The organism is Brevibacillus sp. AY1, assembly GCF_029870785.1.
GTDB classification, from domain to species: Bacteria; Bacillota; Bacilli; order Brevibacillales; family Brevibacillaceae; genus Brevibacillus; species Brevibacillus invocatus.
The window spans coordinates 114,163-169,691 of sequence record NZ_JAFLPN010000003.1; the positions used below are offsets into that span (position 1 = coordinate 114,163).

Genomic DNA, 55,529 nt, shown 5'->3' on the forward strand with positions numbered 1-55,529 from the left:
TTAATGATGAATTAATGGGATCCCATCCACGTAAAAAGCTGATCGACTGCATTCATGCGTTGATTGGCTTTTTTACATCTCCCATCTTTTCCGAATAAAATAAGACATATTTTTTAAATGTTTTGTCGAATGAAAGGAATATTTGTCTGTTTGTGGAATAGTCCTATCTAACTATTATTTCCCATACGTTTTGGACTAGCAGCGAGGTGCAGCAGGTGAATTTCCGTTTTGGAATCAAGTTAACGATGACCATGATCGTATTTGCTATCGCGATTTCCTTTACCATAGCCACGAATGATTACCTGCGTCTCAGGGACCAAGCGATCCAAAATAAACTGGATCAAGTCCAACGGGACGAGCAACTGGCCAAATACGCTTTGGAAACCATTGAAAAAGCCTATTCTGTATTTGGCGACAATATCGCGCTCAAAATGAAGGATACTTCTGTTCAGCTTTCGGACATGTATGAAGCCAACCCTTCCTTTGATACATGGGATTTCGCCTCCCTCAAGCAGTTCCTCTCTTTGGACATCTATATCATCAATGACCAGAACACGATCACCCACAGCAGCTTCAAGCAAGATATTGGCCTCAACTTTTCAAAATGCTGCAAGAAGCTATCCAAAATCCTCGATGAAAGAAGAGCATCTGGCGAATTTTTCCATGACGGGATTGATATCGAGCAAAAGACGGGACTTATCAAAAAATACAGCTACATGCCGACACGAGACAAAAAATACATCATTCAGTTAGGCCTGTCTCTGCAAGAGGGAGATATTTTTCACAAGTTCAATTTTCTCAGCACCATCGAAGAGCTGGTACAACGATCTTCCTCGATCAATGAGATTCATATACTGAACACCGGTGGTTATGCACTCGGAAATCCAGCCAATGACCACGCCCACAAGCTCACATCGGAGCGAAGAAGCGTATTTGAAGAAACATTAAAAACAGGGAAAACCACTGAGTACATCGGCGAGTGGAACAACGAGCCTGCGATTTACCGCTATGTGTACTACTTATCGGAGTATGACAAGGGAGCGACAAACCGCAAAGTCCTGGAAATCATCTATAACGACAAGGATTTACAAGCGATTCTGACTGACCATAAGCACAAATTCATTATTCAGCTGATGATTATATTGATCTGTACCATCATTCTTTCCATTCTCATCTCTAGCTGGGTATCCAGACCGATGTACCTCGCTTTTCACGACAGCCTCACAGGATTGAATAACCGTGCAGCGCTGGACGAGCGGCTAGAGTCTGCGATCTCCAAAAACAAGGGAAGCACTGCCCTGCTGATGATCGATCTGGACAACTTCAAGCTCGTCAACGATCATCTGGGACATGATACAGGGGACCATTTGCTAAAATGCGTGGCGCAATGTCTTCGAAAGGTATCCCGCAATGAAGATACCCCGATCAGGCTGGGCGGGGACGAGTTTGTTTTGATCATGCCATCCGCGAGTAAGGAAGATGCTGAACATGCAGCTAAAGAGCTGATCACTTCGATCCTGAATACGACTGCGCAGGAAATTGATTTGGACGGAGAAAAAGTAACGGTCAGCATCGGGATTGCACTCGCTCCCGAGCATGGAGAAGACACCGACATGCTTTGCAAACGGGCGGACATCGCGTTGTACGCTTCCAAAGAAAAAGGAAAGAATCAGTACCAGTTCTATGCTTGATCGCTTCTCCTGCAGACAGCCTTTTGCGAGGCTGTCTGTTCTTTTTCTTCCCCTACAAATCCTGCGAGAGACGTATCATATCCACGACTTGAATGCCATTTTCATAGATTTCCTCCTCGTAATGCCTGAGAAAAAAATCCCTGTCGACCCCCGTGATGCGAAAACCGCATTTTTGATAGAGTGCGAGCTGACCTACGCTCGAATTGCCTGTTCCTATTTCTATTGTTTTATAACCGATTTCCCGGGCCAACTGAATGGCGTGATGCACCAGGCTTTTCCCGATCCCTTTCCCCTGACTCTCTTCGTCCACAGCCAGGTTCACCAGCTCTACCGTCTCGGGCCGGGTTGGCAATAGCACATAGGTGCCTACGATGCGCTGATCCAGCTCAGCCACGTAGCACTGCCCTCTTTTCAGATACTCTTCCACCAGCTTTTCAGATGGATCTGCCAATAGGAGCAAGCTCATCGGAGGGTGTTCGGTATGATCCAGTTTTCGTATGTTCATGCTCTAGACTCCTTCATCACACATCGTTTATCAGACTTTTTCGTCATGAAAGAGTAAAAACCTCTGCTATTCTCACAACGAAATCGGTCTGAAAAAAGTTTTATGAAACTTTATCAAAACATAAACTTACCGGAATGTTTATCAACAATAATTAAATCTTCACTATACTCATTTTCACCCTCCTTTTACCTAGGTATAGTAAATACCAGGTCAGGTTCTAAAAGGAGGGACATTCTGTGTACAAAGGCACTTTCTTAGGCTTCTGTTTCTTGCTCTGCGCTTGCGTGCTGTTTGCGGGTTGTGGAGAGCAGGCCTCCAGTCATACGCAGGTCGATACGAAAACAGAAGAAAAATCAGACCAGCGTCCAGACGAGAAAGTCCTGCGTATGAACCTGCGATTGGAGCTGCCGACCGCAGACCCTGCTTTCGCGGAGGATTCTACCTCTGTTGCAGTCATACGAGCAACCTTCGATGGCTTGACACGGATGGGCAAGGATGGAAAGCCCCAGCTGTCAGTTGCCGAAAAAGTGGACGTATCAAAAGATCAGCTCACGTATACGTTCCACTTGCGCGATAGCACATGGAGCAACGGAGATCCCGTGACGGCGCATGACTTCGAATATGCTTGGAAGCGTGTCCTAAATCCCCAGACCACATCCATTAATGCGTACCAGATGTTCTACCTGAAAAACGGTGAGAAGTTCAATAACGGCGAGGCAACTGCAGATGAAGTCGGCGTAAAGGCACTCGACGACAAGACCTTGGTCGTGAAGCTAGAAAATCCTACTCCCTATTTTTTGGAGTTGACTGCCTATTTTACCTACTATCCGGTGAACCCAAAAGTGATCGAAGCCAACGCCAAATGGTCCACAGAGGCAAATACCCACGTGGGCAACGGGCCATTCAAAATAGAAAAATGGGACCATAAAATCAAACTGGTTCTCGCAAAAAATGACACGTACTGGGACAAAAATGCCGTCAATCTGGATCGTGTGGACTTCTCCATTATCGAAGATGAGAACACAGAGCTGTTCTTGTTTGAAAAAGATGAGCTGGATTGGGCAGGTTCCCCATTAAGTACGCTGCCGATCGAAGCCATGCCTTCCCTGAACAAGTCAGGGAAGATGACAACCCAGACCATTGCAGCCACCTACCTGTACAAATTCAATACCGAACAGGTTCCTTTCAACAATGTGAAAATACGCAAGGCTTTTTCCTATGCGATCAATCGTCAGCTTATCATCGATCATATCAAGCAAGGGAATCAGGAGCCTGCCCTGGGATTCCTGCCACCGTCGATGTCTGTCAATACGGGACCTTATTTTCAAGACAACAATGTGGAAGTTGCCAGACAGCTGCTGAAAGAAGGAATCGCCGAATTAGGGCTGTCCAAGCTGCCTTCTGTCACCTTGTCCTTCAACAGCTCCACCTCACACAGAGTCGTGGCTGAAGCCATACAGGATCAGTGGAATAAAGCCTTTGGCATCGAAGTGAAGCTGGAAAACAAGGATTGGAAAGTCTTTTTGGAGGATCAGCATCTCGGCAACTATCAAATCTCCAGATCTGGCTGGATGGCGGACTTCAACGACCCGATCACATTTCTGGAAATTTTCCGAGACAAGGAAGTAGGAAACAACGATACCGGATGGGAAAATGCCCGCTATGAAGCACTGCTAAGGCAATCCGCAAAAGAGCGAGACCCGCAAAAACGAATGCAGCTGCTCGGCCAGGCAGAACACATACTCATGGACGAAATGCCGATCGCTCCGATCTTCTTCTATACCAACTCTTGGGTCAAAAACGAGAGAGTGAAGGATGTTTTCATAGATGGACTGGGTAACCTCGAGCTGAAGTGGGCGGATATCGTGCCACAGATTCAGGAGTACAATTAAATACACATGATTGGGAGTGGTGAAGGATGAGAGAGCATCTAGAGAAATTCCTTGCATCGAGCCCTAGAAAGATCGTGAATACCTTTGACTTGGAGCAGTACGTGATACAGGAGTTAAAGGATGGCTACTGTGAAGAAGCATTTTCCGAGGAAATCCATCGGCTCGTGCACGAAGACTATTTATTGCCCGTTACGAGCCGGCAAAAATACGGCCCACATGGTCTGTACAATGGATATCGGAAAGCGAAGCCTGTCCCCAATCAAAATGATCGTTGGGGCCCGTTGCTGAACGATTTGCATCCGCTGATTTCGACAGCTTATTATTTGGAGAATCCGAACCAAATGACCGCGGACATGAAATATATTTTGAGCATCGACAGATTTTTAAAGAACGGAGGCGACATCGAGCAGCTGACGATTCAGCAGCGGTCGTTCTCCCTGTTTAAAGATGAAGGCTTTTTAGGCAGACGGAAGGGACAGGCGCTACTGCAAAGACTGCGGCTGAGCTATGCCGACTTGCATTGCCATCAACCCGTTCTGCCCTTTGTGTATTCGGTAAACATATCAGAAAATGAGAGTCCGACCCGTCATATTCTCATAGCTGGCGGGCAGGACAGCTTTCATACGATACGTAAGCTTCTGATAGAAGGCAAAGACCACTTTTTGCAAAAGCGCGTAGATTTGCTTATATTTGGTGATGGAGACAAGATCGCTAGCTCACTGAACTTTTTTGAAGAGATTACTCCCCTTCGATCCAAACAGAATCAGTTCTACTACTTCGGAGATGTAAGCTACGAGACGTTTCATTTTATCAGGAAATTGCAAAAAATGTATCCCAGCTACGACATCCTTCCGTTTCAACCCCTTTTCCATGAGATGGTGAAGCTGGATCCCTCCACGGCTGTCATCGATCGGAAATGGGTGCGTGACAAAGAAAGAGAAAAAGATGTGCGCGAAATCCTAACAACGTTTCCCCCAGCAATCGCGTCTGCTCTCGAAAGAATTGTCCTCACTGGCAAATACATACCACAAGCAGCCCTGACGAGACGCAGTTACGAAAAAGTTTTTCAACGTCTTGAAGAAGAAGCAGGCGAGAAGCGGAACTAGCCTAAGAGAACTTTCGCAGAGGAGAGATCAGCTTGTTCATTGTGAATGTAGAAGCAGCCATCTTCCATCAAGGCAAGTGGCTGATGATTGAACGCAGTTTGAAAGAAGAGCATGCCGGAGGAACGCTCTCTCTCGTCGGTCGTCCCGGTCATCAATATCGTGTTTCTTTGTACGTACAGCTCTGGGATCGCTTATGCCAAAAGCCCCGATGAAGTCGAAGCTACGTATTGGCTGCGGGAAGAGGAAATCATGGAACACCCGAAAGCACCCTCTTGGACAAAAGAAAGCGTGAGTAGAGCCGCTGCACTCTTGCGTGGGCAAGAGCTGGAGTAAAATAGCGAAATCAGAATAGAGGTGCGAGGATGGATATTTTTCTAGTCAGACATTGTCAGGCACATGGACAAGAGACAGATGCTCCTTTGACCGAAACAGGACGTGAACAGGCCTATCACTTGGCCGAATTTTTGCAAAAAAAAGAAATCGGATTGATCATTTCCAGCCCGTTCCTTCGAGCTCGTCAATCCGTCCAGCCCTTGGCTGAGCAGTTGGGCCTTTCCGTCGCTGTAGACGAACGGCTGGGAGAGCGTATCCTGTGCGCTGAGAATCACCCGGATTGGCGCGATATGCTGGAAAAGACATTTGACGATCTAGACTTGTGTTATCCGGGTGGAGAGTCCAGCAGAGAAGCGATGCATCGAGCCCACTCCGTCATACAGGAGGTCATTGCTTCCAGTTCGGCAAACACCGTACTCGCGACTCATGGAAATCTGCTCTCCTTGCTGCTCAAGCACTACGATGACAGCATGGGCTTTGCGCAATGGCAGGGGCTTACCAATCCTGATGTTTACCTGCTGTCTGTCGATGGGAAACGAACGAAGCTACAACGGATTTGGATGGGGTGAGCGTGACTCACCCCTCTTTATTTCTTTTTAGCCGAGTAAAATAAAAACAGGGGAATTCTCAGTCGGCGTTCGTAGGTTTCGTCTGTGAGAAAATGGGCGCGTACAGGTGTCTGATAGATGTTTTGCAACAGGCTGTTCAGATCCTGTACGTAGTGAATGGCCAGTCGGGAAAGCACCAGATCATATTCCGCTTGCGGGTAGTCCCAGTCTTCCATCCGAGCGTGAACGATTTGTCCATCCCAGCCTTCCAGCGTCTTTCTGGCTGCATGAACCATATTGATGGAGCCTTCCAATCCTACGTAGGCAGCACAGCCATTTGCCAGACATTCTCTTCCAAAGTTTGCGTCGCCGCATCCGATATCCAGAATACGCAAGCCTTTGACGCAGCCGAGAAGCTCTTGGAAGACAGGCTTTTCCAGGGTGTCATTGGCATTCTCCTCTGCCTTTCTGCGCTCCATGTATCGCTCAAAATGATCGGGGTTGTCGTAAAAATCTGATCCGCGATATTCCATTTTAATCCATCTCCAAAGGCAAGCGCATCGTCATTGTCCTGACCTTGAATCCCATCTGCTCATAGAGCTGCACCGCGTGATTATCTGCAAAAACACTGAGTCGCACCTCGGGATACCCACCTTGTCTCAGCTGGTCAATTCCGCTCTTCATCAAGGCTTTGGCGATTCCCTTCCCCCGGTAAGCATCCGCAACGTACAGCTCGTAAATAAAGCCAATTTCCTGATCTGTAAACGAGTCTTTGCTCGGCCCAATCAAAATCCAGCCTGCAATCTGCCCCTCCTCGGTTGCTAAGAGATAATACGCGCCTTTTTGCAAAAGCGGCTCTACCATTTGTTTGATTCTTTCTTCCGTCGGGCTGACTCTGCCCATTGTCCCATCGAACATGGCTTGTGGGGATCGCTGTAGGATCTCTCCCAGCTCGTCGTGATTTGGTCTTCTTATTTCCATATCCATTTCCTTTCTCATTTCGTGTGATTTCTTTTTCATGTCATCCTCTTCTTGTCCATGATCGCCAAGAAGAGTCAGGCACGCACTGTCCGCCCAAAACATACGATGAATCAACAAAACGTTGATTACAAGGGTGAAAAATAAAATGAATTGGTACTTTGAGCCTTACTATGTATCTTCGCAGCATGATTATGTACCAAGCCAAAGCTTTGCGGAAATCCAGGGTCGTCTCCAGTGACGGGTACGCACGAATGAGTTTCTTTACGAACAGATTCCGCGCAGCAGATGTGATCGGCAAGGCCGTGATCATTCATCAAAATCCGGATGACTATCGCTCGCAGCCTTCGGGAAATGCAGGAAAACGATTGGCATGTGGCGTCATTCAAGCTGGATAAGTGAAAGCCATGACACAGAGTAACAGACTCTGTGTTTTTTTCTAATCATTTTCAAAAAAATAGGCACATTTCCCTAAAATGCATAGGTATAAATTCCGATATTATATCTAGTTCATCTGGTAAAGGAGATCTACAACATGATTTGGAACAAAAAACTTTTCAGCATTGCCCTTCTGTTTATGTTCTTATTTTCTACGTTGGGGACCAGCATCGCCGACGCAGCCTGTTTTGCAATCCGCAATCCCGTGGCCCCTCTTTTGAAGGAAGTCATTGTTCAAGAGGATGGCAGTCTCTCCGCATATGTGCGCGTTGAGCCGGAATACCTCGAACAAATGGAGCTGATTTTTACCAGCAAAAAGGGGAAGGAACTGTTTCGTGTTCCTGTGACAACCGTAGCCAAACAGCGAAACGACACAGTTCGAGCAAAGGACTTGCAAGGGAATGATATCGAGGTCAAGGTGAAAACCGGTGAAATTCGCGTTCCCAAAAAAGAGCTGGACGAGCTTAAGGACGACATGCTGGTGAAACTCGAAGTGAAGAATTATAAGCCAGCCAAGCCAGCGAATGAAGAAGGCTTGCAGATCGGTCTGGTCGTGTCAGAAGAAGGCTGCGGCAAATCGACGCTGCAATCCGAAGCCGAATCCATCTACTTCAACACAATCAAAGAAATCGATTTCCCAGGATATGTGAACATCCATGAAGGTTCCATCCAAATCGTTATCAACCTGACACCGGAATACGAAAAGGCGAAATTTAACCTGCTGATCTTGGGCGAAAACGGAAAGCTGATCAAGCGTATTCCCGTACAAACCAAGAATCCAACGATTTCTTCCAAAAACCTGTCACTCTCAGCTGGCACCTATACTGTCCAGCTCGAAATGTCGCACAATGGGGTCAAAACCGTCTCCAAGAGCGTCGTCTGGGTGATTTCCCCGCCTGAAATCGAGTTTTCCATTCCTAGCGGCGCCAGCTTTCCAGGAAGTGTAACCGTCAATAGCAATGGTACCATCAAAGTAAACCTTCAGGTATCCAGCACCTACCATGTTTACGAATACTATCTCGTCGTAGTCGATGCATGGGGCAATGAAGTGCGACGGATTTTGGTCAATCCGGCAAACGTGAATACGATCATTCAAAATCTGAACCTGACCACAGGCGGGTACTCGGTGTTCATCGAAGTGATCGATCCTGAAAGCCAGGAATACGCCCAATCCCTCTCGACGTTTTATACCGTGAACCAGACTGGACAGATCATCGTCTTCATCGATGGTCAATTGCAAAGCTACAGCAAACCACCTGTCAAGATGAATGCACGTGTGCTGGTCCCCATGCGCGCTGTTTTTGAAGCATTTGGCGCAAAAGTAGACTGGGACGAAGCGACGCAGAGCGTCACGGCAACGAGAGGAAATGATGTTATTCATCTGACGATCGGTTCCAAAATCGCTTACAAAAACGGCCAACGTATCGTGATGGACGTTCCCGCTATCCTGTATAACAACGAAACCACCATGGTCCCGATCCGCTTTGTCAGTGAAGCATTGGGAGCTACAGTCAGCTGGGATGGGTACTCCAATTCCGTCATCATCAGCAATGAATAACTGAACACAGCAAAGGGGCGATCTGTATCACCCCTTTTTTCTTTCACTACCAGCGTAAGGCAGAAAGGTCTATTTTCGGTACGAGCCCTTCTTCCGCTGCACGCCCAAGCAAAGCTGTAATGGCTGCGAAACCATCCTCACCCAAGTCTCGCGTGAACTCATTCACGTATAAGTCAATGTGCGCTTTTGCCACTTCGACAGACAGCTCCTGTGCATGGCGCATCACGTAATCCAGCGAGGCTTCCGGATGTGCCCAGGCGTACTCGACGGAAGCGCGCGTCCATTTGGTCAGCGCCTCCAGATCCATATGTCTGCGGGCAATGATCGCCCCGAGCGGGATCGGCAGATTGGTATCTGTCTCCCACCAGCTCCCCAAGTCCTGCAGCAAAGATAGACCGTAGTTCTGATAGGTGAAGCGTGCTTCATGGATGACCAGACCAGCATCAATCCGACCGTCTCTCACGGCAGGCATAATTTCATGGAATGGCATGACGACGATTTCTCCTACACCACCCGGTACATTTTGCGCTGCCCACAAGCGGAACAGGAGATAGGCAGTCGATCGCTCACTAGGTACAGCTACGCGTTTTCCAGAAATTACAGACGGATCTGTGCCATCCGCATGGGTCAGAACCAGAGGACCGCAGCCCCGTCCAAGCGCACCACCGCAAGGAATCAAGGCATAGTCTTTCAAGACCCAAGGCAATGCCGCGTAGGAAATTTTCATTACCTCTGGCCCTTCTACACGGGTAGCCAAAGTATTCGTAATGTCGATGTCCGCATATTGGATCTCCAGTTCAGGTGCACCAGGAACCAAGCCATGCGCCCATGCGTGAAAAACGAAAGTATCATTGGGACAAGGTGAAAAAGCAATTTTCATCGTAGTACCTCCCGTAATGCTGAACTTGCTTGCTCCAGCGCACTTAATGCTTCCTTGATCCGCCAGGCTGATTTATCTCGCGGTCCGATTGCATTGGATACCGCACGCAATTCCACAATTGGCAAGCCAAAATCCAGAGCCGCTGTAGCCACCCCAAATCCTTCCATCGCCTCTGCCGCTGCTGTTGGCACACGAGCCAACAATTCTGCTGTGGTCTGTGCTGTCCCCGTAACCGTCGATAAGGTGAGAACAGGAGCACAAACGGCTGGAATTCCGGCTTTTTTCACGGCTGCCGTCAAGCTACCGGACAGATCAGAGTCAACACTGATGCGAGCCGAGCCAAACCCCAGCTCGTCCACGCTCATATAGCCGTCTGGTGTTTCCGCGCCGAGATCGGCACAGATGATTTCACTTGCTACGACGATCGATCCGACATCTGCCCGACCGACAAAACCACCGCAGATCCCTGCACACACAACCAGATCATACGGTTGGCTGGCCAACTCTCTGGCTGTCCGTGCTGCTGCCGACATCGGGCCCACTCCCCCGATAATCACCTCGAATCGGCTATCCGCCTGAAGTCCTCGCCACACGGCTTCACGTTCTGCTTCGACAGAAGTGACGACCAGCACGCGTCTTTCTTTCCACTGAGCCTCCATTTGCCCAAACTCCCTGTCTTCTTGATTTCTGCAACCTGCCTGTCCTGCTTTCCACTCTCCACGTTATCGCTACTTTCTTGCCATGTAAAGCGGTTTGCAAAGTTTATCTGCCTTACACGGTATTTAGCGAATAATTCCTTTTACAATCATGCATCATGATAAGGAAAGTCCGCCTGAAACAGGCAGGTAAAAAAAGGTACAGGAGGCATCAAGCATGGGAAGCGATTTTATGTCAGCCGTAAAAAACAGACGAAGCTATTACGCTATCAGCAAAGACAGTCCTGTTTCAGATGAAACCTTACACGAGCTGATCAATGAAGCTGTCAAGTACACGCCGTCGGCTTTCAACTCGCAAAGTGCCCGCGTGGTCGTATTGCTCGGCCAGAAGCATGATCAGCTGTGGGATCTGACAAAGGAAACATTGCGCAAGATCGTTCCAGCAGATAAATTTGCACCCACCGAAGAAAAGATGAATGCGTTCAAAAGCGGTTACGGAACCGTGCTGTTCTTTGAAGATCAAAGCGTTGTAGAAAATATGCAAAATCAATTTGCCCTCTACAAGGATAACTTCCCGATCTGGTCCAATCAATCATCCGGGATGCTGCAGTTCGTGGTTTGGACAGCTCTGGAGGACGCTGGCTTCGGTGCCTCTCTGCAACATTACAATCCATTGATTGACGAAGAAGTGGCAAGCACCTGGAACCTTCCTTCCACATGGAAGCTGATTGCGCAGATGCCCTTTGGCAAACCGACAGCAGAGCCAGGAGAAAAAACCTTCCAGCCTTTGGAAGAACGAGTCAAATTTTATTCCTGATTGACTTGAAGGGACTGTTCTCTTCTCTCCTTTTAGGGAGCCTGTAGCTCGATACGCAAACGCTCCGCGGAGTGCCGTTTTCATTCCATATGAACAACAACATCTCGCGGAGTTGGCGTGGGCTTTTTTCCAATTTATCCATTTGCATTTGTATTTTGCCTGTGATATGATGATGATAATTAAAGAAATTTTCAAGCGTTCACATATTGTAAAGGGTTTACATGTATGTTCGAACCTTTTCCAATGTGTGAATTTTTATTTTCAACAAATAAAAGTTGCATATTCATTTTATCTTTTTGGAGGTAACACCCATGCAAACAGGTACAGTAAAATGGTTCAACGCTGAAAAAGGTTATGGCTTCATCGCAGTTGAAGGCGGAAACGATGTATTCGTTCACTTCAGCGCTATCCAAGGCGACGGTTTCAAAACCCTCGAAGAAGGCCAACGCGTTGAATTCAACGTGGTAGAAGGCAACCGCGGACCACAAGCTGAGAACGTTGTAAAACTGTAATTGGCATACAAACACAAACCCTGCTTCGGCAGGGTTTTTTCATACCTTCGCTTGTAAGAAGATTCAGAAATGGTTGACATCTATGGATGCCAGCCCATATAATCACTTTATAATTAATCTTAAGCAATGGCGCTTAAGGCTACATACCAGCACTCTTTTGTTCATCGTCTGTCTGTGATTCCACCAAGAATCTCAATCACAAGTTCATACAAGTAAGCAATGGCGCTTAGGTACCTCTCGCTCGCGAGATATCCTAAGCGCCTTCCTTGTTTACCTGGCATAAAGGGGGACGAGACACAAACAAGCAACCTTTCCTGACAGCACCTGTACCGGACAAGGAGTACAGGAGAAATCTTGCAAAAAAGGTGGGATTCAATCGTGGAGCATATTGGAAGCGTTATCATTTACATTATTATGATTTGTGCCGTCATCGGCGCCATCGCTGCCATTCGCAACAGTGATACAGGGCTTGGAAAGGAATTCATGGAAGGCTTGCACTCGACAGGCTACATATTTGTACCTGCCGCGGGTATTATGGCTTCCCTCCCGTATATTTCCTGGTTTGTTGAAAAAGCAGTCTCCCCGCTTTTCCATCAGATCGGAGCTGATCCAGCGATCGCTGCTACAGCCATTCTCGCTTCCGACATGGGAGGCTATCAGCTAGCCAATATGCTGAAAAGCTCCCTCGAAGGCTGGGTCATGGCTTTGATCGTCGGTTTCATGGCTGGAGCTACCATTGTTTTCTCAATTCCAATGGGATTGGCGATGCTCGACAAACGTGATCATAAGTATATGGCGCTCGGTATCATGTCCGGGATCCTGACTGTTCCGATTGGTGCTTTCATTTCCAGTGCCATTCTCGTTTTGACCAACATGCAAGTACGTCCCGAGATTGCGGCTAGCGGCGAGTCGACCTATGCTTTTGCCATCGGAATGGGGCAGGTAATGCTGAACTTGTCTCCCATCCTCGTCTTTGTAGTCGCGATTGCCTTGGGGCTGCGCTTCCTGCCGGACATGATGATCAAAGGCTTTATGATCTTTGGTAGAACGATGGATGCTGGAATCAAGCTCGTTCTCGTCTTCTCCATTGTGGAATACTTTACCGGCTTTTTCTCTATGATAGGCGGCTCCTGGGGATTTGACCCGATCATTGCAGATGAGAAGGACCAGTTCCGAGCATTGGAAACAGCCGGTTATATCGGAATTATGCTGGCAGGTGCTTTCCCCATGGTCTATCTGCTGCGCAAATATGCGTCGAAACCATTGGAAGCATTGGGCATGCGTCTCGGATTGAGCCCCACAGGCAGCGCAGGCTTGCTGGCTACCATCGCCAATATCCTGGCTATGTTCCGCCTGGTACGCTTTATGCCCCCCAAGGACAAAGTCATTAATATCTCCTTTGGTGTGTGTGCGGCCTTCCTGCTTGGTGATCACCTTTCCTTCTCGGCCAATTTTCAGCCCAATATCATTTTGCCTGTTATTGTCGGGAAGCTGAGTGCCGGTGTCATCGCGATCGGTCTCGCTTACTGGCTCTCTGTTCCAAAGGCACTGGAGCTGGAAAAGCAGGATCGGGCAGCGGGCATTATCGGTCCCCACGAATACCTGGATGAGAAGCAAGCAACCAGTGACACCGAAGTCGCTGCAACCAAAGAGTAAGTCATACACACGAAAGAGCTGTCCACACAAATGTGGATGGCTCTTTTCATCCAGTCTGGAAAGCCGCTCTTCCTAAATACATGCCGAAAAATAGATGAAGCAGCAGGCGAGGACCCTTACACGCGTCCATGCCTGCTGCCTTTTTTATACTATCGGAAAGTTTAAGTGCACTAAAGCGCTAAAAAGATTAGCGGAAGATAGTATAAGTGCAACTAAGGCTCCGCCAAAAGCTTGGCCGTAGCCAAGTTTTCTAATCTTCCATATCATCGGATAGAGCGTTGCTAATAGTTGGCTAGGGCGTGCAGCACAATTCCCCTACTCCTGCTTCCAATGCTTTTTTCAGACTGCCCAATACTTGCGACCAAGCCATCTGATGCCAGGCACGTGCCTTCTCCCACTCTTCTGTATCGCCCCAGCCAAAGTGTTCCACCAATACCTTGGTTGCTCCCTCCTGCTCGGACAAAGAGACGAGTACGTAGGTCAACGCACCTTCATGATTCATTACAGCTGCGAAATCATCCGGTCCCTTCCAGGTAAAGCCCAAACGTTCCTGTGGCTCCCACAGAGTGACGATGCACCCCTTGGTCCCCATCGTATCGTGATTGCCGGGAGTAAAATACAGCTCATAAGCTCCGCCCAATCTAGGCTCCAAGTACGCCTCCGGGGCGAACCATTTGGTAATTCGTTCACTTTGTGTCCAAGCCAACCAGACGAGCTCCTTTGATGATGCGATATCGATCTCTGTTTGAAAAGAACTCATGCCATTCTTCCTCCTCCATTTTGTCCATCAGTACGAAGATATCAATCCTGTAATTTCCAGTCAACCAGCTTTATTCTGAATTTTATACCAAATGTCTTTATTTCATTAAAGTTGAAAAATACTTTTTTATCCAATAAGCAGCTGCCTGCACAAATTTTTTCAATTGAGGTGATATAATAGAAGTAATTCAAGCAATTCAGATATTGGGAGGATACCGATGGATCAATCAGCCAGTAAAGCCAATCATCAAAAATTATCGATATCAAAGCTGTTAAGACGTGCATTTTTCATCTTTATCGGAGCTGTGTTGGTTTCGGTCGCATTGGAAATTTTTTTGGTTCCAAATCAGATTATTGATGGTGGAATTGTCGGCATCTCGATTATTGCTTCGCATTTAACCGGAGTAAAATTAGGAATCTTCTTATTCATTTTAAACCTCCCTTTCCTCTTCATCGGTTATAAGCATATGGGCAAAACCTTTGCTATTTCCACTTTGTTTGGTGTAACCGTCATGTCGATTGGCACCTCGCTTCTCCACCCTGTCTCTAGCTTAACGGACGATCCACTTCTTGCTGCGGTCTTTGGCGGAATTATTCTGGGTATCGGTGTCGGTCTTGTTCTGCGTTACGGAGGTTCGCTCGACGGCACAGAAATCGTCGCTGTGCTTATGAACAAAAAATCACCATTCTCTGTCGGCGAAATCGTCATGTTCATGAATGTCTTCATCCTGAGCAGCGCCGGATTTGTGTTCGGCTGGAACCATGCTATGTACTCGCTCATCGCCTACTATATCGCCTTCAAAATGATTGATTTGACCATCGAGGGCTTTCAGGAATCCAAGTCTGTCTGGATCATTAGCGACAATTACAAAGAGGTTGGCGACGCGATCGTAGCTCGTCTGGGCCGAGGCATCACCTATCTGAAGGGGGAAGGCGGGTACTCGGGCGAGGATAAAAAAGTTGTCTTTTGCATCATTACTCGCTTGGAGGAAGCCAAGCTGAAATTGATCGTGGAGGAACTCGACCCATCTGCCTTTTTGGCTGTCGGCAACATTCACGATGTCAGAGGTGGACAGTTTAAAAAGAGTGCCATCCACTAATAGGGGATCCAAGAAGCTGACCCGTTTAGCGAAGGTTATTACTGCTGTATCGGAAAGTCATTTTTCAATCGTTTTCCGATACAGTCGTAAATAGCATCGCTTGCGCGGGAGGCTTTTTTCTTTTTTAGCCCCCTCTACTCCGCTACTACATCCAGCAACTCCTCCACACGCTTGATAACCGCCAACGGTCGATGATGAGTCTCAGCCGTCAAACCATTCGGATTGATCCATACCGCAGACATGCCGGCTTCGATCGGCCCGGCAACATCGGCTTCCCAGTTGTCTCCGACGAAAAGCACCTCTTCTGGCTTTAGGTCCAAATGCTTCAAAACCGTTTGAAAGATGCGTAAATCAGGCTTGTGATAACCGATTCGCTCGGAGAGGAAAACCCGCTCATCGGGGAAGTACGCAGACAAGCCCAAACGACTCAGCTTGATGAACGCCATATCGGCCGGTCCGTTGGTGACAATCCCCAGTCTGAATCGACTGGCCAGCTGATCCACCGCCTGCTGCACCACTGCATGAGGCTCTACTGCATCCATACATGCCTGTGCATACATGTGTTGAAAATCATCGGCCTCCTCGAGCTCGATGGATCGCTGGAAATCCGCCAACGCTCGCTGCAGTCGAAGCTGGCGATATTGGGTGAAGTCGTACTTTCTGGCAATGACATCGATCCAAAGCTGGTCCCCGTGACGTCGCAAAGCTTCCAGCACCGCATTCTCATCCAGATCAGCTGTTAGCGAATGGGTTCGGATCGTGTACTGCATGCCTTTCTCCCAGCAAGCTCCAAAGTGAAACAACGTGTCATCCAAGTCAAATAGAATCGTGCTGAATGTCTGCAATGTCCTCTCTCCTTTTATCGTGCAGAATGGATAAAGGGCCCAATCCCGGACCCTTTTCTTTCCTTATCCTATTTTATCAAATTCTCCTGAAGCGAGACCGTTAGCTCGTCAGGCAAGGCAATCGAACGACGCGTCTTTGCATCGATCATCACCATCGTGACATCTCCATCCGCTACCAGCTCTTCTTGTTGATTATACAGCTCATGCCGGATCACAAAGCTTTTGGTGCCTATTTTGACAACGGTGGTTCTGACCTGCACTTCTTCCAGCATCCGCAGCTCTTTTCTGTAGTTGATCGAGATGTTGACTACCACCGGCATGATTCCCAGCCGTCTCAGTTCATCCAGTGTAAACCCCTGCTTCCAGATCCAGTCAAACCTGGCCCATTCCATATACTCCAGGTACTTGGCGTTGTTTACATGTCCGATCACGTCAATGTCGGTTGAACGCACAGTAAGATTAAACCGATGCTCCATCTCCATCACTCCTTGTCTTTCTCCCTAGTATACTGCTTAACCCTGACTGAGTGAATGTTCATTCGCAATTTTAGCATTTCTACGACTGCTTATCTGGTTGCTTTCCCTTATAATAAGAATAAACCTGTACCTGCAAAGAACACCAGCTTTCCTGGAAATTGGCACCTGGCGTGTTTAAGGACCAATCCTATGAGCATCTGCTGCAAACGCTATCTTCCCTGCCTGAGGCGGATTGGGATATTCCCTGTGAAGCGCCAATCGGCAAGCTGACCCCTCGTCAGGCATTGGGCAGGCTGACCTTTCACATGGGCTACCACAGTGGCCAGATTGGGTTGATTCGCAAATACGGAGGAAATCTGTGAGCTTGTGTCTATCAGGAAAACGGCTTGTGATCCAGGAGTTGACTCGCGCCGATCTGCCTCATGCCTTGGACGTTTTCACCAGCAACACCGCCTACAATACGTTGAGAAACGGAACTGCTGCCTATTCACTGGCAGACCTGGAGCGTGAATTCGATTCGACCGTATCGATTCCCAGCGGCGTCTGGCTCCAAATCATAGGGGAGAACAAACGGATTGGCGTCATGCACTTGGTGCTTTCGACTCCGACAGACCCCAAGAGCTGGATCAGTCTGCTTCTGCTTCATTCTGACTATCAGCGCCAAGGCTTGGGCAGAGAAACCGTCAATATTGTGGAAGCCTACTGTCGGGATAACGGCTGCACCCAGATTCATCATGGCGCCATCGCCGAAAATGAACCAGCGCTCCTTTTTTGGGGCAGGTTGGGCTACGAACAGTATCGGCAAGTGAGCGGCCCGGTAGGTCTTCTCGTGAAGCCGGTAATCTTGGTGGCCAAATGGCTCCAGAAGTCTATTCCAGGGGGTGAATAACATGCGTGCTCCACGATTCGAATGTGATGTACCCAACCTCTCCTAGCCGGCGAGGGAAGGTTACGACGACTGTCCCCCCGGCTAACGGAATAAGCTTGTATCACTATTCCGGGAGGGGCCTTATCAGATGAATAACCAATGGAAGAACCAATTGTTTGGAGCCATTTGCCTTACTTTGGCTGCCGCTATTTGGGGTGGCGTGTACGTGGTAAGCAAAGTGGTGCTTGAAGTCATTCCGCCTTTCACCTTGTTAATTCTACGCTTCGGGATTGCCCTCGTTGTGTTAGGTGCATTCGTGGTCGCACGCAAGGAATACATCCCCAAAAAAGAATATCCGCTGCTTATGGCCATTGCTTTTGTGGGGGTGACCATCTCGATTGCTGCACAGTTTCTGGGGACCAAGCTTTCTACTGCCCATATGGGTGCGTTGATCACCTCGGCTTCCCCTGCCTTTATCGCCATTTTTGCTGTCTGGCTCTTAAAGGAACGGATACATTGGCAGCAGACAGCGGGTATTCTGCTCGCAACGCTCGGGGTGCTGATCGTCATTGGTGTACCGAGTGAAGCTGATACGGAAACCTCGATGATCGGGAACGTCATCCTGCTCGTTGCGGCTCTCAGCTGGGGGCTGTATACAGTGCTCAGCAAAAAGGCGACACAGCGCTACTCATCTCTGGCCGTCACCACCTACGCTGCATTGTTCGGATTGATCTTTTCCAGCCCGCTCATGCTCTGGGAGCTCTCCGTCACTCCCGTTTCCTGGACGTGGAGCTGGCAAACCTGGATGGGTGTTCTCTACATCGGGATCATTTCCACAGCAGGTGCTTTTTATCTGTGGAACAAAGGCTTTGAAATGATGAATGCTGGAAGTGGAGCTGGTTTTTTCTTTGTCCAGCCAATCGTCGGAGCATTCCTTGGCTGGCTATTACTCGGTGAGCATCTTGGCGTTGGATTTTTTATCGGTGCCTGTTTTATCTTTTTAGGAGTAATGCTCTCTAATCTGCAGCAGGCAAAAACAAAGCAAGAAAAGCATTCTTAATTCAGCAGCTGCCTCGGCTTGTTCGGGGCAGCTTTTCCCATTTTAGAAAAAAAGAGCTGTCCCACGCTTACAATGGGACAGCTCAGTTATATGTGAACCCGGGAGGGAAGTAGAGGAGTACAAACGAACAATCTTGACTACGCCGTAATGGACTAGTTACGGATTAGTTGTTTCAGCTGCTGGTGCTGGTGTTTCAGTGGAAGCGTCAGCAGGTGCTTCAGTAGAGGCATCGGCAGGTGCCTCAGTAGAAGCATCAGCAGGAGCTTCAGTAGAAGCATCAGCAGGAGCTTCAGTAGAAGCGTCAGCAGGAGCCTCAGTGGAAGCATCAGCAGGAGCTTCAGTAGAAGCAGGAGCTTCGGAATTTACACCATCTTGAGTAGCTGGTTCTGGAGTTTCTCCGCTAGAGCAAGCTACCAAGCTACCAGACAACAACAACGCAACAGCTGCGAGTGAAAACCATTTTTTATTCATCTTTATTTACCCCTTTCATTCTTTAGCATAGTGACCGTCTCACCGTCACATCTATAGAGTAAAGGGTAAAGTTAACCATTCTGTGAGCGAAATTGGAAAAAAGCATGATTAAAATATGAAAAAAGTATGACCATCCCGACTGACAATGTCTAGGTCGCTTGCCGATAGACGGCTACGTTAGGCAGCCATACGGTAAATGTGCTTCCTTCCCCTGGTACACTGTGAACACTGCACTTTCCGTCATGCAGCTCCACCAGTTCCTTGACGATTGCCAGTCCCAATCCCGTTCCCTTGTTTTTCTTGGAGCGTCCACGATCTACTTTAAAAAATCGCTCCCAGATCCGGTGCAAATCATCGGAGGAGATTCCCACCCCTGTGTCCGTCACCTGAATCCGGACCCACTGCTCCTCTGCTACCGCAGACAAGCGAATCTCGCCTTCTTCAGTGAACTTCAGGGCGTTCTTCACCAGGTTCTTCAGTATTTGTGCCACTCGATCGCGGTCAGCGTAGATTTTCGGCAATTCCCCCTGTACATCGACCTCCAGAGAAATGCCCTTTTCTTCGGCCTCCGGATGAAAGGAGAACGCAATTTTATTCAACAAATCGCTGACATCTACCGGGAACTTGGCGAGTGTCACCTCATTGTTTTCCAGCTTCATCAGATCCATCAGATCATCGACCAGACGATTGACTTGCATCGTCTCTGAATACATCACCGCATAGTACTTCTGCCGCGCTTCCTCCTCCTCGACCAACCCGTCCTGCAAGGCTTCCAAAAAGCCTTGAATCGCTGTCAAAGGCGTGCGCAATTCATGGGATACATTGGCGAGAAAATCATTTCTCACCTGCTCCAAATGATGTCGCTCCTGCTCGACCTTCTCCAGCTTCTCTGCCATCGTATTGATCGTCTGCGCCAAATCATTGATCTCATCTGAGGTATTGACCTGTACCCGCTCCGCATAATTGCCTCTTCCGATCTCGGTTGCAGTTCGCTCAATGGTCCGAAGCGGCCTTGAGATCGACCAGGACAAATAGGAAACCATCGCAGTCGACAACAATACGCCAAAGAGGGTTGCCCACAGGATCGTCTCACGCATTTGCGCAATCGTGCGTTCAATTCCTTCGATCGGAGCGTGCAGGATAATGCCCCCGTACACCTTTTCTCCCTCACCCCAAGGAATCGATACAGAGAGCATCGGATCGTCCAATCCTTCGATTTGCAGCTCCGTGACGGCATTTTTCCCTTGCAGCACATTATCGGCAATCGAGACAGCTACGGATTTCCCTGTGAACACCTCATCCTTCATCGAGGTGGCTACAATTTTTCCTTCCTGATTGAACAGCCAGATGCGCGTATCATACGTCAGGTCCTTTTCCGCCAAAATGTCCAGCAGCTTCTTGTCCACACGAGGCCGCTCCAGAATCGCCGCATTCACATTTTTGGCCATGCGCAGCAATTCTTCTTTTTTTGCATCGTAAAAATATTCTCTTGCCGACATGGAAATCAGAATGCCCGAGATGCCCAATCCAAGTAATACGGTTGCCAGAAAGCTGTACAACAGGCGACGGAAGATGCTTTTTGACATCCCTAGCATCAGTCTTCCACCCCGAATTTATAACCGATTCCCCAAACGGTGTGAATGCATTCATAAGGGAGCTTTTCCAACCGCTGTCGGATTTTTTTAATATGCACATCAATCGTGCGAACATCGCCAAAATAGTCAAAACCCCATACCTGTTCGAGCAATTGCTCCCGTGAGAGGACATTGCCGGGTGATTTGGCCATCTGAACGAGCAGATCAAACTCTTTGGGGCGGAAGCTGATCTTCTCTCCGGCTGCCACCACTTCTCGCTTGTCTAGATCGATGGTTAATTGATCAAAGGTCAGAACGGAAGTCGTGTCTTCCTCTACTTTTGCTTTCGGCTGCAAACGCCGCAATATAGCACGTATGCGCGCTACCAGCTCGCGGGGGCTGAACGGCTTTGTAACATAGTCGTCAGCACCCAGCTCCAGACCTAGCACGCGATCGAACTCTTCGTCCTTTGCCGTCAGCATTATGATGGGCGTATCCCACTTTTTGCGGATTTCCCGACAGGTCTCAAAACCGTCCATCTCCGGCATCATCACATCAAGGACGATCACATCCGGATTTTCCAATTCCACCATCTCGATTCCTTGCATGCCGTTGTGGGCAACGACCAGGTCGATTTGTTGCTTGATAAAGTACAAACGTATGATTTCACATACATTGGGATCGTCATCTATGACTAATACTTTGGTTTGACTCACAGTCCACAACCTCCTTTTTCGAAAAACAAGGCTCTTCGCCGCTTCGTTAGCGAAAGCAATGCGTTTTTCGCAGCTTTTCGTTCGTGAAGATTTTAGACAGCGATTGTTCATTGTACATGGTCACTTGCCAGAAAACCATGTTTCTAACTTTTCTATGTTATCATAGATGGTCATCCTTGTGGACGGTTTGAAGTCCTAGAGGTATGGTACTAGCTGGAAAATAAAAAAGCAAAGGCTGATCACTCAAGCCTTTGCTTTTTATAGAATCGTATTATCTTATGCCACTTGACTGCGCGGCCCGCGTACAAGACCCCATACAAAACCGAGCAAGCTTCCTACGAGTGCTGGTACAATCCAGCCCACACCTTGACTGTACAAAGGAAGATACTTTCCGAAAAACAACGTGATGCTTGCGACGGGTGCACCCATCATCGAAGCGCCATCGACCAAGCTGACTGCCGCCGTAAACAGAATGGCTCCCACGTATACCGAGCGATAGCCACGGAAGAAGTTATGCAGGAAGGAAATCAGCATCAGCACGATCGCAATCGGGTAGATCCCCATTAATACTGGGACAGAGATGGCAATCAACTGGGTCAGTCCGACATTGGCTACCGCAGTACTAAACACACTGAGGATCAAAATCATGGTGCTGTAAGAAATCCCCGGTATTTGTTCGGAGAAAAATCGTCCACAGGCCGTAACCAGGCCGACTGAGGTCGTGAGACAAGCCAATGTAACGGCTAAGCCAAGTACTATATTTCCTAACGAGCCAAATAGCTGCTGTACGACGGCAGTCAGAATCTGCCCGCCATTGTCGGATTGGCCAAGTGAAAAGCTTGTCGCTCCCATGTAGCCGAGAGCCAGGTAGACGAGTCCCAAACCGATCGCTGCGATCACCGCTGCCTTGATCGTAGAGACTGTAAGACTTTTCTTGTCCGTGATGCCACGAGCTTCTACGGAAGCTGTAACGACAATCCCGAATACCAAAGCGGCCAATGCATCAAGCGTCAGGTAGCCTTCCAAAAATCCTTTGACAAACGGAGAAGATTCAAGGTATGCCCCGGTTGGCGTTCCCATTTCTCCCATAGGATTGACCATTGCTCCGATAAACATGATTGCGATAATGATCAGCAAAGCAGGTGTCAATATTTTACCGATCCGATCCACGAGCTTGGACGGATTCAGTGATAGCCAATAGGTGATGGCAAAGAAGACAATGGTGGTGACAAACAAGGGTACCCAGCTCGCCTTCCATCCATCAGACAAGAAAGGCAGAACCCCCATCTCATACGTTACGGTTCCCGTCCGCGGAATAGCCATTAATGGACCGATCGCCAGATACACGACAAAAGTAAAAATAATAGCAAACACCGGATGTACCCTGCCAGCAAGCGTCTGCAAATTACCGCCACCCAAACCGACAGCGATAACCCCTAACAGCGGCAAGCCCACCCCGGTTATAATAAATCCCAAAATGGCGAACCAATAACTCGTTCCAGCTGCTTGACCCAGTGCAGGCGGAAAGATCATATTCCCCGCTCCAAAGAACAGGGCGAACAGCATTAACCCCACAGTAAGCGTCTCTCTCTTTGATAGTTCTCTCATGATGTCTCCTCTATGTTTGTAATTATTAAAATTTTTAATAGTATAACTAAAATTAATAACAATAATCAACCTTTGATTCTTGGAAGGACTTTTGTTAGTATCTCTCGTTTTCCCCCAAAAAACTCAAAGCACCCTCAGAAACACGTCCGAGGGTGCTGCTTATTTTCCTCATTTTTTATTTCGTGAACATGCCCTTCAGAACAAACTTTACGTTCGCAGGACTTTCCGCCAGACGACGCATGAAGTATCCATACCAGTCGTTGCCGTACGGGACATAGACCCGCATTTTGTAGCCTTCCTTCGCCAAATCAATTTGTGATTGGGTACGGATTCCGTACAGCATCTGAAATTCGAACTGTGTTCGCGGGATATTATGTTCCTGAACCAGCTTTTTCACGTAATCGATAATCGCATCATCATGTGTCGCCACCGCAGCATATCCGCCATTGAGCAGATGCTGCTTGATGATTTTCTTATAGTTCTCGTCTACATCCGGCTTGTTTGGATAGGCCACCTCCGGAGATTCCTTGTACGCCCCTTTTACCAAGCGGAAGTTCACTTTCTTGTCCTTCAGCTTTTCGATATCGTCCGCTGCCTTATACAAATAGGCTTGAATAACCGTTCCTACATTATCATAGTCCTGCAGGAGCTCATCCAAAATATCCATGGTCACCTGGTTATGCGCATAATCCTCCATGTCGATCCGCACAAAAATGTTTCCGTTCTTCTTGGCTACATCTAAAATGCGGCGCATGTTGTTCATGCACAGGTCCCGACTGATATCCAGTCCTAAAGAAGTCATCTTGAGCGACAGGTTGCAATCGACCCCGGACTGATGGATCGCTTCGAGCGTCTTGATGCAGTAGTCCGCGGACTCATTCGCCTCTTCCACGCTAAAAACAAATTCACCCAAATGATCCAGCGTGCAAACCAAGCCTTGTTCGTTCAACTGACGGACAGCTTGAATGGCTTCGCTGATGGTTTCCCCGGATACGAAGCGACTTGCTCCAAAACGAAGTCCCCATTTCTTTGCGGCAGCATTTAAGGTTTTATTATTGGATAAATACAGAAAAAAGTTCTTCATTGCTTGCTCCATCGCGGATGTCTCCCCTTCAACGGTACTCTATGCCATTAGGATTAGCATGAAGCGTGCCAAAACTTGACACGGAAAGTATAGGCCGTTTCCTGTCTTTTTTGACAATCGCTATATACACATGTGTACATTACGCGTCCATTCCTGTACACTTTTGATTAATAAATAAGATTTTCAGCAAGACGGATTTCTTCTTTATAGTGTGGATAGGAAGTGATGATTTGAAACCGTTATTCTCGCTGGATAGTGTTGTCAAAACGCTTGCATCGCCAATCGCCCCCACTGATGTCAGCATACGCCCTCAAGAAAAAACAGGTGTATGGAGTCAAGGGTCGGAGCAGGTTGAAGTATCGGTCATACAGGAGTCCTCCACTCTGGGACAAATCATGCAAGAGCTTTGTCAGTCTGCGCATACGCAGACCTGGATGCCATTTGTCACTGTCGATGATCAGTACCAGCCAACAGGCATCATCCATCCGCATGATCTGATCACCTGCTTTTTTAACGTAACGCAGCACCAATCTGCGCTCCTTGGCACCTTGCTGGACACCATGAGTGAGGCCATTACCGTCGTGGATACGGAAAACATCGTACAGTACTGGAACCGCTCTGCTGAAGCGATTTATGAGATTGATCGGGAAAAGGTAGTCGGCATTTCGTTAGCTGAGCATTTCTCCAGCGAGTCGATTCGCCTTCTCGACGCCCTGCGCCACGGAACCTCTGTCCACCGGGTCTACCACATCCCGCGTCCGGACAGCCATGTCCTGATCAACGCCGCACCGATTGTACGGAACGGAGCCATCATCGGTGCGATTTCCATTGAGCAGGACATTACCGAGCTCGTGCGATTGAACGAAGAGCTGGCTCACACGACCGCACACCTGCACAACCTGCAGCAGGAGATGAATCGCGTTCACGGGTCAGACGATCCTTTTTATTCGATCAAGGGGCATTCGGCTTCTATCCAGTCTGCCATTCACTCTGCTCAAAAAGTCGCTCAGACTGACGCTACCGTACTGATTTACGGTGAAAGCGGTGTAGGCAAGGAGCTGTTCGCCAAGGCCATTCATCAAGCGAGCCGACGTCGGGAAAAGCCTTTTATTGCTATCAACTGCGGGGCGATCCCTGGTGCTTTGTTTGAGAGCGAGCTGTTCGGTTATCACAGCGGAGCATTTACAGGAGCAGAGAAGAAAGGAAAGCCAGGCAAATTGGAGCTGGCACATGGAGGAACACTGTTTCTCGATGAGATTGGGGAGCTTCCGTTAGAGCTGCAAGTGAAGCTGTTGCGCGCGCTTCAGGAAAAGCAGTTTTATCGCGTGGGTGGTACCGAGCCGATTACCGTCAATACCCGGATCATTGCCGCCACCAACAGACAGCTGGAGCAAATGATGGCTGAGGGCCAATTCCGTGAAGATCTGTACTATCGCCTGAATGTCTTTTCGCTGGAAATCCCGCCACTACGCGAGCGTCGGGAAGATCTGCCCGAGCTGGTGCAGCTCTTTTTGCAGGAGTACTCCATCGCCCAGGAACAGCCTGTCCCTCGCATCACCTCGGATGTGATGCAAGCCTTGATCGATTACCAGTGGCCTGGCAACATTCGTCAGCTGCGCAATGTGATCGAGCGCCTTTCTATTTTACAGGAAAATGGAGTCATTCTGCCGGATCACCTTCCGACCGTCGTCCGTTTTCAATCGGATCATGCTCTTGGCCAACGCAAGCTGCCTGCTTTTGCTGGGAATGCTGGTGGATCTACAGGTGGAGCAGTACAGCCATACACGTCCCGATCCGCCTATGGCTACACATCTCCTGACAGTGAAAGAGAGCGGATCCAGGCTGCGCTGGAAAGAACCTATGGAAACAAAAAAGCGGCTGCTGACCTGTTGGGAATTTCGCGAGGCACCTTATACAACAAATTGAGGAAATACCAGCTGGATGGGGAGGCGTAGCCAATGGAGTTGATCGAGTGGTTCGACGATACCTTTCAAGTCCGCTACGCTGACCAGACCATATCACTGCTTCCCAAGGAATACGCACTGCTGCACTACTTGTACAATTGGAAGAACCGCACGTTTTCCCGGGATGAACTGCTTGATCGCGTGTGGGCAATGGAGGAGCCGACAGATCGGACCGTAGATGATCACATCTATAGGCTGCGCCGAAAGCTGACCAAATGGTCGCACTTGTTCACCATTGAGACGGTTCGAGGTGTCGGTTATCGCTTGCATTGGAAGATCAATCACTTGCCAAAGCCGGCTACCTTCAACCAGGATTTCTCGAAAAATGTGCGCAGTATGCTTGAAACGTATCACGGGATGGGGATGGGAGCCGCCATGCATACCCTTGCCTCCCATCAGGATGTCCTTGGTTTTCAGCTGGATCCGTACTATGAGGTCTATCTTCCATTTGTACGCGGTGATTTTTCCTGGTTTGTTCGACATCCCTTTCCTTTGCCTGAAAAACTGTTTTATCTCTTCCACGTATACTACATGGTCCAGGCTGATCCACAACCAAGTATGGAAATCCTGGAAAAAATCCAGCCCTACCTGCCGAAAATGCCAGATTCTTTTCGGCTCGAGCTGCAGATTGCATCGATTGGTCTCCTTGCCCAGAATGGGGAATACGAGCGTGCGAAAAATCAGCTGGAAGCATCCTATCCGCTCCTGGAGACCATCAATTCGAAAAGCTTTATCCTCTTTTTCCAATCCCAGCAATGTTCGCTTGATCTTCTGACAGGTCGGCTGGATTCCGTGGAAGCAATCGTAGAGCAAGCAATGGAGCGCCTTCAGGAAGTGCCCATGCAACGGGAATTGGGGACCTTTACACTATTGCGAGGGTTTTGCCTGTATCTGCGGAACAGACAAAGCGAAGCCCGTCAAGTCGTGGACGAAGCCATAGAGGTGATTTTAGCCACACGTTTTGTCCCTCATCTCATCTATGCCGTGCGAAATATTCTCTTCTTTTATCAGAATCTCATCCATGACCTCGAATGGCAGCGCAAATACGAAGTCAAATGGCGTGAGCTGGCACAGGAGTATCAATTCGAGGCTCTGCGCAAAGAAATAACCGAGCTGTTCTCCAACTCGGTCTGAGGGACCCTTTCACAAGTCTAAGGGAACCGGGGGATGAGTCGGATGATTTGATCGTCCGAAGCACGCGGCCTCCCCCGACCATCCCGATTGTTCGTCATGAAGTAAATCGATCCATCTTCCGCTTCCAGCACATCGCGAATTCGTCCGTATTCATCATGGAATAAAGTTGATGTCTGCAGCACCCGATCTGGCTGCTGCGGGTCAAGCTGGATGCGCAGCATTTGATCCCCGCGCAGATTGGCAATCAATAGCTGCCCCGCCCAGGGACCTTGCTGTTTGTACCGGACCAACACTCCTCTCTTCACACGCCATGACAAACAGACTGACTACCAGTACGAGCGCCAATGTAAACCACTTTGCTTTCATAGACGACTCCCTTTCCTTGTATAGTTACAAAAACACCCCCATGCCAAGAGAATGGGAGTGACCGCGAGTTTATTCCATCTGAATCCTCCGACGTTCTTCTAATTGCCGGTACAGGATGTATTTGCGCAAGTTGTGAAAATGACGGGCATTGATCCCTTTTATCGTACAGCCGTATAGCCGGTAAGGTGCGACGAAACGCTCATGGATGATGCTCAGCTCCGCCTTGATTAGGCCATCCGGGCGGTTGCGGCCGTAGAGTTCTGCCGAAAAGTAAATCGGTTGATCATCCGGTATTTCTCGGTCTGTGCGCAAAGCCAGTCCCCCCAGGCTCAGGTTCACCAGATCCACCATCTGGTTATTCAGCGATAACAAGGAGATCGGCTCCTGTGTCCGATACTGGAGCCAACCTTTTAGCTTCATGTCAAATCTCGGATAGCGGCGACGCTGCTCCCGAAACTCCGTAGCCGTAGGGGAGTGAAACAAAAAGAGCTTGCGCTTGTCCTTGGCTACTACCACGGCATCAAAGGTTGAGATCGTCTCATAGTCAGCAGTAAGCAAGCATCTTAGCTGATCACCTACCGTTACTTCCACCTCACAGGAAAAAAGGACCTCTACCAAGTCACCTTCTTCATAAGTAACGATACCTTCTATCGTGTGATTTCCTCTTTTAATTTGTATCATGCTTTCCATCTAAGGTCTCCACCAATTCACTCTATAATGTACCGGGGTTTTCCGGAATCTTACTGGGATGTTTTTCACGGAAAATAAGGTATAATGATAGCATTGACAGATAGGAGGTTACTGACCGATGAATCGTTATCAACTGGTTACACTCGCGTTAGCCCTAAGCGTAACCGCCTGTCTCATCGGAGTTGGCATATCCATTGGAGAAAAAAGCATCCTTGGTATTATCGGCTGCTTTGTCGTTGCCTTCGCGTTGATGGGATTCGGCTTTTCGTACAAGCGCAAGCACATGCGCTAGCCATTGCTGCCTAACGACGGACCAAAAGGCTGTTCACATAAAAAAGCACAGCGGGCAGCCCCTTCGCCTGCTTCAAAAGTTGTCTAGCAATCGTGTAAATGCGCGGCTGTGTACGATTCACTTTGCGATCAGCGAGATAAAAGGCAACTAATCCGTCTACGATCATACGGTGAAATGCAGGATTCGGCAAGCGTCTGACGCTTGTCTTTGCTTGTTTGATGAAATACTGCAAGCGCTCAGTCGCCTCTTCCTCCGATTCGTAGTAAGAGACGAAATTGAGATCCCCACCTAGTCGATCTTCTTCCAAATCGATCAAGTAGTCAAGGAGGATGTGCAAGCCGCAGAGCCAAGGGAAGTATGCCTTGCTGACCTCGTCGACCTGCTCCTGTCCGAGGTCCGAATCTGTAGCCAGACAAAACAAAGCAAAGATGCCGATCGTCGAACCTGTTACAGCCGCAAACTCCTGCCAATGCAGATTCGCACGCTGTTCCTTATGTGTGTCCCACCAGGCCAGCAGTTCGTTCTCCCGCAATGCTGGATGAATATGCTTGTACACCTGAAGGTCGCTGTAAAGGACAGAAAACTCCAGTACGCGAGGCTGAATCTTGTCATAGGCAGGAATTTGCGCCGCGTAATGTTGACAGGTCTGGACCAGACTTGCCAAATATCCACCGTCATCCTGCTCTTCCCGGTATTGATAGTAATTGCGCAATGGCGCTCCTGGTGTCAGTGCATCCTGCATGGACACATGCAGCTGTCGGAAGTCTACCGGGTCCAGCGAGGTGCTGCGATCACACAGGTTGTCAAGATAATCACTGATGGTTTGATAAGCCACGATCAGCGGTACGATCGTCTCGACGTGAGAAATCACTTGTGCCGCATATACACAGCCACCTTGGCAGTGGAATTTTTTCGTGTTCATGCTGTCCAATGCCTGTTTTCTCAATTCAGGGTTGGGAATCGACTCGGCCCGCTTATACCAGGCGGCAAACTCCCGTTCCAATACAGGCTGTACATAACGATAAACCCGGTATAGCAGCTGCCACGGATTACGCAGTTCGCTCACGAACATCCCTCCCTTCACAACAATAGTGTTATCTTACCACATTTGTTGCCCAGCTCCAAAATACATCCCCTATAATCCGATGCGACTTTTGGATTCGAAATACAGCACGAAGAGGAACTTTTTTGTATTGATACGGGCTGTAGAAATGGTTGAATCGGTTTTGCTCTCCAGCTCCATCATGCGCTTTCGCACTTCAACAAAATCAAAGAAGGTAGCCGCGTAGGTTTCGAATTTGGGGTTGTTGTAATCGGTAAGTCCCAGTGAAGCCAGATGCGTCAGTGCCTGATAGATGGCTCTGCGCACACGCTGCTCCGCTGCCTTGACCTCTTTGTTGATCTGGGATTCATCCGTCGTATTCAGCTTTAATGTAGCAACACGGATAAAAATCTCCTTCATGGATGGAAATCGGTTGTCTCCCGCGTTCTCTTTTTCCCACTGATGCAAGGAATCCATGATCGCCAACAAATCCTTGCTTCCGTTCTCACTGATCATGCCCAGCTCCGTCAGCAAAAACTTGGTCGAAGACAAGAGATTGGATTCTGATTCCGCGTCTTTTTTACTCGCTTGTGCAGGAGTATGTCCGGACAATACCTGAAGCGAGCGCTGGATTCCCTCAATAGACTGTTCCAGAAGCAGGCGTTCCTTCACTTTTTGCAAAACACTGATGACCTCCAGCCGATTGATCGGCTTGGTCACATAGTATTCGATGCCGTACGAATACGCTTCAGCGATCATTTCCTTGGTTTCAATCTGCGAGATCATGACCATCTTGCCGTTAAAGCCACGCAGCTCGCGGACCGTCTCGATGCCGTCCCGCTTGGGCATCAGCAAATCGATGAGCAGGATATCGACTCGTTTCCATTCCAAAAAATCAAGATCAATGTTCATGCCATCTTCCGCTTCCCCGCAAATGACTCCGAGGTCTGCATCCTCAATGATCTGTGCCAACATGGATCGGATGGCCGGATCGTCGTCAACAATGAAAAAACGCATGTATTCTTCACCCTTTTTTCTGTGAAAAGCGTCCCCGCTATGCGGGAGATCCATATACATCTCGGACAACTCCATTGCCCATTACGAGAGGAACCTGTAGCTTGTAGCTCATTACCTTTTTTGCACGATGCTTGCATTGGGCAGACGGATCGTAAACACGGTGGCGAATTTTTCTGCCTGCTCGGAAATCTCAATGTGTCCGTGCAGATTGTCCATGACTTCCTTTACATAGCAAAGCCCGATTCCTGTGGAGGGTTTGCCTGAAACATCGTACTTCGTCGTATAGCCCGGCATGAACAAGAGCTCCTTGTCTTTGACCGAAATACCTGGCCCGTCATCGGCAACCGAAAATTGAACCCATTCTTTCGATTCGTCGATCGTCGCTACAATGGACACCATTCCCCTATCCTCAATCGCTTCAACCGCGTTCGCTACGAGATTGTTCACCAGGGACAAGGTGGTATAGATGTGACAAGCCAGGTAGGGAGCATCGACGTTGACTTCAAAACGAATGTCCTTGTCCAGCATTTTTGCGTACTTCTCTTGTGCGCGCACGATAATGGAAATCAACTCGCCAAGCGGCATGTAATCGCGCACGTTTTCATCCGAGATCAGCTTGGACAGACCCGCATAGATTCGCTGGTTATCCTTTTTCACCTCATGCACCTGACCGGCAATCATCAGCATCTGGCGGGCATAGCGTTCACTATCGCCCTGCTGCGGCTGATCCTTCATTTCCCTGTACAGCTCGTAGCAATCACGTGTGATATCCTCCACCTGCGACAACGTTTTCTGAAGATGTATGGATTCTTCGTACAGATTGGAGATGAGCATGAGCACGCGTTCATTGCGATGACGCTCCTCCTCTTTTTTCCAGATCGCTTGCCGCAATTTGATCATATTAAAGAAGCTTAATACAAAAAAACTGCGAATCAGAGCAATGACGGCAATCGGGCCGATGAAGGAGAGCTGGATGACATGAGCCCAATTGGGGGCACGAAAGGAGAGCTCGACCATGTTCGCCCCGATTTCGGCAATGGTCCCAAGCAATCCAACCCACAACGGACGATGATGCAAATCATTTACGCGAAAGAGAGAGAACAGGGAGGCAAATGTAGCGTAAAAAAAGAAGGCAGGCATATGCATTTGGAGAGAGTAATTCCACACAAACTCGTCCATGTTGATCCAGTCCAGCATACACCGAAACAGAACGACCACTGCTCCGGTCAGCATCCCAGCCAGCAAGGATGGGCGTAGCCAAAGCAGAAAAAAGAAAAAGGCTGTCGTGCCAAAGCTGACGCGGAAATCATCCTGAAACGGGTGAAATTTGAGCTCACCTGCAACCGGAACCGCTATCAGCATGATGAACAGGATGGAGATGCTTTCTCGAAAACGCATACGTGCTTCAACCGCTCTTTCTACTAGTATCTAATCTATTTTACTATATTTTTTTATAGATTTTTGTAGTTTTTTATAGGCCGGACCATACAATGGCTAATGAACGATTGTTCAGCGAAAAAAAGACAGGGGGAATTCACTTGAAAAAACGTAGTTTGCTTCTCTCATTAACGTTACTCCTTACTGTTTCTCTCGTCACTGCCTGTGGCGGCGGCGGCAATGCTGGTGGTGGAAACACAGGTGGCGGAAGTGCTGGCGGCAGCAATGATCCTAGCCAACTCGTCATCGCTACCGGCGGTACTGGCGGAACCTACTACCCATTGGGTGGCGGTATGGCTGACCACATCACGAAAAATGCAGGCGTGACTGCAACGGCTCAATCAACCGGTGCTTCTGCCGAAAACGTACGCCTTCTGCGCGACAAGCAAGCAGATATTGCCTTTATTCAAAACGATATCGCGGAATACGCCGTAAATGGTACCGCAATGTTTGAGCAAGATGGAAAAATCGACGCATTCCAGGCATTGGGTGCTCTCTATGATGAAACCATTCAAATCGTTGTCTCTGCGGACAGCAACATCAACAGCGTAGCTGACCTGAAAGGCAAGCGCGTCTCTGTAGGTGCTCCTGGAAGCGGTACCGAAATGAATGCTCAACAAATCCTGGAAGCATACGGCCTGAAATTTGAAGATACGCAACTGCAGCGCCTCTCTTTTGCTGACTCTGCAAATGCCATTCAAGATGGTCAGCTGGACGCTGCTTTCCAAACCGCTGGAACACCAACTGCTGCGATCACAGAACTGGCTGCGACCAAAGGCGTAAAAATCATCCCAATCGATGCTGACAAAATTGATGCCATCATCGCAAAATATCCATTCTATGTAAAAACCGTGATCCCAGGCAATACGTACCAAACCGTTCCGGATGAGATTGCTACTGTATCCGTCAAATCCATGCTGGTTATCCGTACTGACCTGAGTGAAGATCTCGTCTATAAAGTAACCAAAGCCATTTTTGAAAATACAGATAAGCTCGGTCATGCAAAAGCAAAAGAAATCAAGCTGGAAAATGCACTTGCTGGTGTAAGCGTTCCTGTTCACCCTGGTGCGAAGAAATACTTTGATGAAAAAGGCGTGAAATAAAACCTTCATGATTGCCAACAAGCAAGAAGGAAGGCAGAAAAGGCGGACACGGCTCCGCCTTTTCACCTTCATGCTGCTCGCGACGTGTATCGTCCTGTTGAATCTTCCTTTATTCCCCTCTCTGGTCATTCGTGATTCGAGGTCTGAACAACTGGTATGGAGCAGCAGGATCAAGAATGACGCAACGTTTGGCATGCGTTGGACTCATTCCATCCATCGTTCTTCTATTGAAGAGCTGTATCGCATCGAACAAGGACAAATTATTTTATCTGAAATGACTTTCCATGACTATGGCATCGGCATGGAAAATGACTTGGCTCCTGGAGAAGAACTGATCTTTCAAGACGGTCAGTTTCGCGTCCTCCATATGAATCGTGTCTTTCCCGCCTTGCACCTGATTACTGGACAGGTTCGGGCTGACCATACCTTGCTTTTTGCAGGGACGCAGATTCCGCTTCGCTCCCTGATCGAACCTGGAAGCGCCATCACGATCCAGGCTGAAAAGCGATCTATTTTAAGTGAGATTGGAGGATACTAGATGAGCACAACCAACAACATGAGCCAGCAAGAAATGGATAATCTCATTGCCAAATACGACAAAGAATCTGCGATACGCCAATACGTGGGGCCGATGAAGTGGATTACGTTTTGCCTACTGGTTCTCTTCTCTGTTTACCAGCTGTCCTATTCACTATTTTTAACCTTGCCTCCACAAATTCACCGCCCGATTCACTTGGCTTTTGGCTTGGGACTGATCTACTTGCTATATGCGGGACGAAGCAAAAACAACTCGCAAAAGGTCGGCATCGTCAATATCATCCTTGCTCTTCTGAGCGTCTTTGTCACTCTCTACTGGGTATTTGATTACGAAGGTCTCGTCGTGAGAACAGGAAATTACACCACGATGGACATGACCGTAGGCTTTATCGCAATCCTGCTTGTCCTGGAAGCAGCACGTCGGGTTGTCGGTCTTCCGATCACGATCATCGCTTCGATTTTTCTCTTGTACACTTATTTTGGACCCTATATGCCGGGATTTTTGGAACATCGCGGAAGCGGCGTCCAACGGATCGTCGGCCACAGCTATTTCACTCTGGAAGGAATTCTCGGCACTCCTCTAGCTGTTTCTTCCACATTTATCTTTCTATTCGTACTGTTCGGAGCCTTTTTGGAGAAAACTGGTGTAGGGCAATACTTTAATGATCTCTCGCTTGTCATTGCCGGCCGTCGCATTGGTGGTCCAGCCAAGGTAGCCGTGTTCTCCAGCGCATTGCAAGGAACCATCAGCGGTAGCTCGGTTGCCAACGTCGTAACCTCAGGTTCTTTTACCATCCCGATGATGAAAAGATTGGGATACCGTCCGGAATTCGCAGGTGCTGTAGAAGCTGCATCCTCTACAGGTGGACAAATTATGCCTCCTATTATGGGTGCAGCCGCTTTCCTGATGGCAGAGTTCGTTGGGGTTCCGTACTTGGAAATCGTCAAGGCAGCAGCTCTGCCGGCGCTTCTCTACTTCGTGGGAATCTGGATCATGACGCACTTTGAAGCCAAGCGCCTTGGCTTGCGCGGTCTGAAGAAAGAAGAGCTGCCGAATAAAATGGAAGTCTTGAAGAAGAGCTATTTGCTCCTCCCCATTCTTGTCATTATCGGCGCTCTCATGATGGGATTCTCCCCAGAACGCTCGGCTATCATTGGGATTGTTTCATGCGTCATCGTGGGTGCTTTCCGAAAAGAGACGCGGATGTCCATTGCGGATATTTTGGAAGCGTTCGCTTCTGGTGCTAAAATCGCGCTTGGTGTCGTGGCAGCAACAGCTTGTGCCGGTATCATCGTGGGTACCGTAACATTAACAGGTATCGGTCTGAAGCTTGCGAACGGTCTGATCGATCTGGCAGGTGGACAACTGCTCCTCACCCTGTTCTTTACCATGATTGCCTCCTTAATCCTGGGTATGGGCACACCGACCACCGCAAACTACATCATTACTTCTACTATTGCAGCACCCGCATTGGTACAACTGGGCGTACCAGTCGTTGCAGCGCATATGTTTACCTTCTACTTCGGTATTGTAGCCGACATTACACCTCCAGTGGCGCTTGCCGCCTTTGCCGCTTCAGGTATAGCCAAATCAAAACCGATGCGAACAGGCGTAGAATCGACCCGACTAGCCATTGCCGCCTTCATGGCTCCGTATATTTTCGTCGTATCCCCGGCATTATTGCTGATTGATACCACCTTCTTCGGCGCGATGTGGGTCATGTTCACCTCGATCATGGGCATGATCGGCGTGGGTGCAGGACTGATTGGCTTCTGGATGACCAAACTCAATCCACTGGAGCGAATCGTGGCCGTCGCAGGCGGATTGCTCGCAGTCATTCCTGGAACCCTGACAGACGCTGCAGGCCTTACACTGCTTGCGCTCATCTTCGGTCTGTCGTACTACAAAAACCGGAAAGAAAATCAATCAGGACAGCTTTCTGTATAAGCCGGCTAAAAAACAAAACCTCCCTTATGAACCCGTCACTTTACACTGACGTTCAAGGGAGGTTTTCTACATTATTCGGCTTGATCCCTGATCAATTTGGTCCAGCCGTCTACCTGCTCCACTCTTCTTTCCTTCATCAGCTTGCCCAATGCTCTCTTGAAGCTGGACTTGCTCATCTCAAACTTCTCTCTGACCACATCTGCCGGAGTATCGTCCGTATACGGCATTGCCCCGTCCCGATTGAGCAAATAGCGAAGCAGCTTGTCGGCGTCTTCCCCGTACTGAACTTCCTTTCGTTCACGCATCGCGCCATTCAAGCGGCCGTCTTCACGAACGTAGCTGACGCGGCAGCGAACCGACTGGCCCAAGCGGAGTCTTTCCGTCATCTCGTCGCGGTGTATAAACAGAATGTAATCCTCGTCTGTCAGCAAAAAGGCCCCTGCCTGAATCACTTTGTAGACGGTTCCCTCTACCTGCTTGTTCTTCATGCTCTCATCGGCAGCCACTGCGAATTTACTGACTTCCGTCTCCGTGACGGGCTTTGCCAGCATCCGCCCCAGCCGATCTCTTTTTATTGTCACCAGCAATCGGTCACCTGGCCTTGGCCATTCATCGCGCAGCTTGGGCAGGTCATCTATGAACACAAGCAGGTGCTTATTTACCCCGTTGTCCAGGAAAATCCCCATGCTCGAGGAGAGGTCTACCACTTCCAGCCATCCGTACTCATCCAGTCCGACATAAGGCATATCCATCGTAGCCGCCAGACGATTCTCATGGTCGTGATACAAAAACACCTCGACCTCTTCCCCGATCTCCAAAGGACCCCTCGCTTCGTTCCGGTGAAGAAATACCTCTTCCCTGCCATCGGTCAGAAAATAACCGATCTCCTTCTTGCGCGCTACACGCAGCTCCAAGATCATGCCTGCCTGCAGATTGCTCATGGCAACGCTCGTCCGCACCTGCTTTTTCCCTCTATCCATCGCTTTGCTTCCTCACTCTCTTCCTATATGCACACTAAATATACCCATCCATGCAGGGAAAATACCACAACTTTTTTTAAGCTTTGGCAAAGGATGTCCTGCAAAGTAGGCAAGTCTGGCCCAAATGGACATACATATGTCAATATCGAACCCTTTCAGACGATAGGAGTGACGACGCTACATGCTGCTACTGCTCGAATACATTTTTCTTGGCATCGTACAGGGCTTGACCGAGTTTTTGCCCATTTCCAGCACAGGTCATCTCGTGCTGTTTCGCCAGTTGTTCGGATTAAGTGAAATCGGGCTGTTGTTTGATACGATGCTTCATTTTGGGACGTTGATTGCCGTTATCGTAGTATTCTGGCCCCAGATCAAGCAGTTGATAGCCAATCCATTTAGCAAGCTGGCGCGTTTGCTGGTCGTGGGGACGATTCCTACTGCCGTGATCGGGCTTGCCTTCGAAGATTACTTCGAAGAGATCTCCCGCACCGGAGTCACGATCGGCTGGGAATTTCTCGCGACAGGCATCATTATTTGGACCGTCGAATCCATGCGCAAGGGGCATCGCAAATTTGACCAGATCAACTACACCGACGCCTTGATTATCGGCACCTTGCAAGGAGCTGCCATCCTTCCCGCGATATCCCGCTCCGGCTTGACCATCGCAGGCTCTCTTTTGCGGGGCATCGATCGCTCGGATGCAGCACGCTTTTCATTCCTGCTGTCCCTTCCCGCTATTTTAGGAGCATGTACCCTGCAAACCGTCAAACTGACGCAAAATCCGCTCGACACCGCCACCCTGATCCCAATGGTTGTCGGTACGATGTTCGCGGCTATAGCCGGTTATTTCGCCATCCGCTGGATGCTGAAGATCATCAGCACGGGCTCCATGAAAGGCTTTGCCATCTATGTCTGGATACTGGGTGCCATCATCCTCTCCCTGCAATATTGGGGAGGTTAACCTATAAAAAAAGAAAGCCCGCCTTTGGTAATCGACCGTGCTTTGTTGGAGGAGTGAAAAAAACGAAACACGCTTATCAGCATCCAACCTGAGAGATTCCTTGAAGGCGGCTGATTTGGGCGCGGTTTCGTTTTTTTCACGGAGTCGGGCGGTGAATCTCCTGTGTTCGTACAATCATTTACTTTCTTCCTTGTCCGGGTATCTGCTGGCAATCAATTTGCCCACCAGCAGAATGACACCGTAAAACGCCGTAGCAAGCAAAGCTGTGGCTAGCCAGGTAGCTGTTCCAAGCGCCAGGTAAAGGACGGAATGGGCAATGAATATTCCTACCAGCCACCACCAAATGTTCATACGATTGAAAAAGGACGCAAAACCACGCATTCGACCTGCACCTCCGCTATCCATATACTCTTGTTATAGCCGAGTTGAGGTGGTTTTATCCTTCAACGCTCGAATCCTATTCGGGGTGTTGGACAGCAAATCCCGCCTGCTCCAGGATCGACGCCAGCACGTCCAACGGTGTACGGGCCACTTCGCCGTACATTTTTTGCGTATATAAATGAAGCGCGTCTGGAAAATCCTCTTTCAGCTGTTTGCGCAATTTCTGGCCGCTTTCATCTTCATCCATAAACAGGTAGACTTCGTCCGCTTCTTCAGCCAGCAGGACCAGCTGCTCGGCTTTTTCTGTACTATAGGTACCGTACGTACAATATATCGCGACAGGCTCATCCAGGATTTTCTGCAATCTTTCCTTATCCGTCTTCCCTTCCACGATGATGATGCATGAGTCCGCCATGTTCACGTCCTCCTTTTCTCAAATGCACTCTTTTCATGATTAGTATACCTGCCCGCTCCATCTCAGGGAAACATGTGGATGAGTACACTGCTTCCCAGTAAGGCATGGTAAAGGATGAGACCACCCATCCTCTATTTGAAGGAGTGCTAGCTCATGTCAAAATTTAAGAGTGCCAAAAACCTGAATCAAAAAGGATTAGCTGTAGCCGGTTTGACCAGCAGTACTGTAGCGGACGATACGCATACCGAGGATAACCAGGGCTCATCCAAGCAGCATCAAAACGCCAATCAGCAAAAACAGCCGTAACCGCAGCAATCTCCACGAGTAAAAGGAAGCCTGGAGCTCAGCGCTTCCTTTTCTGTTGTTAGCGCTTTACTTCCCCAACCATTCTTGGTACCCTGAAATCAAAAATATTTTTCTGAACCTTCCCAAGAGATGGAGAGAACCAACGTGGAAGCATCCTTATGGAAAAACCGTTCTTTTTTGTTGCTCTGGTCCGCTCAAATGACCGCCAATATCGGCGATCAATTTTACGGTTTTGCCTTGCTTTGGTATTTGCTGCAAGCGACCAAATCAGGGACCGCGTTAAGCCTTCTGGTCATACCGGAAATGGTGGCCGGCTTGCTCTTCCTTCTCGTCGGCGGCGTCCTGGCTGACCGCTACAGCCCTCGCCTGCTCATGGTAGGATCAGACATGGCCCGCATAGTGGTTGCCATATCGGTTGGTATCATGGCAGCGATGGGTATTGAGCAATTTTCCTTCTTTTTATTGGCTCAATTTTTGCTCGGCATTTTTTCCAGTTTGTTTCAGCCCGCCCGTACCGTCGCACTAAAAGCCGTAGTGCCGTTGGAACAATTAAGCCGGGCCAATGCGATACTGGACACCATGTTTCGGACGATTCGCATTCTGGCTCCCATGACGATCGGCTTGCTTGCGGCTACTGTTCCGCTTTCCACGCTTTTTTTCGTCAATGCGGGAAGCTACCTGGTATCTGTATTTTTTCTATACGCAATCAAAGGTTCTCTCCAACCTAGTCGAAGCAGCTTTTCCGGGATCAAAATGACTCCTGCTCAGTACGTCAGAGATATCGGGACAGGGATTGGCGAACTGAAACGAAACCACTTATTATTACTCATCCTGCTCTTCAGCAATATCGGCTTCATCGTCTGGATGATCTGCTGGAACGTTGGCTTTCCATTCCTCGCTGAAGGCATGGCTCAGGGAGATGGCAGCATTCTCGCTCTCCTGATTGGCTGCTATGGGATCGGGAATCTGCTAGGCAGCCTCTATATGGCACAAGCGGTATACACGCGCCACATGTTCGTCGTCATTCTAGGCTGGTCCTTTCAGGCAGTTGGATTCCTTTTGCTCACGCTGGGAACGGAAATTCATTGGCTGGCATACTTCGCGGCAGCTATCGCAGGCATAGGCGGACCTTTGAACGGCATTCCATCCCTTACCGCCATTCAAACGAAAGCTTCCGACAACAATATGGGTAAAATCTTCTCCATCAATATGCTGATGTTCACCTTCTTCAGTATGGTCTCCAGTATCCTGGGAGCTGTATGGCTAGGAAAATGGCCTGTCGAGCAGTTATTCCTGGGCAGCGGACTTTTCTTGGCAGTAACGTGTATTGTCGGATTTATCCTGGAGCGAAAAATGAATCGAAAACAAGAACAGTACAGCCCGCAACCCCATTCCTTCTGAATAGAATGAGGGTTGTTTTTTTTTGCGAAAAAAGAATTGCAATCCCTCTACTAGTGTCATATAATCTGACATAAATATAATTATGTTAGATTTTCTAACATAAAACAGGAGTGGATTGGAATGGAACCGACATTAGAACAACTTTCATCTGCCATTGATTCCACGTGGGTCATGGTATCCGCGATTTTGGTCATCATGATGCAGATCGGCTTTGCCTTGCTGGAGGCAGGGTCAACCCGGATGAAAAACGCCGGTCACATCGCCGGTAAGACTGTCCTTACTTTCGGCATCTGCTCCATCGCCTTTTGGGCACTGGGCTTCGGTCTCACCTTTGGAGACGGCAACTCCTTTATTGGTCTCACTGGTTTCTTCTTCGATGGTTCTGCAGAGCAGGCTGCGGCATCCTTCTCCGGCTTCTCCGGCGCTTCTGTCCCCATCACGATCCTCTTTTTATTCCAACTCGCATTCGCAGCTGTTTCGCTCGCCATCGCCTGGGGTGGATTTGCAGAGCGAGCGAAATTATCCGTCTACTTTATTTTCAGCATCTTGTTTACTGTTCTTATTTATCCTGTTGTCGGACACTGGGTTTGGGGTGGCGGTTGGCTGGCTGAACTGGGGATGCAAGACTTTGCCGGTTCGACGGTTGTCCACTTGCAGGGCGCTATCGTCGCATTGGTCGCCACGATCTTGCTGAAGCCTCGTATTGGCAAATACAATCGCGACGGCAGCTCCAATCTCATCCCTGGGCACAATCAGGTTTATTCCGTGCTTGGCGTGCTTTTCCTCTGGATTGGCTGGTTTGGCTTTAACGGCGGTTCTACCTTGGGCAGTACAGATGGCTTTTTTGGCTATGTGGCCATGACGACCAATCTCGCTACAGCTGCCGGAGCGATCGCAGCACTCGCCATTTCCTGGATCGTAATGGGCAAAGCGGATATTCCCAGCATGTTGAACGGCGTTCTTGCCGCTCTCGTCGCCATCACCGCTTCTTGCGCTTTCGTCGACCCTTGGGCTGCAGTCGTGATCGGTGCAGTGTCAGGTATTTTGACATTCTTTACTTCCATCTGGTTTGATCGCATGGGAATTGACGATCCGATCTTCGCCTTCTCCGTCCACGGTGTAGCTGGAATCTGGGGAACCTTGTCCACTGGTCTATTCGCGACCCCGGAATTGGCAGAAAAAGTGGGGGTTGGTGGAGCCGGTTTGTTCTACGGAGGCGGATTCACCCAATTGGGCGTACAAGCGCTTGGATTGGTTGGTTCGATGGCTTATGTCTTCGTCGTCTCTTACATGATATTGGCTGCTCTAAAAGCAATCATTGGTCTTCGCGTAACCGAAGAAGAAGAGGTGGTTGGTCTTGACATCAGCGAACACGGAGTTTATGGATACCCCGAACTACTCCAATCAGAGCGCGTGCAGCCCGCTTCCAACGCCAAAAGCAGCACTACTCACTCTCTCACCTGATCAACTGGAAAGAATCCATCAAGCCACGACCTTCCGCGAGCTGTCGCAGATTCGGCAGGAGCTGTTGGATCTGACTCCCCTGCACTCGTTGAAGCGCGCAGGGGAGCTCGCTCCGTTCGCAGTCATCGTCAATCTGATCCAAGACCATATTATCCGGCAAGGCGTTACGCTTGCTGTCATGGAACTGGCAAAAAGGGGAGTAGGAGAGCCTCCCTTCCCCTTTGCCTTTATCCAGTTCGGCAGTGGAGGGCGCTGTGAGCAGGCACTCATCAGCGATCAGGACAACGGTCTGATCTATCAGGTTCCCTCAGACGCTGATCCATCGACACGGGAAAAAGCTCTCGGCTATTTTCATCTGCTCGGAGCCACCATTGTTCAGGGGCTGGAGGAAGTCGGTTACCCACCCTGTCAGGGAAATGTGACATGCGTTTCCCTACGTTGGCGGGGCAGTATCGAGCAATGGCTAGAGAGGCTGGACGGCTGGGCCGCTCATCCGATCTGGGAAAACGCCCGCTACCTGCTCTTAGCCAGTGATGCACGCGTGCTTTGGGGCGATTCCAAGCTGTTTACCCCTGTACGCGAACGCTTTCGGTTATTGTTGGCCAACAACCCGCTTCTGATTGGACGCCTAGTGAGCAATACCTTGCACTATCGGGTCCCTCTCGGCTTATTTGGCCGCATCATCCCGGAGGTACAGGGACGTTATCGCGGAGCCATCAACCTCAAGTACGGAGTCTACTTGCCGATCGTCAATTGCGTACGCCATTTCGCTCTTGCCAATGGCATCTTTGTCAGCTCTACCCTGGAGCGGATCGCACTCATCCGGGAACACGGAATCTGGCCCCAAGCTTTTTGTGACGAGGTTGAAAGTCATTTTCGCCAATTGCTGGGGATGCGGCTGATCGCTCCTCTGCACTGGCAGGATGGACAATACACCAGCAACAGCTACATCAAATTGACAGAACTCTCACCTGACAGCACTGTCATGACACGGACAGCCATGAGACTGGCCATCCGTCTGCAACGAATGACAGAAAAGCTGCCGTCTGTTTTTTGAGAGCTAGGAGTAGGAGGTATCGTGGATGGCAAAGGAGCTTTTCGGCCGATTATGGAACATCAGGAAGGAAATCGCATCGCGTCCTGGCAAATGGACGGAAGGGTTTAACAACGGAGAAAAGCATCACCAAGCCTATTTACGTTCCTTGCACAAAGAGCGAAAAGAGGTGGACTCCGCTATCGACCTGCCACTGGAGAATCTGGAGGTCGTGGTTGTCGATCTGGAGACGACAGGCTTTTCAGCCAACCACGGCGATGCGATTATTTCCATCGGTGCTGTGTCCATGAAAGGGGATCGGTTGCTTTTGGGAGATTCGTTTTATACCATGGTCAATCCTAATCGTACCATCCCTCCTCATATTCGTTCCTTGACCGGAATTACGGATGAGATGGTCATCAGTGCTCCCGATCTCGTCACGGCGATGTCCCGTTTCTTTCAGTTCGTCGGTGATCGTCCATTGGTTGCTCACCATTCTCGACACGAACGGGAATTCTTCCGTGCAGGGCTATGGAAAACGAGTCGCCGCCCTTTTACCCATCGGATGCTGGATACGATGCTCCTGATTCGCCTGCTGAGCAATCCGCTTGGCAATGGCTCCTTGGATGCCCTGTGCGCCATGCATGACATCCCGATCTCACGCCGTCATCACGCTTACTGTGATGCCGTAGCTGCGGGAACCCTTTGGGGAAAGTATCTGATCAAGGCTCAGGAGGCTGGATACCGCAATCTGCGAGAGGTGTATCAGGAGCTGCGCTGACAAGTGACGGAAACCAAATAAAAAACGAGCCTTAGAAGCGATTCTGAAGGCTCGTTTTGCTTTGTGCATCTTATTCTTTTATTCACTCAGCGGAGGCTGCATCGATCACCTGTGCATCCGTCATTCTGACCAGTTGTTCGAATGAAACAGGCAATAGTGACTCCGCAATTCCTGCAGCCGTATAGATTAGATCAAAGCGCTGCAGGGAGCTGTCCACCAGAACAGGGGTGTCCATTTCCAGAGCAAACGGACAAACTGCCCCTACCTGAAAGCCCGTTACTCGCTCGACTTCTTCCGGTGTTGCCATCTTCGGCTTGCCCGAGCCAAATGCCGCCTTCACACGTTTCGTATGGATGCGGACATCACCTGCCGCCACGATGAGTACATACGCTATATCTGGAAACACTGCGGAAGAGGAATCGCTCGGGCACTCAAGCTGCTCTCTTGAAAAGGACATTACCGCATCATCAAAAAGCTGCAGCGTGAAAGCGCTGAAAGACACCACTAAAGAAAAAAGCTGCCCGATCCATCACGGCGGGTCAGCCTTTTCCTTACTCGCCTACTCAGATACGAATACCTCATCACCCACGGTCACACTTCCTGTACGGATGACAGACGCATACACGCCAAAGTGGTTATCATGGCGCTTTGCACAGGTTTTCAGGATGGCCTTGTTCATTTGCAGGGTATCCGGATCGATATTGACATACATGCAGCGTTCACAGTGCTTGTTGACCTGCAGCAGCACATCATTGACCTGAATCTGCTTGCCCAGCCACTTGTCTTCTGCAAATGGCTCGTCGTCGTCCAAGACGATGACGAGATTGCCGCGAAATCGTCTAGGGTCCAGTTCTTCTACTTCAGCCAATCGGGCAATCTCCCGCAAGGAAGCGTCTGTTACGAGCAGGATGTGATCCTCCCAGTTCTTTCCGCCTTCCTGCGGTGTGCTTTTCATCGGCAACACTGGCCGTTTTGCTGTCTGTGCCACATGAGAGAACAAGTCCTCTCCCCATGTAAATGCGCTGCCATCACGCGCCAGCACATGAACCTCCGGGTAATCCGACGCATTACCTTCTTCAGACATCGTGACTTCATAGCCCAGCAAGGCAGGAACGACATCTGCACTCAAATACTTGCCATTCCGTGACTCGTCAAGAAAATAGTAACTGCGATCACCGTACAATCCAAAGCTGTCGACCTGACTCGCAATCAGCTGTTCACCTCGCATTGCTTTTACCGGATGACGAAAAATGCTTTGCAGACTCCCTACTCTCTTCACGATTCCTTCTCCCCTTTTTCCTCTAACCCGTAATGAAAGAATTGCGAACCCGGCTCCAAAACGTCAATCGCTTGTAACGGGCAAACTTCACCTTGCCAGTACCCACACTGCACGTGATGGAACGCACATTTTTCCAAACGCCATGCTCTCGATCCAGGCCGATCATAATTTCCGGATTCATCACGATCAGCTCGACTTCATGATGCTTGGGCAAAACCAGCGAACTGTTGATCGTCCGATACGCCTGATTGTTGATCGATGCGATCTCCGATAGTTGAATCGCTTCTATCGAGGGATGGACGATCGCCCCATTGACTGCCTTGTTGTAAGCCGTACTTCCAGAAGGGGAAGAAACGATCAACCCGTCCCCGCGAAAGGTCTCCAGCTCATCGCCATTGATGTAGACGCAGGTCACCAGTGTAGAGAGCGAAGCATTTCGCAGGACCATCTCATTCAATGCCCATTTGTGATACATTTGTCCATCACGGGTCAAAATTCTGCATTGTACGGTAGGATACATGGCGATATAAGGCTCTTTTTGTTGCAAAAGCAAGTCCACAAAATCATCCAGCTCATCGGGGCGCCAATCAGCATAAAATCCGAGGTGGCCTGTGTGGATCCCTACATAGGTCGGCTCCATTCCGTACTGGTGAACTGCCTCCAGGAGCGTTCCATCGCCACCGATCGAAAGCACCATATCCGGCTTATCCTCCGATCCGTCGATGAAGGTATACGGACCGCCTGCTACTCTAAGTTTATCTTTTAATTGGAGTTCAACTTCCCGCGTATAGTCATCATTTCGCAGTACAGTTGCAATTTTCATGCTGATCTGCCCCCACTTTTGTCCATCAGGCTGGAAATCGTTCTGTCGTTTTAACCACTATACCACAGGAAAATCACGGATGCATGGTAGACTCCCGTGTCCAATCCTTCCTTTTCTCCAAAAACGAAAAAACGAGCCGTTCCCAGGCTCGTCATGCTATTCAAATATGGCCTCCAATTGCCTTACCCTCTGCTCGGCCTGTCTGATCCATCTGTCCTCGACCTCGCCGTCCTTATCTACCGGCTCTTGAAACTGGTTCATCACCGCTGAGACGACAGGCTCGTAATAGCCGATATCTTCTTCCACCCCTGTTTGATATACGTGCTTGAGGACGAACGGTGTGCCCATCTCTAGCCATGCATCAGGGCTGTCCAGCTCACCTTGCAAAACCTTGACCGGCAAGCGCAGATACACCATTCCCTGCTCATCCAGCATGCAGTCGAAATAACCGTGCTCATAATCCCAGTTTGCCAAGGTAAAATCGGGTTCTAGCGTTTCCCGAATGTAGCCAAACGTTCCCCGAGTCCCTGGCAAGCTGCTGTTTTGGATCTCTTTCATCAGCCACCCCTGCCTTTCTCCATTCTTCGTGGTAGTGTGTGCCAAAAGCAAAGGGAGTACTCCTTCGTTTCGAAGAATTCTCCTCCTACGCAAAAAAACAGCCTCCAGACCAATGCGAAATTGGGCTTAGGCTGTTTTGGAGCCGTGCTCGTTAAATGAGCACGATCGAAAGCAAAGTAAATAAAGCGAGAGGTATAATCTTGCGGCCACAGCGGCGGCGTCTGCGCCGTTTCCTTGGAGGGGTGACAACCGGCCCTATGGGTGGCGGCGGTGGTGGTGGCGGAAACGGTGGTGGTGGCGGCGGGCAGAAGAAGCAGCCAGGCGGTGGTGGTGGGAATGGCCCTGGGAATGGGGGTGGAAAGGAATAAGGACTGAGCCCCTGATAAGGAGATTCCGAGCTTGGACTGACTGCACCTTTTCCAGCGAAAGGACTTACCTGCCCAGAAGGAGCATTCTTGCCCGCGAACGGACTCACCTGACTGGAAGGAGCATTCTTTCCGCCGAAGGGACTCAGTTTGCTCGGCCTGTTGGCGCTTCCCTGAGGATAGCCTCCCATATACGGATTGGGCGTGTAGCCATAGGGATTCTCGTCACCGTAAGGCCCAAAGCCTGAATACGGAGAATATCCGCCATAAGGTCCAAAGCCTTGATAAGGGTTAAATCCTCCTCCATAGGGCTGGAAAGGACTGCCCCAATCCCCGCCATAGGAGACATGAGTCGCTACCGGCTGGTAAGGCAATTGCTCCTCATAATCGTCCTCATACTCATACACGACTTCCTCGTCTTCTACTTCAATGTATACGTTGTTCTCGTCGTAATCGACGATCACGCCTTCGAATACTTGACCATCAAGCGCTTCGATGCGCACTTTTTTCTCAGCATGTTCCTGACAAATATCGTGCACCGATTGCCGCATATCCTTTATCAGGCTGACCATTTGCACATCTGCCTGGTACAGGCTTTTATCAGACTGCATGGAAACTCCTCCCCTTCTGGTGTTTCTTTATTACCATATACAGGAGCCCAAGGGGAGGTGTACTTTTTGTGGCCGTGATACTAGCCCATTTTATCGATTGATCAAGCGGCTAGGTTCGTCTGCGTTCAAGAATCGCTCTGGCAAAAAAGGCGAGAGCAGCTCTTTTTGTCCTTTTTCAATCCAATCTGCCATCCGTTTGGCCGTAATAGGCGAAAGCAGAATACCGTTGCGGAAATGTCCCCCTGCGAGCGAGAGGCCATCCCAGCCCGGAACCTCTCCCAGGAGCGGTTTGCCGTCAGCCGTTGCAGGACGAAGTCCACCCCATGCTTCCAGGAAGGTTGCTGCGTGCAAGGCGGGTACGTATGGCATCACACCTTGCAAGATGCTGGCCAATCCCGCGAGCGTCACTTCACGCTGAAAGCCGCTCTCATCCTCTGTCGCCCCGATCACGATTCTTCCATCCTTCTTCGGAGTCAGGTAGCCGGATGTACCGAAAATAACGGTTCGCAGTGGAATTCCGACTGAGGAAACCGCGGCGATCTGTCCGCGCACGGGCCGAACCGGAATGGACACGCCCACCATCTCCAGCATGATGCCTGCCCATGCTCCGGAGCAAACAATCGTATGATCTGCACGAATCGGACCTGAAGTCGTATCGACTCCTACAACACGTCCAGCTGTATGCGCAAGCCTGCTGACGACACACCCCGCGTGCAGCACTACCCCCATCTGTTGACACGCTGTGACCAGTGCTCGCAGCAGCATGCGATTGTTGATATGTCCCTCTTTCGATGAATAGATGGCTGCAGTCGCCAGGTTTGTCAGGAGCGGTTCGACTTCCTGCAATTCTTTTCCCATTAACCACTGGACGTCATACCCGGCTTCGCGCTGCCACTTGTATTTGGCCTTCAGTGTTTCTTCTTCCCGTTCATTCAGTGCAACCGTGAGCAGACCATCCAGGCTCAACTGAACGTCTCCAGCCGTGTATGACTCCAGCTCCTTGGCCCATTGTGGATACAGCGCCAAGGAGTCCATCCCCAGATCAAGCAGCGGTCCTGTAGAGTTGAATTCCTTTAAGGGAGCCAGCATCCCTGCCGCGGCAGATGACGCCTGCCCTCCCCATTCTCCCTGCTCCACGACCGTGACGGACAATCCCCGCCGCGCCAATTCATAGGCCAGACTTAGACCGATGATTCCACCACCAACTACCAGACAATTGCTCATCCTCTTTCTCTCCTTTACCCACCCGGTTCCTATCCATCTTGTTTCCCGGCGGTTCTGACCTAAGAAAACCTCGACCTTACGCGCTAAAGAGTGGGCTACAGCTCTTTCGTAACAAATAAAAACCCACCCTTTCCGGACAGGAAAAGGTGGGCTCAACCGCATACATATGAAATCTTACACGTTGTTCGCTCGCAACCATATCCCTTCGCCGGCATGATCCGGATCAGGTGCTATGGGTCGACGGTCTAGCTACCGTCCTCTCAGCCCAGCGTGTAGGACTCCCCAAGTTGCCTGTTTCTTATGTCGTTTTCAACAGTATAGTCCTCTAGAAGGCTGCCTGACAAGTACATGCAGCGAGTTAATCTTCATCCTTCACATCGTAGCTTTCCGGGATAGGCTCGTGACGCTGGATTTCTTCCCACTCCCGCAGCTTCTTCATCTCATCCAGATGATGCTGAAATTGATCCTTGTTGATCAGATACTCCTGTCCATTGTGAACGGCGCGAATTCGCCCTTCCCTGATCTTTTCCATGATGAAAGACTCGGGCAGTTCTAAATAAACAGCTGTCTCCGCAATCGACAGGTACGTCTTATTTTGCACGTAATCTCACTTCCAGTTCTGCTTTTTGAAGCTCGTATCCCGGTTTGCCGAGCAAGGCCAGCATGTTTGCTTTATACGCCTCCACTCCCGGCTGGTCAAACGGATTCACACCGAGCAAATATCCGCTGATGCCGCATGCCTTTTCGAAAAAGTAGAAAAGACCTCCCAGATGATAAGCCGTAGCCTCCGGGATCTCGACAATCAGGTTGGGGACGCCTCCATCTACGTGTGCGAGCATGGTGCCCTCGTACGCTTTTTTATTGACGTAATCCATGCTTTTTCCCGCCAGGAAGTTAAGGCCGTCGGAATCAGCCACATCAGGCTGAATATTCACATCTAGGGCGGGGCTTTTCACTGTGATGACCGTCTCAAACAGCAAACGCTGCCCGTCTTGTATGTATTGCCCCATCGAGTGCAGGTCTGCGGAAAATTCAGCCAGTGCAGGAAAAATCCCCTTGCCTTCCTTGCCCTCTGACTCGCCAAACAACTGCTTCCACCACTCAGCAAAAGAACGGAAGCGCGGTTCATAACTGACCATGAGCTCGACTTGCTTTCCATTGTTGTACAAAAGATTTCGGATTGCTGCGTACTGGTAGCATACATTCTCCTGGATATCTGGTACCAAATATTCCATTCCGGCATCGAGCGCACCCTGCATCAACGCATCAATATCTACACCGCTTACCGCTATGGGCAAAAGTCCAACAGGTGTCAAAACAGAATACCGTCCGCCAATATCGTCAGGAATGACAAAGGTCTCGTAGCCTTCCTCGTCGGCCAGCTTTCGCAATGCCCCGCGAGATTTGTCTGTGGTCACATAGATCCTCTCTCTTGCTGCTTCTCTGCCTATCTTTTGTTCTAGCCAATCTCGGAAGAGTCGAAAAGCAATAGCAGGCTCAACCGTTGTTCCCGATTTTGATATGACGTTAATGGAGACACGTTTTCCTTCCAACACATCGGTTAAATGCGCAAGGTAGACCGGACTTATATTATTGCCTACAAAATGAATCTCAGGCGTGTTGCGCTTAGACGCGGGAAGCAGATTGTAAAAGCTGTGATTGAGAAAATCAAGTGCTGCTTTTGTCCCTAGATAAGAACCTCCAATCCCAATAACCAAAAGCACATCGGAGTGAGCCTGAATCCGTGCTGCCGCCTGTTTGATCCGATCAAACTCAGCCACATCATACGTCATCGGCCAATCTACCCAGCCCAAAAAATCATTGCCAGGTCCTGTTTTTTTGTGCAGCATTTCATGAGCACGGAAGACAGGCTGGGCGAGCTGCTCCATTTCATCCGCTGGAATGAATGAACGTGCATGGGAATAATCAAAGTGAATCATCTAACTCAAGACTCCCCTCCAAGGAACGTCATTACTCCCTATTTTATCATGCAAATTGCCCGTAAAGTACTTTCCGTCAAAACATGACAAAAAGCGAGAGAGTCGCGAATGATCTAAAGAAAAGTGTAACTTATTTACAATTCTGTCGTAGAATCATTTGAGCTTTGGGAATGTTGTATTTTCACTATGAAACAAGAAACAAGGAGATTGATCATGAAAAAACGTTGGTGGATTATCGGATCCGTCGTCGTCCTACTGGGCGTGGGGACTGTCGGGATGAATATGATGGGATCACAGCAGGCCATGGGAATGCCCGTCCAGATCGCAACGCCAAGCAAATCCGCTCTGGAAAGCAAAATTCTCACCTCTGGCACCGTCATAGTGGAGGACAAGCAGAAACAGTATGCCAATGTCACCGGAATCTTGCGTGAGTTTGCAGTCAAGGAAGGTGACAAGGTACAAAAAGGACAGGTTATTGCGAAAATCGATACCTCTGATGTAGACAGCAAAATTCTTGACTTAGAAGCGCAAATCGGTCTTGCTCAAGCCAATATGGCCAAAGCGCAAACTGGTAATGAACCAGAAGAACTAGCTCAGGAGCAAGAACGCGTCTTACAAGCCCAACGCGATTACGATACAGCCAAAAAAGAATACGACCGCATGAATCAATTGTTTGCATCAGGCGCCTCCACGCAGCAGGAGCTGGACAAAGCCAAATCCCAGCTAGACTCCAACCTGTCCTCTCTCAATGTAGCCAAGCAGCAGCTTGCTCTCAAACAAAAGGGACCTCGCAAGGAAGAGATTGCCTCTCATCAAGCGCAAATCAACAAGCTTCAGGTCGAAAGAGGACAGCTGGAGAAGGAACGTGTCCAAAGCGTCGTCATCGCTCCAGCGGATGGAACGGTCATCGCAGTTGCGGCTGACAACGGACAATACGTCAACAAAGGGACGGAACTCCTGACGCTCGCCAATCTCGACAACCTGCTGATCCAGGCTGACATTAATGAATCAGATGTCAACAAGCTAAAGCTGGGGCAAAACGCAACGATCGAAGGCATCACGTTGGGTAAACAAAAGCTGGATGCCGAAGTGGCACGTATCTCCCCCATCGCAACGACGACCCAAAGCAGTTCTGGTCAGGGTGAAAAGACACGCGTCAAAGTGATGCTCAAGCCAACCGGCGAGCTATCCGCACTTAAGCCAGGCTTTCATGTAGACATCAATATTTCGGTAGAAAAAATCGATGATGCCCTGCAGGTACCGATCGAAGCCATTCAACAGGATGAAAATGGAAGCAAATTTGTCTGGGTTGCTTCCAATGGAATCGCAAAAAAGCAGGAAGTTGAGACAGGGATGGAAAATGAACTGTTCTCCCATATCAAGAATGGGTTGTCTGGTGACGAGCAAATCATCCTGAGTCAAACGGATGCTCTGTCAGAAGGTGCATCCATCCTGCCGATGAATGGTGGCGCAGCGCCGACTGGCATGTAGCCATTCCGCAAGAAAGGAGGTCAACCGACGATGCTTCACGTAGAAGGCTTGACGAAATCATACAGGACGGGCGATTCTGAGCTGCCTATTTTAAAAGGGGTCTCCCTGTTGGTAGAACAAGGCGAGTTCGTAGCCATCATGGGGCCATCCGGATCAGGAAAATCCACATTCATGAACATGTTGGGCTGTCTGGATCGTCCTGACACAGGAACCTACATGCTGGACGGAATCGAAGTAAGCAGTCTGAAAGACAAGCAACTGGCTCATGTCCGCAATCAAAAAATCGGCTTTGTCTTTCAATCCTTTAATCTCTTGGCGCGTTCCACTTCCTTGCACAATGTGGAGCTGCCGATGATGTATGCCAATATCAGCAGGACTGAACGTCGAAGTCGTGCCACCGAAGCACTCAAACGCGTGGGATTGGCGGAGCGCATGCTGCATAAGCCAACACAGCTCTCTGGTGGACAAAAGCAGCGTGTAGCCATTGCCAGAGCGCTGGTCAACCGCCCCGCCATTCTACTGGCTGACGAACCTACCGGCAACCTGGACAGTCGCTCCGGCATCGAAATCATGGCGATGTTTCAGGAGCTGCACGCGCAAGGTGTTACGATCATCCTGGTTACGCATGAATTGGACATTGCCCAGCACGCGGAACGGATCGTGACATTCAAGGACGGCGTGATTATCCGGGATGAACGGGTTTCAGAGCGGCTTTTCGCTACGCCGTCAGACGAGGTGATTGTCACATGAATCTTTTGGAGAGCTTTTATACAGCAGTAGAAGGCATTTGGGCCAACAAAATGCGCTCCAGTCTGACCATGCTAGGCATCATCATCGGTATTACTTCCGTGATTGCCGTCACGACACTCGGTGAAGGCGGTCAGAAAGCGATCAACGAGGAAATGGATAAATTCGGGCGAAACAACTTCAACGTCTACATCAATTGGGATACCAAGGAAGAGCACTCCACAGACGATTTGACGGTCGAAGATGCAGAAATACTGGCAAAGATTAGCCCCGCGATTGAATATATTGTTCCTTACAATTCGAGTACGGTCGAGATGAAAGGACCGAAAAAAGTAGAACGAGTCAACCTGGTTGCTACCACACCTGAATATCTTCCGATGTTGCAGACAACAGTCCAGTTATCAAAGGGACGTTTTTTCAATCATGCGGATGACAAAGAGCAGCGCGCGGTGGTCGTACTAGAGGAAGCACTGGGCACCAAGCTGTTCGGTCAGATGAATCCCATTGGCCAACGTGTTCGTATGGGAAATAACTCTCTCGTTGTGATCGGAACGTACAAAGAGGAAAAATTCAAATTTGACATGGGTGCTGAAACCTTTGGAGCTTTCGTGCCGATCCGCTATTCCCAAAGCCTGCAGGAAGAGCCTTATGTCCAGATGTTTATGGGGACAGCCGTCGATAAAGCTTCCGTCGATCCCGCGATGCAGCAGGCAAAGCAATATCTCAGCCGCAAGCATCAAAAGAAAGACCACTACACGGCCCGCTCCATGCAGGAATCTGCCGATCAGTTCAATCAACTGACAGGCACTTTGACGATGATCTTCAGTGTCATCGCGGGAATTTCGCTTGTGGTCGGCGGGGTAGGCGTCATGAACATCATGCTCGTCTCCGTCACGGAGCGGACGAGAGAGATCGGGATTCGAAAGGCATTAGGCGCGCGAAGGGGAGATATCCTGATTCAGTTCCTGATCGAATCCGTGATCGTCTGCCTGATCGGGGGATTGATCGGCGTGTTGTTCGGTCTCGGTATCGCTGCCCTGATCGCCCATTTTGCCAATCTACCTCCGCTGCTCTCCTGGAACAGCGTCATCATTGCCTTCGCCTTTTCCAGCGCGATCGGGATCTTCTTCGGCCTCTATCCGGCGAACAAGGCAGCCAAGCTGGATCCGATCGAAGCCTTGCGTTACGAATAAACAAAAAAACATGCACCTGCGGCTTCGGCTACAGGTGCATGTTTTTACATGAGCTACGTATCTGTCATCAGCTTCAATAGAAAAAAAAGCGCAATTCCAAGGCTCGCTACGGTCCACCAAAGCAGCTTGCTGTCGGTCTTCTCCGCCTTGTAGATGCCAATCAACCTCCATGTACCGACCGACACGCAAAGGAGGCTGATCAGGAGCAGGAGTACCCCCATGATCTCCCCCCTTCCCTATCTTTACCTATATGGGGAAGGAGGAAAAAAAATCACTGCTTCTCTTCCTTTTTGCCTAAACGGTTCAAGACCTCTCGTCCCCGCTCCTTGACACGCTCTTCTTTGACCTGAAGCTGCCGTTTTTTCATCATGCCGTTTTTAGAGGTATCGGGACGTTGTTCATCGTGTCTTCTCTCGTCATCGCGCATCAGCTGAACTTGCCTCCGCCCTTTTTCCCGTACTCTTCCAACAGCTCGCCAAAGCTCTTGTTGCGCTCGCGTTCCTCCTGCTCACGCCGCTTCTGTTCAGCAGCTTCCTGCGCTTTGCGCTCGCTCTCTGCCTTCATATCTTTTTCCAGTTGCTTTAGTTTACTCAACGCATCTTCGCCCAGAATATCTTTGACATTCAAACCACTTTTCGTGTCTGTTGCTTCAGCCTTCCCTGCGTGTGTATACTGTTTTTGACGTTTTTGTTTCTTCGCCATAAGAGATCGATCCTTTCCTGTATAGATTGCAACGCGCTCATTCTACTCCGCCTTTTGGGTCATACTACAGACATGCGACAAGGTAAGGGTCGCCTGCTTCAACGAAGAGGAGGAGAAGATATGGTACGCAACAAGGAGAAAGACTTTGGAAAAACGGCTGAAATCCGCGGGCCAAAAGCCCGGTCGGAGGCTGTCCGCTCTGACGGCTCCATCAATAGTGAACCACAAGAACGCCTAAAAGAAAACCGCTAATAGGAAGTAAACCGCCGATACACCCCGTTACGGGGTTCGGCGGTTTTTCTTCGACGCTTTGCGAAAGGGGATATTCCCCAAGACGCGTTCTTGCTTAAGTAAGGTCAATTTGTTGGCAAACTGGAAGTGAAACCCGCTTCTTAACAGCCTGCGGGCCATCTCCCTTTCCATCTCGACACGCGGCAATGCCTTGAATGGCCCCTGGCGCAGCAAGCCCTCCCGACGCAAGGACACATGCTGGGTTTGAAACAGCATCCAGGGAGCGTGATGTCCATCCAGCTTGGAACCGTAAGCCCGACATACGGCGAGACGGGCTTCTGCATCCGGACAAGGCAGACCGAGATGAAATGGCAGTCCGCTGGCGATTTGATTTTCTTCCAGCAAAGGAAGCCTGCGTGCTGGAGAATGAGGTCTTTTGATTTGCGGATACTGCTCCAGCCACATGCTGCATTCCGCGTGCTGCTGTTCGTTAAAAAGCGGATCGTAGACCGAATAGATTCGCTTGCTGTCCAGCCCGAGCAATACCAGCTGGCTGTCGTGATGATGCGCCTGATGATGTGTCCCGATAAACTCCCGTGGAACCATGCAATTGCTGGCAAGAAAAATAATCACCTGACCACGACTTTGTGTAATCCCTTCATTCACCAGACGGTAAAAGGGCAGCCTCCTTTTAAAACGAACATAGCGAAGTGGATAGTTGGCGGTAAACTGTGCCACTTTTTGCGGCGTTTCATCTGCAGAAGCATTGTCTATAATGATCACTTCAAATTGTTCGAATGAAGTTAATTGCAGGTTGAGACTAAACAAAGTGTACAGGAGCTGATCAGCTACATCTCTAGTTGGTATGACGACGCTGGCAAGCATCTGATCTCCCCTTTTCTTGACTCACAATCTCGTATATCCGTAGCGTATGCACCAACCCATTCTTTGGGCTGGGCGCTGCTGGACATCGTGTACGGCT

The 55,529-nt window shown here is 49.4% G+C and carries 62 protein-coding genes, 2 pseudogenes and 1 riboswitch (1 of these 65 running past the window's edge); of the genes and pseudogenes, 31 read left to right on the plus strand and 33 right to left on the minus strand.

The features are described from left to right. Both JZI27_RS05280 and JZI27_RS05285 read left to right on the plus strand, forming a co-directional pair. Window positions 1–15 carry the 3' portion of a TRAP transporter large permease gene (locus JZI27_RS05280; RefSeq protein ID WP_280206982.1) on the plus strand. Its footprint begins 1,302 nt before the window's first position, so the window shows 15 of its 1,317 coding nt (coding positions 1,303–1,317); its start codon lies off the left edge, out of view; it ends in the stop codon at window positions 13–15. 200 nt (window positions 16–215) lie between these two features. Further along, window positions 216–1,691: a GGDEF domain-containing protein gene (locus JZI27_RS05285; RefSeq protein WP_280206983.1), complete on the plus strand. Its 1,476-nt coding sequence runs from the start codon at window positions 216–218 to the stop codon at window positions 1,689–1,691. Window positions 1,692–1,743: 52 nt separating this feature from the next. On the opposite strand, the gene JZI27_RS05290 is transcribed toward JZI27_RS05285, so the two are convergent. Further along, window positions 1,744–2,196 carry a GNAT family N-acetyltransferase gene (locus JZI27_RS05290; RefSeq protein ID WP_122909193.1) on the minus strand — a complete coding sequence of 151 codons (453 nt, stop codon included), beginning with the start codon at window positions 2,194–2,196 and terminating at the stop codon, window positions 1,744–1,746. Between the two features lie 236 nt (window positions 2,197–2,432). On the opposite strand from JZI27_RS05290, the gene JZI27_RS05295 reads away from it, so the two are divergent. The 4 genes and pseudogenes from JZI27_RS05295 (at window position 2,433) to JZI27_RS05310 (ending at window position 6,096) form a co-directional block, all read left to right on the plus strand. Beyond that, window positions 2,433–4,088, plus strand: coding sequence for a peptide ABC transporter substrate-binding protein (locus JZI27_RS05295; RefSeq protein ID WP_280206984.1), 1,656 nt, complete (start codon window positions 2,433–2,435; stop codon window positions 4,086–4,088). A gap of 26 nt (window positions 4,089–4,114) precedes the next feature. Beyond that, window positions 4,115–5,194 carry a hypothetical protein gene (locus JZI27_RS05300; protein ID WP_122909192.1) on the plus strand — a complete coding sequence of 360 codons (1,080 nt, stop codon included), beginning with the start codon at window positions 4,115–4,117 and terminating at the stop codon, window positions 5,192–5,194. A gap of 32 nt (window positions 5,195–5,226) precedes the next feature. After that, window positions 5,227–5,527, plus strand: a pseudogene (locus JZI27_RS05305) (hypothetical protein). A gap of 29 nt (window positions 5,528–5,556) precedes the next feature. After that, window positions 5,557–6,096, plus strand: coding sequence for a histidine phosphatase family protein (locus JZI27_RS05310; protein WP_122909190.1), 540 nt, complete (start codon window positions 5,557–5,559; stop codon window positions 6,094–6,096). Between the two features lie 17 nt (window positions 6,097–6,113). On the opposite strand, the gene JZI27_RS05315 is transcribed toward JZI27_RS05310, so the two are convergent. Both JZI27_RS05315 and JZI27_RS05320 read right to left on the minus strand, forming a co-directional pair. After that, window positions 6,114–6,608, minus strand: a complete 495-nt coding sequence (locus JZI27_RS05315) for a class I SAM-dependent methyltransferase (protein WP_280206985.1) — start codon at window positions 6,606–6,608, stop codon at window positions 6,114–6,116. A gap of 1 nt (window position 6,609) precedes the next feature. Further along, a complete protein-coding gene (locus JZI27_RS05320; RefSeq protein WP_280207025.1) occupies window positions 6,610–7,056 on the minus strand; it encodes a GNAT family N-acetyltransferase in 447 nt (148 codons plus the stop codon). A 230-nt stretch (window positions 7,057–7,286) separates the two neighbouring features. On the opposite strand from JZI27_RS05320, the pseudogene JZI27_RS05325 reads away from it, so the two are divergent. Together JZI27_RS05325 and JZI27_RS05330 are read left to right on the plus strand one after the other, a co-directional pair. After that, window positions 7,287–7,451: pseudogene (locus JZI27_RS05325) on the plus strand (superoxide dismutase family protein); the annotation flags it as partial. Between the two features lie 137 nt (window positions 7,452–7,588). Continuing rightward, a complete protein-coding gene (locus JZI27_RS05330; RefSeq protein ID WP_251244105.1) occupies window positions 7,589–9,049 on the plus strand; it encodes a copper amine oxidase N-terminal domain-containing protein in 1,461 nt (486 codons plus the stop codon). Window positions 9,050–9,095: 46 nt separating this feature from the next. On the opposite strand, the gene JZI27_RS05335 is transcribed toward JZI27_RS05330, so the two are convergent. Both JZI27_RS05335 and JZI27_RS05340 read right to left on the minus strand, forming a co-directional pair. Continuing rightward, entirely contained in the window at window positions 9,096–9,929 is an 834-nt protein-coding gene (locus tag JZI27_RS05335; protein WP_122909187.1) for a 1,4-dihydroxy-6-naphtoate synthase, read from the minus strand. After that, entirely contained in the window at window positions 9,926–10,588 is a 663-nt protein-coding gene (locus tag JZI27_RS05340) for a futalosine hydrolase (RefSeq protein ID WP_251244106.1), read from the minus strand. The genes JZI27_RS05335 and JZI27_RS05340 overlap by 4 nt, the downstream gene beginning before the upstream one ends. 214 nt (window positions 10,589–10,802) lie before the next feature. Between JZI27_RS05340 and JZI27_RS05345 the strand changes: the two genes are divergently transcribed. The 3 genes from JZI27_RS05345 to eutH all read left to right on the plus strand — a co-directional run bounded on the left by JZI27_RS05345 (window position 10,803) and on the right by eutH (window position 13,570). Further along, complete coding sequence (locus tag JZI27_RS05345; protein ID WP_122909185.1) at window positions 10,803–11,402, plus strand: nitroreductase family protein; 600 nt, start codon at window positions 10,803–10,805, stop codon at window positions 11,400–11,402. Between the two features lie 311 nt (window positions 11,403–11,713). Then, window positions 11,714–11,914 (plus strand): cold-shock protein, encoded by a 201-nt coding sequence (locus JZI27_RS05350; RefSeq protein WP_048031362.1) that lies wholly within the window; start codon window positions 11,714–11,716, stop codon window positions 11,912–11,914. A gap of 378 nt (window positions 11,915–12,292) precedes the next feature. Then, window positions 12,293–13,570, plus strand: a complete 1,278-nt coding sequence (eutH, locus tag JZI27_RS05355) for an ethanolamine utilization protein EutH (RefSeq protein ID WP_280206986.1) — start codon at window positions 12,293–12,295, stop codon at window positions 13,568–13,570. Between the two features lie 292 nt (window positions 13,571–13,862). Here the strand turns inward: eutH and JZI27_RS05360 are convergent, their stop codons facing one another. Then, complete coding sequence (locus tag JZI27_RS05360) at window positions 13,863–14,330, minus strand: SRPBCC family protein (protein WP_280206987.1); 468 nt, start codon at window positions 14,328–14,330, stop codon at window positions 13,863–13,865. 217 nt (window positions 14,331–14,547) lie between these two features. Here JZI27_RS05360 and JZI27_RS05365 point away from each other — a divergent pair, with 217 nt between their 5' ends. Then, complete coding sequence (locus JZI27_RS05365; protein WP_122909182.1) at window positions 14,548–15,429, plus strand: YitT family protein; 882 nt, start codon at window positions 14,548–14,550, stop codon at window positions 15,427–15,429. Window positions 15,430–15,563: 134 nt separating this feature from the next. Here JZI27_RS05365 and JZI27_RS05370 read toward each other — a convergent pair whose 3' ends face one another. Further along, window positions 15,564–16,274: an HAD family hydrolase gene (locus JZI27_RS05370; protein ID WP_122909181.1), complete on the minus strand. Its 711-nt coding sequence runs from the start codon at window positions 16,272–16,274 to the stop codon at window positions 15,564–15,566. A gap of 68 nt (window positions 16,275–16,342) precedes the next feature. Next, complete coding sequence (locus JZI27_RS05375) at window positions 16,343–16,750, minus strand: acyl-CoA thioesterase (RefSeq protein ID WP_122909180.1); 408 nt, start codon at window positions 16,748–16,750, stop codon at window positions 16,343–16,345. 170 nt (window positions 16,751–16,920) lie between these two features. Between JZI27_RS05375 and JZI27_RS05380 the strand changes: the two genes are divergently transcribed. The 3 genes from JZI27_RS05380 (at window position 16,921) to JZI27_RS05390 (ending at window position 18,678) form a co-directional block, all read left to right on the plus strand. Next, window positions 16,921–17,112 (plus strand): DinB family protein, encoded by a 192-nt coding sequence (locus tag JZI27_RS05380; protein WP_245996815.1) that lies wholly within the window; start codon window positions 16,921–16,923, stop codon window positions 17,110–17,112. Next, on the plus strand, window positions 17,109–17,639 hold the full coding sequence (locus JZI27_RS05385; RefSeq protein ID WP_280206988.1) for a GNAT family N-acetyltransferase: 531 nt from the start codon (window positions 17,109–17,111) through the stop codon (window positions 17,637–17,639). Before JZI27_RS05380 ends, JZI27_RS05385 begins: the two co-directional genes overlap by 4 nt. A 127-nt stretch (window positions 17,640–17,766) precedes the next feature. Then, window positions 17,767–18,678 (plus strand): DMT family transporter, encoded by a 912-nt coding sequence (locus JZI27_RS05390; protein ID WP_280206989.1) that lies wholly within the window; start codon window positions 17,767–17,769, stop codon window positions 18,676–18,678. Between the two features lie 156 nt (window positions 18,679–18,834). Here JZI27_RS05390 and JZI27_RS05395 read toward each other — a convergent pair whose 3' ends face one another. The 5 genes from JZI27_RS05395 to JZI27_RS05415 form a co-directional block, all read right to left on the minus strand. Further along, a complete protein-coding gene (locus JZI27_RS05395) occupies window positions 18,835–19,149 on the minus strand; it encodes a hypothetical protein (RefSeq protein WP_280206990.1) in 315 nt (104 codons plus the stop codon). 149 nt (window positions 19,150–19,298) lie between these two features. Further along, window positions 19,299–20,744, minus strand: coding sequence for a sensor histidine kinase (locus tag JZI27_RS05400; RefSeq protein WP_280206991.1), 1,446 nt, complete (start codon window positions 20,742–20,744; stop codon window positions 19,299–19,301). After that, on the minus strand, window positions 20,744–21,439 hold the full coding sequence (locus tag JZI27_RS05405; protein WP_122909174.1) for a response regulator transcription factor: 696 nt from the start codon (window positions 21,437–21,439) through the stop codon (window positions 20,744–20,746). The genes JZI27_RS05400 and JZI27_RS05405 overlap by 1 nt, the downstream gene beginning before the upstream one ends. Before the next feature lie 276 nt (window positions 21,440–21,715). Next, on the minus strand, window positions 21,716–23,047 hold the full coding sequence (gene brnQ, locus JZI27_RS05410; protein ID WP_280206992.1) for a branched-chain amino acid transport system II carrier protein: 1,332 nt from the start codon (window positions 23,045–23,047) through the stop codon (window positions 21,716–21,718). A 175-nt stretch (window positions 23,048–23,222) separates the two neighbouring features. Continuing rightward, window positions 23,223–24,143 (minus strand): proline dehydrogenase family protein, encoded by a 921-nt coding sequence (locus JZI27_RS05415; RefSeq protein WP_122909172.1) that lies wholly within the window; start codon window positions 24,141–24,143, stop codon window positions 23,223–23,225. 218 nt (window positions 24,144–24,361) lie between these two features. Here JZI27_RS05415 and JZI27_RS05420 point away from each other — a divergent pair, with 218 nt between their 5' ends. Further along, the gene (locus tag JZI27_RS05420; protein ID WP_251244114.1) at window positions 24,362–26,086 is read left to right on the plus strand and encodes a sigma-54 interaction domain-containing protein; all 1,725 of its coding nucleotides are present in this window, start codon (window positions 24,362–24,364) and stop codon (window positions 26,084–26,086) included. Between the two features lie 3 nt (window positions 26,087–26,089). Further along, window positions 26,090–27,229 carry a winged helix-turn-helix domain-containing protein gene (locus JZI27_RS05425; RefSeq protein WP_122909170.1) on the plus strand — a complete coding sequence of 380 codons (1,140 nt, stop codon included), beginning with the start codon at window positions 26,090–26,092 and terminating at the stop codon, window positions 27,227–27,229. 17 nt (window positions 27,230–27,246) lie between these two features. Here the strand turns inward: JZI27_RS05425 and JZI27_RS05430 are convergent, their stop codons facing one another. Then, a complete protein-coding gene (locus JZI27_RS05430) occupies window positions 27,247–27,519 on the minus strand; it encodes a PQQ-dependent sugar dehydrogenase (RefSeq protein ID WP_280206993.1) in 273 nt (90 codons plus the stop codon). Between the two features lie 145 nt (window positions 27,520–27,664). Continuing rightward, window positions 27,665–28,285: a PilZ domain-containing protein gene (locus tag JZI27_RS05435; RefSeq protein ID WP_280206994.1), complete on the minus strand. Its 621-nt coding sequence runs from the start codon at window positions 28,283–28,285 to the stop codon at window positions 27,665–27,667. A gap of 118 nt (window positions 28,286–28,403) precedes the next feature. Between JZI27_RS05435 and JZI27_RS05440 the strand changes: the two genes are divergently transcribed. After that, entirely contained in the window at window positions 28,404–28,577 is a 174-nt protein-coding gene (locus JZI27_RS05440; RefSeq protein ID WP_183185008.1) for a DUF5325 family protein, read from the plus strand. Between the two features lie 10 nt (window positions 28,578–28,587). On the opposite strand, the gene JZI27_RS05445 is transcribed toward JZI27_RS05440, so the two are convergent. From JZI27_RS05445 to JZI27_RS05455, 3 genes are all read right to left on the minus strand, one after another. Beyond that, window positions 28,588–29,643: a tetraprenyl-beta-curcumene synthase family protein gene (locus tag JZI27_RS05445; RefSeq protein ID WP_251244118.1), complete on the minus strand. Its 1,056-nt coding sequence runs from the start codon at window positions 29,641–29,643 to the stop codon at window positions 28,588–28,590. 69 nt (window positions 29,644–29,712) lie between these two features. Continuing rightward, a complete protein-coding gene (locus JZI27_RS05450) occupies window positions 29,713–30,636 on the minus strand; it encodes a response regulator (RefSeq protein ID WP_251244119.1) in 924 nt (307 codons plus the stop codon). A gap of 111 nt (window positions 30,637–30,747) precedes the next feature. Beyond that, on the minus strand, window positions 30,748–32,034 hold the full coding sequence (locus tag JZI27_RS05455) for a sensor histidine kinase (RefSeq protein WP_280206995.1): 1,287 nt from the start codon (window positions 32,032–32,034) through the stop codon (window positions 30,748–30,750). Window positions 32,035–32,174: 140 nt separating this feature from the next. Between JZI27_RS05455 and JZI27_RS05460 the strand changes: the two genes are divergently transcribed. The 3 genes from JZI27_RS05460 to JZI27_RS05470 are packed head-to-tail and all read left to right on the plus strand — an operon-like array spanning window position 32,175 to window position 35,661. Next, window positions 32,175–33,176 carry a TAXI family TRAP transporter solute-binding subunit gene (locus JZI27_RS05460; RefSeq protein WP_280206996.1) on the plus strand — a complete coding sequence of 334 codons (1,002 nt, stop codon included), beginning with the start codon at window positions 32,175–32,177 and terminating at the stop codon, window positions 33,174–33,176. 7 nt (window positions 33,177–33,183) lie between these two features. Continuing rightward, window positions 33,184–33,714, plus strand: coding sequence for a DUF1850 domain-containing protein (locus tag JZI27_RS05465; protein ID WP_122909164.1), 531 nt, complete (start codon window positions 33,184–33,186; stop codon window positions 33,712–33,714). Then, on the plus strand, window positions 33,715–35,661 hold the full coding sequence (locus JZI27_RS05470) for a TRAP transporter permease (RefSeq protein WP_122909163.1): 1,947 nt from the start codon (window positions 33,715–33,717) through the stop codon (window positions 35,659–35,661). A 71-nt stretch (window positions 35,662–35,732) separates the two neighbouring features. On the opposite strand, the gene JZI27_RS05475 is transcribed toward JZI27_RS05470, so the two are convergent. After that, window positions 35,733–36,641: a CvfB family protein gene (locus tag JZI27_RS05475; RefSeq protein WP_122909162.1), complete on the minus strand. Its 909-nt coding sequence runs from the start codon at window positions 36,639–36,641 to the stop codon at window positions 35,733–35,735. 181 nt (window positions 36,642–36,822) lie between these two features. Here JZI27_RS05475 and JZI27_RS05480 point away from each other — a divergent pair, with 181 nt between their 5' ends. Next, window positions 36,823–37,602 carry an undecaprenyl-diphosphate phosphatase gene (locus JZI27_RS05480; RefSeq protein WP_122909161.1) on the plus strand — a complete coding sequence of 260 codons (780 nt, stop codon included), beginning with the start codon at window positions 36,823–36,825 and terminating at the stop codon, window positions 37,600–37,602. 174 nt (window positions 37,603–37,776) lie between these two features. Here JZI27_RS05480 and JZI27_RS05485 read toward each other — a convergent pair whose 3' ends face one another. Both JZI27_RS05485 and JZI27_RS05490 read right to left on the minus strand, forming a co-directional pair. Further along, a complete protein-coding gene (locus JZI27_RS05485; protein WP_122909160.1) occupies window positions 37,777–37,983 on the minus strand; it encodes a hypothetical protein in 207 nt (68 codons plus the stop codon). Between the two features lie 76 nt (window positions 37,984–38,059). Beyond that, on the minus strand, window positions 38,060–38,398 hold the full coding sequence (locus JZI27_RS05490; protein ID WP_122909159.1) for a toprim domain-containing protein: 339 nt from the start codon (window positions 38,396–38,398) through the stop codon (window positions 38,060–38,062). A 153-nt stretch (window positions 38,399–38,551) separates the two neighbouring features. Between JZI27_RS05490 and JZI27_RS05495 the strand changes: the two genes are divergently transcribed. The 5 genes from JZI27_RS05495 (at window position 38,552) to JZI27_RS05515 (ending at window position 43,383) form a co-directional block, all read left to right on the plus strand. Next, window positions 38,552–38,704 (plus strand): hypothetical protein, encoded by a 153-nt coding sequence (locus tag JZI27_RS05495; RefSeq protein ID WP_183185006.1) that lies wholly within the window; start codon window positions 38,552–38,554, stop codon window positions 38,702–38,704. A gap of 144 nt (window positions 38,705–38,848) precedes the next feature. Beyond that, window positions 38,849–40,105: an MFS transporter gene (locus JZI27_RS05500; protein WP_280206997.1), complete on the plus strand. Its 1,257-nt coding sequence runs from the start codon at window positions 38,849–38,851 to the stop codon at window positions 40,103–40,105. A gap of 120 nt (window positions 40,106–40,225) precedes the next feature. Beyond that, window positions 40,226–41,569 (plus strand): ammonium transporter, encoded by a 1,344-nt coding sequence (locus JZI27_RS05505; RefSeq protein WP_122909158.1) that lies wholly within the window; start codon window positions 40,226–40,228, stop codon window positions 41,567–41,569. Beyond that, a complete protein-coding gene (locus JZI27_RS05510) occupies window positions 41,463–42,626 on the plus strand; it encodes a DUF294 nucleotidyltransferase-like domain-containing protein (protein ID WP_280206998.1) in 1,164 nt (387 codons plus the stop codon). The genes JZI27_RS05505 and JZI27_RS05510 overlap by 107 nt, the downstream gene beginning before the upstream one ends. Window positions 42,627–42,651: 25 nt before the next feature. Beyond that, window positions 42,652–43,383 (plus strand): exonuclease domain-containing protein, encoded by a 732-nt coding sequence (locus JZI27_RS05515; RefSeq protein ID WP_280206999.1) that lies wholly within the window; start codon window positions 42,652–42,654, stop codon window positions 43,381–43,383. Window positions 43,384–43,465: 82 nt separating this feature from the next. Here JZI27_RS05515 and JZI27_RS05520 read toward each other — a convergent pair whose 3' ends face one another. The 8 genes from JZI27_RS05520 to JZI27_RS05555 form a co-directional block, all read right to left on the minus strand. After that, a complete protein-coding gene (locus tag JZI27_RS05520) occupies window positions 43,466–43,840 on the minus strand; it encodes a YbaK/EbsC family protein (protein WP_251244126.1) in 375 nt (124 codons plus the stop codon). Between the two features lie 102 nt (window positions 43,841–43,942). Continuing rightward, on the minus strand, window positions 43,943–44,662 hold the full coding sequence (locus JZI27_RS05525) for an MOSC domain-containing protein (RefSeq protein WP_280207000.1): 720 nt from the start codon (window positions 44,660–44,662) through the stop codon (window positions 43,943–43,945). Between the two features lie 22 nt (window positions 44,663–44,684). Further along, window positions 44,685–45,485 (minus strand): NAD kinase, encoded by an 801-nt coding sequence (locus JZI27_RS05530; protein WP_251244128.1) that lies wholly within the window; start codon window positions 45,483–45,485, stop codon window positions 44,685–44,687. Window positions 45,486–45,641: 156 nt separating this feature from the next. Next, a complete protein-coding gene (locus JZI27_RS05535) occupies window positions 45,642–46,043 on the minus strand; it encodes a YugN family protein (RefSeq protein WP_122909274.1) in 402 nt (133 codons plus the stop codon). A 151-nt stretch (window positions 46,044–46,194) separates the two neighbouring features. After that, complete coding sequence (locus JZI27_RS05540; RefSeq protein WP_280207001.1) at window positions 46,195–47,019, minus strand: hypothetical protein; 825 nt, start codon at window positions 47,017–47,019, stop codon at window positions 46,195–46,197. Between the two features lie 90 nt (window positions 47,020–47,109). Beyond that, window positions 47,110–48,243 (minus strand): glycine oxidase ThiO, encoded by a 1,134-nt coding sequence (gene thiO / locus JZI27_RS05545; RefSeq protein ID WP_280207002.1) that lies wholly within the window; start codon window positions 48,241–48,243, stop codon window positions 47,110–47,112. A gap of 180 nt (window positions 48,244–48,423) precedes the next feature. Further along, a riboswitch (TPP riboswitch) is annotated at window positions 48,424–48,538 on the minus strand. 63 nt (window positions 48,539–48,601) lie between these two features. After that, entirely contained in the window at window positions 48,602–48,775 is a 174-nt protein-coding gene (locus JZI27_RS05550; protein WP_245996836.1) for a DNA-binding protein, read from the minus strand. A 58-nt stretch (window positions 48,776–48,833) separates the two neighbouring features. Further along, window positions 48,834–50,183, minus strand: a complete 1,350-nt coding sequence (locus tag JZI27_RS05555; protein ID WP_481752794.1) for a glucose-6-phosphate isomerase — start codon at window positions 50,181–50,183, stop codon at window positions 48,834–48,836. 213 nt (window positions 50,184–50,396) lie between these two features. On the opposite strand from JZI27_RS05555, the gene JZI27_RS05560 reads away from it, so the two are divergent. From JZI27_RS05560 to JZI27_RS05570, 3 genes are read left to right on the plus strand one after another with little or no spacing between them, the layout of a single operon-like run. Beyond that, entirely contained in the window at window positions 50,397–51,674 is a 1,278-nt protein-coding gene (locus tag JZI27_RS05560) for an efflux RND transporter periplasmic adaptor subunit (RefSeq protein WP_280207003.1), read from the plus strand. A 30-nt stretch (window positions 51,675–51,704) separates the two neighbouring features. Continuing rightward, entirely contained in the window at window positions 51,705–52,424 is a 720-nt protein-coding gene (locus JZI27_RS05565) for an ABC transporter ATP-binding protein (RefSeq protein WP_280207004.1), read from the plus strand. Continuing rightward, window positions 52,421–53,614, plus strand: coding sequence for an ABC transporter permease (locus JZI27_RS05570; RefSeq protein ID WP_251244134.1), 1,194 nt, complete (start codon window positions 52,421–52,423; stop codon window positions 53,612–53,614). Before JZI27_RS05565 ends, JZI27_RS05570 begins: the two co-directional genes overlap by 4 nt. 53 nt (window positions 53,615–53,667) lie before the next feature. On the opposite strand, the gene JZI27_RS05575 is transcribed toward JZI27_RS05570, so the two are convergent. The 3 genes from JZI27_RS05575 to JZI27_RS05585 are packed head-to-tail and all read right to left on the minus strand — an operon-like array spanning window position 53,668 to window position 54,316. Continuing rightward, window positions 53,668–53,835: a hypothetical protein gene (locus JZI27_RS05575; protein ID WP_183185002.1), complete on the minus strand. Its 168-nt coding sequence runs from the start codon at window positions 53,833–53,835 to the stop codon at window positions 53,668–53,670. Window positions 53,836–53,885: 50 nt separating this feature from the next. Further along, window positions 53,886–54,041 carry a hypothetical protein gene (locus JZI27_RS05580; protein WP_183185000.1) on the minus strand — a complete coding sequence of 52 codons (156 nt, stop codon included), beginning with the start codon at window positions 54,039–54,041 and terminating at the stop codon, window positions 53,886–53,888. Continuing rightward, window positions 54,041–54,316, minus strand: a complete 276-nt coding sequence (locus tag JZI27_RS05585; protein WP_280207005.1) for a DUF3886 domain-containing protein — start codon at window positions 54,314–54,316, stop codon at window positions 54,041–54,043. Before JZI27_RS05585 ends, JZI27_RS05580 begins: the two co-directional genes overlap by 1 nt. Before the next feature lie 120 nt (window positions 54,317–54,436). Here JZI27_RS05585 and sspK point away from each other — a divergent pair, with 120 nt between their 5' ends. Then, window positions 54,437–54,568, plus strand: coding sequence for a small acid-soluble spore protein K (sspK, locus tag JZI27_RS05590; protein ID WP_122909144.1), 132 nt, complete (start codon window positions 54,437–54,439; stop codon window positions 54,566–54,568). Between the two features lie 27 nt (window positions 54,569–54,595). Here the strand turns inward: sspK and JZI27_RS05595 are convergent, their stop codons facing one another. Beyond that, on the minus strand, window positions 54,596–55,432 hold the full coding sequence (locus JZI27_RS05595; protein ID WP_280207006.1) for a glycosyltransferase family A protein: 837 nt from the start codon (window positions 55,430–55,432) through the stop codon (window positions 54,596–54,598). Between the last annotated feature and the right edge of the window lie 97 nt (window positions 55,433–55,529).

What these genes read in the sequence shown, in the direction of transcription:
- JZI27_RS05290 (WP_122909193.1), bottom strand. Translation starts at nt 2,196, where the DNA reads ATGAACATACGAAAACTGGATCATACCGAACACCCTCCGATGAGCTTG.
- JZI27_RS05300 (WP_122909192.1), top strand. Translation starts at nt 4,115, where the DNA reads ATGAGAGAGCATCTAGAGAAATTCCTTGCATCGAGCCCTAGAAAGATC.
- JZI27_RS05310 (WP_122909190.1), top strand. Translation starts at nt 5,557, where the DNA reads ATGGATATTTTTCTAGTCAGACATTGTCAGGCACATGGACAAGAGACA.
- JZI27_RS05315 (WP_280206985.1), bottom strand. Translation starts at nt 6,608, where the DNA reads ATGGAATATCGCGGATCAGATTTTTACGACAACCCCGATCATTTTGAG.
- JZI27_RS05320 (WP_280207025.1), bottom strand. Translation starts at nt 7,056, where the DNA reads ATGGAAATAAGAAGACCAAATCACGACGAGCTGGGAGAGATCCTACAG.
- JZI27_RS05330 (WP_251244105.1), top strand. Translation starts at nt 7,589, where the DNA reads ATGATTTGGAACAAAAAACTTTTCAGCATTGCCCTTCTGTTTATGTTC.
- JZI27_RS05335 (WP_122909187.1), bottom strand. Translation starts at nt 9,929, where the DNA reads ATGAAAATTGCTTTTTCACCTTGTCCCAATGATACTTTCGTTTTTCAC.
- JZI27_RS05340 (WP_251244106.1), bottom strand. Translation starts at nt 10,588, where the DNA reads ATGGAGGCTCAGTGGAAAGAAAGACGCGTGCTGGTCGTCACTTCTGTC.
- JZI27_RS05345 (WP_122909185.1), top strand. Translation starts at nt 10,803, where the DNA reads ATGGGAAGCGATTTTATGTCAGCCGTAAAAAACAGACGAAGCTATTAC.
- JZI27_RS05350 (WP_048031362.1), top strand. Translation starts at nt 11,714, where the DNA reads ATGCAAACAGGTACAGTAAAATGGTTCAACGCTGAAAAAGGTTATGGC.
- JZI27_RS05360 (WP_280206987.1), bottom strand. Translation starts at nt 14,330, where the DNA reads ATGAGTTCTTTTCAAACAGAGATCGATATCGCATCATCAAAGGAGCTC.
- JZI27_RS05365 (WP_122909182.1), top strand. Translation starts at nt 14,548, where the DNA reads ATGGATCAATCAGCCAGTAAAGCCAATCATCAAAAATTATCGATATCA.
- JZI27_RS05375 (WP_122909180.1), bottom strand. Translation starts at nt 16,750, where the DNA reads ATGGAGCATCGGTTTAATCTTACTGTGCGTTCAACCGACATTGACGTG.
- JZI27_RS05390 (WP_280206989.1), top strand. Translation starts at nt 17,767, where the DNA reads ATGAATAACCAATGGAAGAACCAATTGTTTGGAGCCATTTGCCTTACT.
- JZI27_RS05395 (WP_280206990.1), bottom strand. Translation starts at nt 19,149, where the DNA reads ATGAATAAAAAATGGTTTTCACTCGCAGCTGTTGCGTTGTTGTTGTCT.
- JZI27_RS05400 (WP_280206991.1), bottom strand. Translation starts at nt 20,744, where the DNA reads ATGCTAGGGATGTCAAAAAGCATCTTCCGTCGCCTGTTGTACAGCTTT.
- brnQ (WP_280206992.1), bottom strand. Translation starts at nt 23,047, where the DNA reads ATGAGAGAACTATCAAAGAGAGAGACGCTTACTGTGGGGTTAATGCTG.
- JZI27_RS05415 (WP_122909172.1), bottom strand. Translation starts at nt 24,143, where the DNA reads ATGGAGCAAGCAATGAAGAACTTTTTTCTGTATTTATCCAATAATAAA.
- JZI27_RS05425 (WP_122909170.1), top strand. Translation starts at nt 26,090, where the DNA reads ATGGAGTTGATCGAGTGGTTCGACGATACCTTTCAAGTCCGCTACGCT.
- JZI27_RS05435 (WP_280206994.1), bottom strand. Translation starts at nt 28,285, where the DNA reads ATGGAAAGCATGATACAAATTAAAAGAGGAAATCACACGATAGAAGGT.
- JZI27_RS05440 (WP_183185008.1), top strand. Translation starts at nt 28,404, where the DNA reads ATGAATCGTTATCAACTGGTTACACTCGCGTTAGCCCTAAGCGTAACC.
- JZI27_RS05450 (WP_251244119.1), bottom strand. Translation starts at nt 30,636, where the DNA reads ATGCGTTTTTTCATTGTTGACGACGATCCGGCCATCCGATCCATGTTG.
- JZI27_RS05455 (WP_280206995.1), bottom strand. Translation starts at nt 32,034, where the DNA reads ATGCGTTTTCGAGAAAGCATCTCCATCCTGTTCATCATGCTGATAGCG.
- JZI27_RS05465 (WP_122909164.1), top strand. Translation starts at nt 33,184, where the DNA reads ATGATTGCCAACAAGCAAGAAGGAAGGCAGAAAAGGCGGACACGGCTC.
- JZI27_RS05470 (WP_122909163.1), top strand. Translation starts at nt 33,715, where the DNA reads ATGAGCACAACCAACAACATGAGCCAGCAAGAAATGGATAATCTCATT.
- JZI27_RS05475 (WP_122909162.1), bottom strand. Translation starts at nt 36,641, where the DNA reads ATGGATAGAGGGAAAAAGCAGGTGCGGACGAGCGTTGCCATGAGCAAT.
- JZI27_RS05480 (WP_122909161.1), top strand. Translation starts at nt 36,823, where the DNA reads ATGCTGCTACTGCTCGAATACATTTTTCTTGGCATCGTACAGGGCTTG.
- JZI27_RS05485 (WP_122909160.1), bottom strand. Translation starts at nt 37,983, where the DNA reads ATGCGTGGTTTTGCGTCCTTTTTCAATCGTATGAACATTTGGTGGTGG.
- JZI27_RS05490 (WP_122909159.1), bottom strand. Translation starts at nt 38,398, where the DNA reads ATGGCGGACTCATGCATCATCATCGTGGAAGGGAAGACGGATAAGGAA.
- JZI27_RS05495 (WP_183185006.1), top strand. Translation starts at nt 38,552, where the DNA reads ATGTCAAAATTTAAGAGTGCCAAAAACCTGAATCAAAAAGGATTAGCT.
- JZI27_RS05505 (WP_122909158.1), top strand. Translation starts at nt 40,226, where the DNA reads ATGGAACCGACATTAGAACAACTTTCATCTGCCATTGATTCCACGTGG.
- JZI27_RS05515 (WP_280206999.1), top strand. Translation starts at nt 42,652, where the DNA reads ATGGCAAAGGAGCTTTTCGGCCGATTATGGAACATCAGGAAGGAAATC.
- JZI27_RS05520 (WP_251244126.1), bottom strand. Translation starts at nt 43,840, where the DNA reads ATGTCCTTTTCAAGAGAGCAGCTTGAGTGCCCGAGCGATTCCTCTTCC.
- JZI27_RS05530 (WP_251244128.1), bottom strand. Translation starts at nt 45,485, where the DNA reads ATGAAAATTGCAACTGTACTGCGAAATGATGACTATACGCGGGAAGTT.
- JZI27_RS05535 (WP_122909274.1), bottom strand. Translation starts at nt 46,043, where the DNA reads ATGAAAGAGATCCAAAACAGCAGCTTGCCAGGGACTCGGGGAACGTTT.
- JZI27_RS05540 (WP_280207001.1), bottom strand. Translation starts at nt 47,019, where the DNA reads ATGCAGTCTGATAAAAGCCTGTACCAGGCAGATGTGCAAATGGTCAGC.
- thiO (WP_280207002.1), bottom strand. Translation starts at nt 48,243, where the DNA reads ATGAGCAATTGTCTGGTAGTTGGTGGTGGAATCATCGGTCTAAGTCTG.
- JZI27_RS05550 (WP_245996836.1), bottom strand. Translation starts at nt 48,775, where the DNA reads ATGGAAAAGATCAGGGAAGGGCGAATTCGCGCCGTTCACAATGGACAG.
- JZI27_RS05555 (WP_481752794.1), bottom strand. Translation starts at nt 50,183, where the DNA reads ATGATTCACTTTGATTATTCCCATGCACGTTCATTCATTCCAGCGGAT.
- JZI27_RS05560 (WP_280207003.1), top strand. Translation starts at nt 50,397, where the DNA reads ATGAAAAAACGTTGGTGGATTATCGGATCCGTCGTCGTCCTACTGGGC.
- JZI27_RS05565 (WP_280207004.1), top strand. Translation starts at nt 51,705, where the DNA reads ATGCTTCACGTAGAAGGCTTGACGAAATCATACAGGACGGGCGATTCT.
- JZI27_RS05570 (WP_251244134.1), top strand. Translation starts at nt 52,421, where the DNA reads ATGAATCTTTTGGAGAGCTTTTATACAGCAGTAGAAGGCATTTGGGCC.
- JZI27_RS05575 (WP_183185002.1), bottom strand. Translation starts at nt 53,835, where the DNA reads ATGGGGGTACTCCTGCTCCTGATCAGCCTCCTTTGCGTGTCGGTCGGT.
- JZI27_RS05580 (WP_183185000.1), bottom strand. Translation starts at nt 54,041, where the DNA reads ATGCGCGATGACGAGAGAAGACACGATGAACAACGTCCCGATACCTCT.
- JZI27_RS05585 (WP_280207005.1), bottom strand. Translation starts at nt 54,316, where the DNA reads ATGGCGAAGAAACAAAAACGTCAAAAACAGTATACACACGCAGGGAAG.
- sspK (WP_122909144.1), top strand. Translation starts at nt 54,437, where the DNA reads ATGGTACGCAACAAGGAGAAAGACTTTGGAAAAACGGCTGAAATCCGC.
- JZI27_RS05595 (WP_280207006.1), bottom strand. Translation starts at nt 55,432, where the DNA reads ATGCTTGCCAGCGTCGTCATACCAACTAGAGATGTAGCTGATCAGCTC.